Below are 56,881 nucleotides of genomic sequence, written 5' to 3'. Positions count from 1 at the left end.
CCAGACGTCGGTGAGTCGCGTCGGCGCTGGCCCGCAGTGCCGACGCGGTCAGCAGGGCTCCCTTGGGGATGCCGGTGGTGCCCGATGTCGACACCACCACCGCGACATCGTCGTCGATCGGCGAACCGGCGCGTAAAGCCGTTGTCAGCAGCGTTGCCTGGCGTTCGTCGTCGGCGGGCACCGGAAGGATCGCCGAGTCCCGGCCGGCCAGAACGGCCTCCAGGACCGGTAACAGCGGCGCGGTGGTGCCGACACCGATCGGGCGCAGGATTGCTATGCCGACCCCTCTTGTCCGTCGGCGGAGTCCTCGCCGGTCTCGTGGTCGCGCGCATCGTCGAGCGGCCAACCCTTGGCGGCCAGGCGTTCACGCACCCGTTCGATGTCCTCGGCCCGCGGCAGCTCGTCGGTGATCTGCGTGATCAGCACCCCGATGTCGACGTGATCGAACTCGCCGCGGTCGATGAGGTCGCGGGCGACGGCCTTCACCTCCTCGTTGGTCAGACGCCGGGACAGCAGAGCCAGTAGCGGCACTCGATCGGCATCGGGCACTCCTTCGGGATAACCGGACTTGAGCCAAGCCGCGATCTTGGCGAGAAAGGTGTTCACTGCAGCAACTCCTGATGGGGAACCGGGTGAGGATCCCGGGCATGCGACGGAGACTGCCTTAGATGGTAGTGCCGCTGAGACCGGTGCATTCGCTGAGGCTTGTGGGTCACAGTGACGGTATCGCGGCGATCCGCTCGCCGTTGCTACTGGCAAACACCTTGAAGCCCTGAGATGAACAGTCGGTGAACTCATCGCTGAATCAGTAAAACTGCCTGTTGAGAGGGTTAATTCAGGCAGTGCACCGGCTGGTCAAAATTGCCGGTAGTCCCCCAGAATTAGCGCCATGAGCGCAGAGCTGATCATTCTGGTGTTGTTGATAGCAACGGCACTGGCCTTCGACTTCACCAACGGCTTTCACGACACCGGCAACGCCATGGCGACATCGATCGCCACGGGAGCACTCAAGCCCAAGACGGCTGTCATCCTCGCCGGCCTCCTCAACCTGGTCGGTGCGTTCCTGTCGGTCGAGGTCGCGGTCACGGTGACCACCTCGGTGGTCAAGGTGCAGGACAGCAAGACCGGCCACCTCCTGCCGTCGATCTCCTCGTCGACCGGTCTCACCATCATCTTTGCCGGCCTCATCGGTGGCATCCTGTGGAACCTGCTCACCTGGCTCTTCGGTATCCCGTCCAGCTCGTCGCACGCGCTCTTCGGCGGTCTGATCGGGGCTGGCCTGGCGGCGCTGGGCAGTGCGGGGGTCAACTGGAACGGCGTTATCTCCAAGGTGCTCGTCCCGGCTGTCGCTTCACCCGTCATCGCGGGCATCGTCGCCGCGGTCGGAACGTGGCTGGTGTATCGCATCACCCGAAATGTGGCGAAGAAGCGTCGCGAACAGGGCTTCCGCTGGGGGCAGATCGCCACCGCCTCGCTGGTGGCGCTGGCTCACGGCACCAATGATGCGCAGAAGACCATGGGTGTCATCGCGCTGGCCCTCATCACCACCGGCCACCTGACCGGCGACGTGAAGGAAAATGGCTTGCCGTTCTGGATCATCCTGTCGTGCGCACTCGCCATCGGCTTGGGCACCTACATCGGCGGTTGGCGCGTCATCCGCACCCTCGGCAAGGGCCTGGTCGAGATCGAGTCCCCGCAGGGCTTCGCGGCTGAGGCCTCCTCGGCGGTGGTCATCCTGAGTTCTTCGGCTGCCGGCATGGCCCTGTCGACCACCCATGTCGCGACCGGTTCGATCCTGGGCAGCGGTGTGGGTAAGCCCGGCGCCGATGTGCGGTGGGCGGTTGCCGGGCGCATGGCTATGGCCTGGCTGGTCACCCTGCCTGCCGCCGGCGTCGTCGGCGCGCTGTCCTTCTGGTTGTCCGAAGGCGTCGAGACGCTGACCGGTTCGGCTCTGGTGGGTGACGGCCTCATCTTCGTCATCCTGGTGGCGCTCTCCGGCTACATGTGGTGGCGTGCCCAGCAGCAGAAGGTCGACCACAGCAACGTGAACGCCGATTGGGACGACACGACCAACTCGGTCGTGCCCGCCGATGTCCGCCAGGCCTCCAAAAGCGGCGACAAGACCGCAGCAGTCTGACTGGGCTTCGAGACCAACGAATAGGGATTGACTGATGACTTATATAGAAGCCATTTTCAAGGTGCTGGTAGTCGGACTGATTCTCGGTGCCGGACTGCCTGCGCTCTTCGCGAGCGGGTTGGTGGCGTACTCCAGCGGTGCCGGTGGCACCCACGAGGACGGCACGGTCTCGACGCCGAATCAAGCGCTCAAGGCGCTCGGGCTGCTGCTGTTCGCGGTGGTTGCGGCGGTGATCGTGATCGCGATCCTCTACATCACCAAGACGACGATCATCCACCACTTCGGGTTCAACCCCGTTCCCTTCATCCCGTGAGTGAGCTGACAATATGACTGAAACCACCGGTGTCGTCGACAATGTCTTGGCCTGGCTGCACGAGGGCTATCCCGAGGGCGTGCCGCCGAAGGATTACTTTCCGCTGCTGGCGCTGTTGAAGCGCGCGTTGACGGAGGATGAGATCATCAAGGCCGCGCAGGCGATCCTGCGGTCCAATGATGGTGACGACCCGGTGACCGAGGCCGAGATTCGCAGCGCCATCCAGCAGGTCACGGAGAAGGAGCCGAACCCCGAGGAGATCCATCAGGTGGCGGCCCGGCTGGCCTCGGTCGGCTGGCCGCTGGCGGTGCCGAGACGCTGAGCCCATATGACGAAACCCCCTGCCGCGGCAGGGGGTTTCGTCATATCACGGACATCAGTCTCGGACGTCGTGGCGCAGCGGATGCGTGTCAGGGACTTCGACGAAGATCAGCGTGATGCCGTCTGGATCAGTCACGTGCATCTCGTGCAGGCCCCATGGCTCCTCCTGCGCGGCCCGGGCGATCCGCACGCCGCGGCTCTCCAGCTCGGCCTGCGCGGCGTAGACGTCACGCACCTGCAACCACAGCGCACCGGGGAAGACGCCGGATTCGGTCGGGCTGTGGTGGCCGGCCAATTCGATCAGCGACTGACCTGCGTAGAACACCGTGCCACCCGGGTACTCCCGCGCGATCGCCAGGCCGATCCCGTCGCGGTAGAACTCCAGCGATTTCGGGTAGTCGACCGGCCGGATCAGCATCCGGGTGACCAGGATCTCCATAGCGCTCTGTCTACCATCGGGTCCAGGCTTCGGCGGCGTGACACGTCAAACTGGCTGGACGCGCTGCCGTTTCATCATCGCGTCCACCAACGCGGGGGACACGGTGTTGAGTGCCTTGGCCGCGACCGCCATCCGCGGCGCGATCTGCACGGGGCGAGTGCGGGCCGCCGTGACCATCCAGTCGGCGGCTTCGCTTGCCGACAGCCCGGGCAGTCTTTCGTAGGCTCGGGTCGGGGCGATCATGGGCGTCTTCACCAGCGGGTAGTACAGCGTTGTGGAGTGCACCCCTGCCGCGGACCATTCAGTTTCGATCACCCTGCTGACCGCACTGAGCGCCGCCTTCGACGCGTTGTACACCGCGAACAGTGGCGCGGATTCGTTCATCACGCCCCAGGTGGCGACGTTGATGACGTGCCCGTCGCGGCGTTCCCGCATGCCAGGAGCCAGCCCGCGGATGAGCCGCAGCGGCGCGTAGTAGTTGAGCGTCATGGTCCGTTCGACGTCGTGCCAACGCTCCAGTGACTCGGCCAGCGGGCGCCGGATCGACCGACCGGCGTTGTTGATCAGGATGTCCACCCCGCCGAGGTCCCGCTCCACCGTGGCGACCAGTTCGTCGATCGCGTCCAGATCCGACAGGTCCACCGCGTGTGCGCGGGCGTCGCCGCCGCGGGCGGTAATCCGCCCGACCAAGTCGTCCAGTAGTTCTCGGCGACGGGCCACGGCCACCACGATGGCGCCGCGTGCGGCCAGCTTTTCGGCGGCGGCCTCGCCGATACCCGAGGATGCACCGGTCAGCAGGATGCGCTTCCCGCCGACGTCGATGTCGCCCCGGCTGTGCAGCCGCTCGGTCAACGGTGGGCGCATGCCGGTCAGCAACAGCTGTTCGGACAGCCGGCGCAGCGGATTCTTGCTCATCCGACGAGTCTAGGAACAGAGCCGTTCGAGTGAACTTCGTCAGGCCGGCGTTTGGGCGGGATCGCGATGGATCGGTGTCGGCCACGGTTGCGGTATCGGGCGCGGACGCACATGCTGCGGCCACCAGAACCAGCGTCCGAGCAACGCTGCCAGCGACGGTGTCATGAGCGATCGCACCACCAGGGTGTCGAACAGCAACCCCAGGCCGATCGTCGTACCCACCTGTCCGATCACGATGAGAGAGCTCACCGACATCGACATCATCGTGAACGCGAACACCAGACCTGCGGCGGTGACCACGGATCCCGTGCCGGCCATCGCTCGGATGATGCCGGTGCGCACTCCGGCATGGATCTCTTCTTTCATCCGGGAAACCAGCAGCAGGTTGTAGTCCGCACCGACGGCCAGCAGAACGATCACGGACATCGGCAGCACCATCCAGTGCAGCGGAATCCCGACGACGTGCTGCCACAGGAGGACCGAAAGACCGAACGACGCGCCGAGGCTCAGCACCACGGTCCCGACGATCACGGCCGCGGCCGCCACCGCACGGGTCAGCACCACCATGATCAGGAAGATGAGGATCAACGAAGCGACCGCCGCGATGAGCAGATCGTAATCGGCGCCCTGCTGCATGTCCTTGTACATGGCTGCGCTGCCACCGATGTAGACCGTCGAGCCCTCCAGCGGGGTGCCTTTGATGGCGTCTGCTGCCGCGGTGCGCAGCGGATCGATATGCGAGGTGCCTTCCTCGGTCAGCGGATCACCCTGGTGAAAGACCGTGAACCGCACCGCGTGTCCGTCGGGCGACAGGAACAGCTTGATGCCCCGCTTGAAGTCTGCCGTCTGGAAGGCCTCCGGCGGCAGGTAGAAGTTGTCATCGTTGCGGGACGCGTCGAACGCCTGTCCCATCGCCGTCTGATTGTCCTGCTGGGCGATGTTCTGATCCTGCTGCGCCTTCTGCGCCTGATACTGGTTGAGCAGGTACTGCTTCTGGTTCTTCATCACCTGGATCATCGGGGGCATGGAGGCTGCCATCTGCGGGGTCAGTTCGGCCATCCGGTTCAGATCCGGGACGATGTCCTGGAAGTCGTCGGACATGGTGCCGATGCCGTCGAGGCTTTCGAAGATCGACCGCAGCGACCAGCACACCGGGATGTCGAAGCAGTGCGGCTCCCAGTAGAGGTAGTTGCGCATCGGGCGGAAGAAGTCGTCGAAGTCGGCCAGATGATCGCGCACCTGGTTCATATCCATCGAAGTCTTACCCATCTTGTCGGCCATCCTGCGGGTGACCTCGGCCAGCTGCAGCGTGATCTGGTACAGCCTCTCCTGCGAGTCGATGGTCGTCTGCATGTCGTTGGCCTGCTTCAACGTGTTATCCAGCACGGTCTGCTGGTAGTCGTTGTTCATGAGCGTGCCCGTACCGCTCTGGCTCATGGAGTAGGGCACCGAGGCATGCTCGATCGGCTTGCCGTCGGGCCGGGTGATGGTCTGAACCTGGGCGATACCGTGCACTCGCACCATCGCCTTGGCGATCTTGTCGATAACCAGGAAGTCGGCCGGATTGCGCAGATCGTGGTCGGCTTCCACCATCACCAGTTCCGGATTCATCTTGGCTTCGGAGAAGTGCCGGTTGGCTGCGGCGTACCCGACATTCGCCGGTACATCGGCGGGCAGGAAGATGCGGTCGTTGTAGGTGGTGTGGTAGCCGGGCAGTGTCAACAGGCCCACCAGAGCCGCGATGACCGCCGTCACCAGGACCGCGCCGGGCCAACGGACAGTGGCGGTGCCGATGCGGCGCCAGCCTCGAGCCCGGTCCATGCGTTTGGGATCGAGCACTTTGCCGAACCGGGTGACCAGGGAGATGAGCGCGGGCCCGAGGGTCAGTGCCGCGGCGACGACGATCGTCATCCCGACCGACAGCGGGATACCCATGGTCTGGAAATACGGCAGCCTGGTGAAGTGCAGGCACAGGGTCGCCCCGGCGATCGTCATGCCCGATGCCAGCACCACGTGCGCCGTGCCGTGGAACATGTCGTAGTAGGCCGATTCCTTGTCCTCGCCGTTTCTCCGCGCTTCCTGATATCGGCCGATCAGGAAGATGGCGTAGTCGGTGGCCGCGGCGATGGCCAGCGTCACCACCATGTTGGTGGCGAACGTGGTGAGCCCAAACACGTTGTGATAGCCCAGGAACGCGACGATGCCGCGGGCCGAGGACAATCCGATCACCACCATGAACAGCGTGATGAGCACCGTGACGACGGATCGGTAGACCATGAGCAACATCACGGTGATGACCGCAAAGGTGAGCATTTCGATCGTCTCCATGCTCGCGTCGCCGACGGCATTCTGATCCGTCGTGGTCGCGGCAGGCCCCGTCACGTATGCCTTGACGCCGGGCGGCGCCTGGGTTTCTTTGACGATGTCGCGGACGGCATTCACCGACTCGTTGGCAAGCGCTTCGCCCTGGTCACCGGCGATGTAGACCTGGACGTAAGAGGCTTTGCCGTCGATACTCTGGGCGCCGGCCGCAGTCAGCGTGTCGCCCCAGAAGTCCTGGACGTGTTGAATGTGTTTGGGGTCGGCCCGCAGTTTGCGGACCATCTCGTCGTAGAACGCGTGCGCGTCAGGACCCAGTTTGTCCTGACCTTCGAGCACGATCATCACCGAGCTGCTGGTGTCGTACTCCTGGAACACTTTGCCGACGTGTTTCGTCGCGATCAACGCCGGCGCATCGTTGGGACTCATCGATACCGCGCGCATCTTGCCGACGATTTCCAGTTGTGGCACAACGGTATTGAGCAGCGCGACGATGACGAGCCAGCCCAGCACGATGGGGATGGAGAAGGTGCGGATGAACCATGGCAGCCGGGGATGTTCGACGTGCGGGGCCGGTGGTATGGCGTCGGTGGGGGTCTCGTCGGTATGGAGCGTCATGCGGCCTTCACCAAGCAGTACGTCGCGGCATTCACGCCCTGGGCGGTCCTTTCGTCCTTCACCACGTCATCGACGGTGACCCGGCAGCCGATCGATTGACCGTCGCCCTGCACCAGCAGGTTCGGCTGCACGGACGGGATGGTTGTTTCGAGTCGCAGGGACCAGGGCACGCTGGTTTCGGTCCGCTGCGGCAATCCGTTGAGGTCGGTGTAGTTGACGGTTGCGGTGGTTCCTGTGCCGAAGACCTCGTAGACGACGACCTTCGGATTGAACTTGGCTGCGGTGTCCGACCCGACCGGTGTCACCACCGCTCCATCGGAACCGAACACCGACCGTAGCTGGGAGACCGTGAGTATGCCGACGACAATCGCCACCACCATGAGGACCGGCAGCCAGCCGCGTTTGAGTACCGCGATCACCGGGCACGCCGAACTGCAGCCATGGTGGAAGCCCTTCCCCGAAATGCTGTCGCGCACCACTGGCGACAACGAGCCTGGGTAGAGAATCTAAGTGAATAACTGGATGCGGTCAATCCGGTTGCGGTGTCATTAGAATCACCCGATGACCGCAGTACCGCCCCGTCGAGCACTACGCAAAGACGCTGAACGCAACCGGCAACGCGTGCTCGCGGCGGCGCGGGAACTGTTCGCCGAAAAGGGCCTCGAGGCGACGCTCAATGACGTCGCGCATCACGCCAATGTCGGAGTGGGCACGGTGTACCGGCGATTCGCCACGAAGGAAGAACTGCTCGACGCGGTGTTCGAGGACGGTATCGACCGGGTCGTTGCCCTCGCGGAATCCGGTCTCCAGAACGAGGATTCGTGGGCGGGGTTCGTGTGGTTCGTGGGGCAACTCTGCGAACTGACCGCGACTGATCGAGGACTCCGTGAGATGGTCTATAGCACGGCGTACGGCGGATGCGGTGTCGAGAGCTCACGATTGCGCCTCATTCCGGTGATCTCGAGACTCGTCGAGCGGGCCCGCGTTGACGGCTATTTGCGGCCCGATATCGAACACACCGACATGCCGATCCTGGGCCTGTTGGCCGGCACGGTCAGCGAATGGGCAGGCCGGGTCGAGCCCGAACTATGGCGCCGTTACGTCGCCTTGCTGCTCGACGGTATGCGTTATCAAGACGGGCAGAAGCGGCTCACCGTCGACGCGCTCGACGACGATCAGATGGAGATGGCGATGAATGGCTGGCACCCCGCAGGGTGCCCGTTCAGTGAGCGGTGAGACTGCGCAGGGGGTGCCGCGCCGGCGAGGTGACCATCGTTCGAACTTCAGAGGCACAAAGTCCCTAACGGAGAAAAGTAAGGACAGCCTAACCTCGGGTGTATGCAATCAGTACTGGAGTTGGCGGAGGTCGATATCGCCGCGGGTGACACCCCACTGTGTCGCGGTGTCGATCTGAGTATCGGATCCGGCGAGACACACGTGTTGTTCGGGCCGAATGGTTCGGGCAAATCGTCACTGCTGGCCGGAATCATGGGGCTTCCCCAATATCGGGTCAGCAGCGGCACGATTCGGCTCTTCGGAGAACACATCGAGACCCTCGGGGTCGATGAACGCGCTCGCCGTGGTGTCGGGATGGCATTCCAGCGCCCGCCGGCACTGCAAGGAGTGTCGTTGCGGGATCTGGCCACGTCACTGAACGCCGTGCCCGAGCTGGTGCATCAGGCCGAATTGTTGGATCTCGGCGCACTGATCGACCGTGACATCAACGCGGGATTCTCCGGTGGGGAGATCAAGCGCTGGGAAATCCTCAAACTCTGTCTACAGCGTCCCGCGCTGTGCCTGTTCGACGAGCCAGAAAGCGGAGTGGATCTCCAGCACATCGCGGCCGTCGGCGCCGCCATCAACCGGTTGCTGTGCGATGACAGCGACGACGGGGCCGATGGGCACCGTTCGGCACTGATCATCACCCACACCGGGTTCATCCTCGACCATCTCCGCGCCGATGTCGGTCACCTCATGGTGAATGGTCGGCTGGTGTATTCCGGCGATCCCTACGAACTGTTCCACCACATCAAGAATCAGGGCTACACCGCCCCTGACCTCATGGAAGGGCTCACCGCATGACTACTGCCGACGTCACCGACATTCTCACCGAACGCGAAGTAGGACCGCTGCAGCAGATCGGCTACAGTCCTGAACCCCTGCGTTCCGGCACGTGCGTCATTGTCGACAACGAGGTCCGTCATATCTCGGTGCTCGACGACGGCGTCGAGATTCTGCCGATTTCCGAAGCGTTGCGGCGATATTCGTGGGTCCAGGATCTGACGTTCAACCTCATCTCGCCTGACCACAACGAACTCGTCCGCGAGTTCGCACAGTCCACCGCCGAGCGCGTCGGACATTTTGTCTGGGTGCACGAAGATGTGGAACTGACCAAGCCGCTGCAGTCGTTCACCCTGCTGGAGACACCGCAAGGTCGCCAGTTCGTCCACAACATCACGGTCATCGACCGCAACGCCAAGGTGAAAATGCTGTCGGGGTCGGCGGTACCGTCGGGCGTACGTACGGGACATCATGTCTCGATATCAGAAACCTACGTCCGCGAAGGTGCGGTGTGTGAGTCCGTGTCCATCGAACGTTGGGGTGCGGGCATGGATGTGGACAGCTACGCGCGCACCCACATCGGCAAAGACGCGACGGTCATCGATACTTCAATTGCGATGTCCGGCTTGCGTAATCACTACTCTGACAGCGAAAGCATCATCGAGCAGAACGGCGTGTCCAACGAACAGGTCGTCGTCTACGCGCCGGTGGGAACCAAGCGTGTGATGACATCACAGATCCGACTGGTCGGAGACGGCGCGAACGCCGAATCGCTGGCGCGGATGGTGACCGACGGTGGTGACATTGCCAACCGGTCACATCTCATCGGCGAAGCGCACGGCGTGCGAGGTTATCTCGGCTGCGACGGCCTCAAGCTGACCGATGGTGGTCAGCTTGAATCCTCACCCGCGCTTCGGGCTACCATGGCCGACGCGCAGTTGTCCCACGAGGCATCGATCGGGATGATCAGTCAGGATAAAGTGGCGTACCTGATGGCCACCGGGATGACCGAGGACGACGCTCGAGCGCTGATCGTGCAAGGCTTTTTGGATCTGGACCGGCAGCGCATCCCCGAGGTGTTTCGGGACCAGGTGCGAGCGATGGTTCTCGCGGCGAAGTCCGGTGCCATGTAGTTCGGTGCCATGTAGTTCTGGGGTAACTTCTTGCGCCCACCGGCGTCAGAAGTAGCGCGGGAAACCGCTCCAGTCCGGGGCGCGCTTCTCCAGGAAGGCGTCGCGGCCTTCGACGGCCTCGTCGGTCATGTAGGCCAAACGTGTTGCCTCCCCGGCGAATACCTGCTGGCCGACCAACCCGTCGTCGATCAGGTTGAAGCCGAACTTGAGCATCCTGATGGCTTGCGGTGACTTGCCGTTGATCTCGGCGGCCCATTGCAGCCCGACGCGTTCCAGGTCGGCGTGGTCGACGACCTCGTTCACCGCGCCCATCTGGTGCATGGTCTCGGCGTCGTAGCTGCGGCCCAAAAAGAAGATCTCGCGGGCGAACTTCTGCCCGGTCTGCCGCGCCAGATAGGCACTGCCGAACCCGCCGTCGAAGCTGCCCACATCGGCGTCGGTCTGCTTGAACCGGGCGTGCTCGCGGCTGGCCAGGGTCAGATCGCAGGTGACGTGCAGGCTGTGCCCACCGCCCGCGGCCCAGCCGTTGACCAGGCAGATCACCACCTTCGGCATGAACCGGATCAGGCGCTGCACCTCCAGGATGTGCAGCCGTCCGGCGCGGGCAGGATCCACAGTCTCGGCAGTTTCGCCGGACGCGTACTGGTAGCCGGTGCGACCCCGGATGCGCTGGTCACCGCCCGAACAGAACGCCCAGCCACCGTCTTTGGGAGACGGACCGTTGCCGGTCAGCAGGATCACGCCGACATCCGAGGACATTCGGGCGTGGTCGAGCACCCGATAGAGCTCATCGACGGTGTGGGGGCGGAAGGCGTTGCGCACCTCGGGCCGGTCGAATGCGATGCGGACCGTCGGCTGCTTGGCGCCGTCGGCCACGTGGCGGTGGTAGGTGATGTCGGTCAGATCGTCGAAACCGGCGACCGACTGCCACGCCGCGGGGTTGAACGGGCAGGCTGCGTTGGGCTCTGAGCTCACCCGCTCGACTGTAGAGCGGTGTTTCACCGAGCCTGTCCAGGGGTATGGAACTCGCTGTGTGCGTGTCTTGCGCGCCGACAGAAAGGGCGACGATGAAACGTTCGGCAGGCGTGTTGGTCTCGGGTCTGATCGCGGGTGCGATGTTGGCCGGGTGCTCACCGACGGTGACCGGCGGCGACACGAGTTGCAAGGACTACCTGAGCCACGACGAGAAGGCCCAGGACGATGCCGTGGCGAAGATGCTCAAGGACGAGAAGGGCACCGACGCAGCGCAGCTGGAGATCACCGGGACCCGGGTGTCGGTGCAGACGTTCTGTCAGACGGCCGGCAAGCAGGACAGCAAGATCAAGGAGGCGCCGCACCTCTGACGCGGGGCTACAGCGGGTCGAGCCGAAATACTGCGCAGCGACCGGCGAGCGCTTCGAATTCGTCCGGATTCGGTCCGGTGACGAGTCCGGCGTTCTTCATGAAGCCGACGCCGGTGGGCACGAGGATCGGGAACTCGCGCAGTAATGGCCGCGCCTCCTCGGCCGGGATTTCGACCATCCGGACGCGCTGGGCGCGACGGCCCTGGTGCACGGTCGCCTCACCGGCGGCCCGCGCGTTGGCGGCCCAATCGCCGCCGGGCAGGCCGGCGACGACGTAGCGTGCGCCTTCCACGGTCATCGGGGTGACCGGCGTCGTCCGTGGCTTACCGGTTTTGCGTCCTGTGACGGTCAGCACCACCGGGCCTTTGGCGCCGCCGACGCCGAGTTTGTTGAGCCCGATCATCACCTTGTTGACGTACTTGAGCCACCACGGTGGCCAGATGCGGTCGTCAGACATGGTTTCGAGGTTAGACCGAGATGCCGTGCGCTTTCAGCGCCGAACGCAGCCCATCGGGTCGGTCGGCGGTCGGCAACGGGTCGACCAGCGCGAACCCGCAACCCAGGGTCCGCGCGCCGCCGTCGGCCTCTTCGCTGTCACCGACCATCAGGGCGTCGGACGCCGCCACTCCCAGCTTGTCGAGGGCAGTGGCGAAGATCGCCGCATTCGGCTTGACCGCGCCTACTTCGAAGGACAGCACGTATTCGTCGACGTAGGCGTCTGCGCCCACGGCCACGAACGCCGGGCGTACGTCGAACGCGATGTTGGACACGACCGCGGTCCGAATATCCTGTGACTCAAGACCTTTCAGCACTTCGACGGTATCGGGGTAGGCCCTCCAGCTGGCCGGATCGATCACCCGCCTGTAGAGCGACTCGGCGTGGTGGTCGGCCAGCCCCGACTCGCGCAGCACGTGCAGATAGGCCTCGCGGTGCAGATGGGGGGTCAGGTCGCGGTTCAGCCAGGCGTGGTACTGCTCGTCGGACATCGCCACCGAGCGTCCGGTGGGCGCGGTGAGCCGACGCATCAATTCGGCCTGCACGTGGCCGTCGACCTCCTGCTCGTCGACGGCCATACCTGCGAACCAGCTTTCGTCCTCCTCGAGCCGAAACAGCGTTCCGGAGTAGTCGAACATCACCGCATGCACCATGGGAACCATCGTGCCAGCCGAGGCTAGAAGTCGTCGGGAACGCTCGGAGCGGTCGGCCAGCCGAACCCCACCGCGGCCCGTTGCACCGAACCCGCGGTGAGTTCGACGGCCAATCCGGCGGCGGTCAACGCCTGCAGGCTCACCCCGCCCAGGTAGATGGCCCCGAGGTCGCGGGCGGTGATGGCGATATCGGCTGAGGTCGTGGTGTTTTCGCAGTCGGCATCCTCAGGGCCGCCCCGCAGCCGGAACCGCCCGGTGTTCCAGGGACAGAACTCATCGGTCACCTCCAGCACGACGTCGATCGGGGCGGCGTAGCGGCGCAGCGCCAACGCCCGGGCCACCTCGACCAACCGCACATAGAGGCCGTCGCTCACGTCGCAGCGTAGCGCGCGCTGGTCGGCCACCAGGTAGCGCAGCGGTTCGTCGACGGCGGCGCCGCCGAAGGTGACGCCGCGGACCAGGTCCATGTCCAGCAGGTAGCGCCAGAGCCGGGCGTAGGCGCGAGGGTGGGTGGCCCGCACCTCCTGGATGTGCAGCTCGGCGTCGGGTTGTCCGGTCTCTGCCCATTGCGACTTGGGTCGGTAGATGGCGAATCCGCTGGCGGTGCCGTCGGCGTCGTAGTGCACCGCGAAGCGGATCTTGCCCGAGTCCTTTTGGCGCTCATCGTTGTCGTGGATCCAGGAATCCCAGTGGGGACGCGTTCTGGTCATCTGGCCGGTCTTCTGCGTGATCGCCTGGTGGTAGATGTCCGGTGCGCAGCTCAGCAGCGTCGCTGCGTCGACCTGCGTCACCGAGCCGTCGCCGAGGTCGACGTCCGGACGGAACCCGAGCTCGCGTACCTGTCCCTTCAAGGTGGCGCTGGGGCACGCCATGCCGTAACCAAAACGACCGTAGATCAAGGCTTCTGACGCGAACAGGATCGCGAGCGCCTCGCCGCGGGATCGGATGTCGTCGAGTTGATGGCGCATCATCGCCGTCAGCAGACCACGGCGGCGGTGGCTGGGCGACACCGTGACTGCGGTGACGGCCGCCACCGGCGCGGTCACACCTCCGGGCAGCACCACCCCGCGCGCAAACGCCCCGGCCGTCGACGTCCACCGCTTGCCGTCGTGAAACCCGAACATCCGGTCGAGGTCGGCGAACTTGCGGATCAGCTCGATCTCGTCAATCCGGGGGTCTTGCAGGAAAACCCCGTACGACGCTGACATGAACTCTCGGTAGTCGTCATCGTCGGTGGTCGCACGCAAGGTCAGTTCAGTCACATGGTTCTGCATACCGCATCGTGAGTGCCCGGGGCACCTGAATATTTGGCGCGGCAACAACCGTCACCGCGACGGGCTAGATCTTGCAAGCTCCTCGATTCACCCGCAGCACCTCGCCCGGGTCGAACTTCGTCAGCACGATCAGCTCACGGCTCTTGACGGTCGGGTGCCAGATCGGCGGCGACCCGCGGAATCGACACAGCCGGAGAAAAAGCTCTCGAAAGTTTTTCCGACCGCTTAGCATCCAAGTCATGGCCAGCCCGACACAGTCCGCCGACCTTGTCATCTTCGGCAACATCCTGACGGTCGACGCCACCCGACCGACCGCCGAAGCTCTTGCGGTCAGCGACGGGCGGATCGTCGCGGTCGGTACCCGTGCCGACGTGCAACCCTGGGTGGGCGCCGACACCGACGTCCGTGAGGTCGACGGCTGTGTGTTGCCCGGATTCGTTGAGGCGCATGGTCATCCGCTGATGGAGGCGGTGGCGCTGTCGGACCGGATGGTCGACATCCGTCCGGTCACCCTGCGCAACGCCGACGATGTGGTGGCAGCCATCCACGCCGAGGTCGCCAGGAGAGGCGCCGACGGCGCCTACCTCAACGGTTGGGATGCCTTGCTGCAGAAGGGATTACCCGAGCCGAACCTGGCCTGGCTCGATGGTGTGGCCGACACCCCGCTGGTCATCATGCACAACTCCGGACACAAGGCGTATTTCAACACCGCGGCGGCGAGAAGCGCCGGCCTGACGCGGGACACCCCAGATCCCAAGGGGGCGAAGTACGGTCGCGACGCCGCAGGCAATTTGGACGGTACCGCTGAGGAATCCGCCGCGGTGTTCCCGCTGTTGACCGGCGCCATTCACCCGCAGGACTATCCGGCGATGCTGCTGGCAGAATGCGCCCGGCTCAACCGGGCCGGACTGACGACCTGCTCGGAGATGGCGTTCGACCCGATGTTCCGGCCGCTGCTGGCCGACATGCACGATCGGCTGACCGTGCGGCTGCGCACCTACGAGATGTCGACCGCCGAATTGCACACGGATGCAAGCCCGTTCGACGGGGACGACCTGGTGCGTCAGGTCGGGATCAAGATCTGGGTGGATGGTTCACCGTGGATCGGCAACATCGACCTCACCTTCCCGTATCTGGACACCGACGCCACTCGGATCATCGGCGTGGTGCCCGGATCCTGCGGGCATGCCAACTACACCAAAGATCAGCTCGCCGAGATCGTCGGCACCTTCTATCCCCGGGGCTGGCAGATGTCCTGCCATGTGCACGGAGACAAGGGCGTGGACACCATCCTCGACGTGTACCAGGAAGCTCTGGCGCGCTGGCCTCGTAACGACCACCGGCTGCGGCTCGAACACGTCGGCGCCATCACCCCCGCACAGCTGCAGCGCGCCCACGATCTGGGCGTGACCGCCAGCCTCTTTGTCGACCAACTGCACTACTGGGGTGACGTGATCGTCGACGGACTGTTCGGGCCGGAGCACGGCGACACGTGGATGCCGTGCGGTTCGGCCGTTGCCACCGGCATGCGGATCTCGCTGCACAATGATCCGCCGGTGACGCCGGAGGAGCCGCTGCGCAACATCAGCGTCGCGGCCACCCGGACCGCTCCCAGCGGCCGGGTGCTCGGCCCTGAGGAGAGGCTGACCGTCGAGCAGGGGATCCGGGCGCAGACCATCGACGCGGCGTGGCAATTGTTCGCCGACAACGTGATCGGCTCGTTGGAGGTCGGCAAGTACGCCGATCTGGTGGTGGTGTCGGCCAACCCGCTGACCGTACCGGCCGAAGCCGTCGCCGACCTGGAGGTACGGGCCACCTACCTGGCCGGCCGCCAGGTTTACCCGAAAGCCGGTTGACGCTCGGCGTGCCGTGGCACGCTCACCTCATGTCTGATTTGCCGACACCGAAGTTTCTCGACGAGCGGGTGGCGCACTGGGCAGCGACCAAACCCGACGAGGAGGCCATCACCTATCTCAGCCGGACGTGGACGTGGTCGCAGTGGTATGACCGCATCCGCCGGGCTGCCGGCGCGCTGAACGCCAGGGGCGTCGAGCGCGGTGATGTGGTCGCGTTCCTGGACAAGAACCATCCGGCGTGTGCCGAGGTGGTGCTGGCCGCCGCGGCGCTCGGCGCGGCCACCGCCATCATCAACTTCCGGCTCTCTGCCGACGAAATGAACTATGTGCTCAACGATTCCGGAGCCAAGCTGTTGTTCGTGGGGGCCGAGCTGAGACCCGGTGTCGAGGCCATCCGCGACGCACTGCCGGGTGTCGCAGAGATCATCGAGGTCAAACCGGACGGTGACGACGAGTACGAGGCGATGCTCGCCGCAGCGACGCCGCAGGGCCGTGCGCCGGATGTTCAGAGCGACGATGTCTGCATCATCATGTACTCCTCGGGCACCACGGGCCGGCCCAAAGGTGTTGCGCTCACCCAGGCCAACGTCATCGCCCACACCGTCAATGCCTTCGACAGCTGGGTTGCCGAGCCGAATGACAAGAACCTCGTGGCGATGCCGCTGTTCCACGTCGGTGGGACGTCCTACCTGCAGTACGGCCTGCACAACGGCATCCCGAGCTACATGACCCGCGACGTCGACGCTGTCGCTTTGGCCGGCGGGATCCTGGCCGGCGCCAACCGGACATTCCTGGTGCCCGCGGTGCTGGCCAAGGTCCTCGAAGCCGGACCGGACGCGGTAAAACTGTTCGGCGGGCTCAAAACCTATGCCTATGGCGCGTCACCGATGCCGCTGCCGTTGCTGCGTCAGGCGCTGCAGGCCTGGCCCGAGACCGATTTCATCCAGGTGTACGGGTTGACCGAGGTGTGTGGAGCGATCACCCGGCTGATGCCCGAGGACCACCGCTCGGGCGATGAGGAGCGCATGGTCAGCGCGGGCAGCCTCGTTCCCGAAGGTGAGCTGAGGGTCGTCGACCCCGATACCCTTCAGGATGTCCCGGCCGGTTGCCAAGGCGAATTGTGGTTCCGCACACCGCAATTGATGAAGGGCTATCACAACAAGCCGGAGGCCACCGCCGAGGCGGTCACGCCCGATGGCTGGTTCCGTACCGGTGACATCGGCCGCGTGGATGCCGACGGATACGTGTTCGTCGAGGACCGGCTCAAGGACATGATCATCTCCGGTGGGGAGAACATCTACTCGATCGAGGTCGAGCGGGTGCTGGCCGAGCATCCCGCGGTCATCGAGGTCGCGGTGTTCGGCGTGCCCGACGAAAAGTGGGGGGAGGCCGTGAAAGCCGTCGTTGCCGTCGAAGGCGATGCGTCGGAAGCGGATCTCATTGCGTGGGCGCGCGAACGGCTGGCCGCCTACAAGTGTCCCAAGACCGTCGATTTCATGGAGGCACTACCGCGCAACCCCACCGGCAAGATCATGAAGAAGGATCTGCGCAAGCCCCACTGGGCCGGTCACGACCGCACCACCGTGTGAGGCAGCATGTGAGGCGTGCCATCACTCGATGATCTGCTGGAGCGGCTGTATGTGGTCGCCCTACCGATGCGGGTTCGGTTTCGCGGCATCACCGTTCGCGAGCTCGCGCTGATCGACGGGCCTGCCGGCTGGGGCGAGTTCGGCGCGTTCGTCGAATACCAGCCGCCCGAGGCCGCGGCCTGGCTGGCCTCGGGCATCGAGGCCGCCTACCGGCCGGCGCCGCCGGTACTGCGGGATCGGGTGCCGATCAATGCGACCGTTCCGGCGGTGGATGCGGCCCGGGTACCCGAGGTGCTCGACCGGTTTCCCGGTGCGCGGACCGCGAAGGTCAAGGTGGCCGAGGCCGGGCAGTCCTTGGCCGACGACGTCGCGCGCGTCAACACCGTGCGGGAGCGGGTGCCGATCGTGCGGGTCGACGCCAATGCGGGCTGGACAGTGCCTCAGGCGGTCGATGCTGCGGTCGCGCTGACCGCCGACGGCGACCTGGAGTACCTCGAACAGCCTTGTGCCACAGTCGAAGAGCTGGCTTCGCTACGCAGGATGATCGACGTGCCGATCGCCGCCGACGAGTCGATCCGCAAGGCCGAGGATCCGCTGCGCGTGGTGCGGGCCCGGGCCGCCGATGTGGCGGTGCTGAAGGTGGCGCCGCTGGGCGGGGTGTCGCGGATGCTGGACATCGCCGCTCAGATCGACATCCCGATCGTGGTCTCCAGCGCGCTGGATTCCGCCGTCGGCATCGGCCGGGGGCTCTTGGCGGCCGCAGCGCTGCCCGAGTTGCGGCATGCCTGCGGGCTGGGCACCGGTGGGCTGTTCGTCGAGGACGTCGTTGCACCCACGGTTCCGGTCGACGGATTTCTGCCTGTCGGGCCGGTGGTGCCGGATCCGGATCGGCTCGCCGCGCTCGCTACCCCCCCGGACCGTCGGCAATGGTGGATCGACCGGGTGCGGGCTTGTTATCCGTTGCTGTTCGGGTAGGCGTGCCGCAAAAGCTCTCGCCACACCCGTCACGCCGACATCGAGAAGCCTTTGGCAGGTGCCCCACAAAACCCGCTATCACCGGCGGTATCACTTTTTCTGATACTGCCGGTGATAGCGCATCTCGAGAAGAGGTGTGTCTTGAGAGCAGCGACACGCCAAGCGCCCCGACACACCGTTAGTGCCACTGCTAGTACCACTGCGGCGAGGACTCCAGTCTTGCGGCGAGCTTCTGTACCACCCACTGATTCAACGACACTCTCTGTTCGGCGGCCTCGACTGCGAGTCGGGCGTGCAACATCGGTGAGGCCCGCACCATGAATTTGCCGCTGTACCGGCGGTCGGTCAGCGACTCCGGTGGTGTGCCGTCCGAGGCCAGGATCGACGAGACCTCCTCGGCGACCATCCGGGCGACACCGGCGATCGCCTCGTCCGGCGACAGCCCACGCCACCACAAATAGGGAAACTCCAGGCATTGGCCGACATATTCGCGGGAGTCGGGTGACCACTCGGCGCGGTAGGTGTACTCGGGCATACCGCCGATCATCGCGACACCATCCGACAACATCGCCAGGTCCAAGGCGCCCACCGCCCGGCGCTGACTCGGGGCAGTAAGGTCGGCCGGGTGAACCTGGCTTACGACGAACGAGGCAAGGGTGAGCCGGTGCTCTTCATCGCCGGCCGCGGTGGCGCCGGGCGCACCTGGCATCTGCATCAGGTGCCGGAGTTTCAGCGTGCGGGCTATCGCTGCATCACCTTCGACAACCGGGGCATCGGCGCAACCGAGAACGCCGAGGGATTCGACACCGCGCAAATGGTTGCCGACACCGCCGAGCTCATCGAGATGCTCGACGCGGCGCCGGCCCGCGTCATCGGCGTCTCGATGGGGTCGTTCATCGCCCAGGAACTGATGCTGGCCCGGCCCGACCTGGTGCACTCGGCAGTACTGCTGGCCACCCGCGGTCGTCATGACCGCGCACGCGAGTTCTTTCGAGACGCCGAGCGTGAACTGGATCGTTCGGGGATCCAGTTGCCGCGGCTATTTGATGCGAAAGTACGTATGCTGGAAAGCTTTTCGCCCAAGACCCTCAACAACGACGCGGCGGCGAGGGACTGGAGTGAGATGTTCACGATGTGGCCGACCAAGCAAACCCCCGGCCTGCGCACCCAGCTCGACATCGGTCCGGACGGCAACCGGTTGCCGGCGTACGGAGCCATCCGCACGCCGGTGCTCGTCGTCGGGTTCGCCGACGACGTGGTGTTGCCGCCACATCTGGGGCAGGAGGTGGCCGAGGCCATCCCGAACGCCCGCTACCTGGAGATACCCGACACCGGCCACCTGGGATTCATCGAGAAACCGCAGCAAGTCAACGCCGCGATCCTCAATTTCTTCGCTGAATCGCGAGCCCAATAGGCTGTAGGGGTGAACCCATCGACGGCACAAGCCCGCGTCGTCGTCGACGAACTCATTCGCGGCGGCGTCCGTGATGTCGTGCTGTGCCCCGGATCACGCAACGCTCCGTTCGCGTTCGCGCTGTCGGATGCCGACCAGGCCGGGCGGATCCGCCTGCACGTGCGTATCGACGAACGGACCGCCGGCTACCTGGCCATCGGGCTTGCGGTCGCCGAACGTGCCCCTGTCTGCGTCGCCATGACCTCCGGCACGGCGGTCGCCAATCTCGGGCCCGCGGTGGTCGAGGCCAATTACGCACGGGTTCCGCTGATCGTCCTGAGCGCCAACCGACCGTATGAGCTGCTCGGCACCGGCGCCAATCAGACCTTCGAGCAGCTCGGCTATTTCGGCACCCAGGTGCGGGCCACCATCAGTCTCGGGCTGGCCCCCGATCTCACCGGTGGCGCGCATGGCGAGATGGATGCGCTCAATGCCCAGTGGCGGTCGGCGACCTGCCGGGTGCTCGCGGCCGCCACCGGCTCCCGCACCGCCAACGCCGGCCCGGTGCAATTCGACATCCCGCTGCGGGAACCACTGGTACCAGAGGACACAGTCGGTGCGTCTGGCTCGTTCCCTGACGGCAGACCCGGCGGTAAGCCGTGGACCTACACCCCGCCGGTCACGTTCGACCAGCCGCTCGACATCGACCTGACGCCGGATACCGTCGTGATCGCCGGCCACGGCGCCGGCGTGCACCCGAATCTGGCCGAGCTGCCGACGGTCCCCGAGCCGACCGCACCTCCGGCCGCCAACCCGCTGCACCCGCTCGCACTGCGTCTGGTGCATCCGCAGCAGGTCATCATGCTGGGCCGGCCGACCCTGCACCGTCCGGTGTCGGCGCTGCTCGCCGACCCGTCGGTGCCCGTCTACGCGTTGACCACCGGTCCGCGCTGGCCCGATGTCTCCGGCAATTCGCAGGCCACCGGCACCCGGGCGGTCACCTCCGGCACCCCGAACGCGGCCTGGCTGCGGCGATGCGCCGAGATGAACCGGCATGCGGTGGCCGCGGTACGCAGCCAGCTCGCGGCGCATCCGCTGACCACCGGACTGCATGTCGCCGCGGCGGTGGCCGCGGCACTGCGCCCCGGGGACCAGCTCGTGCTCGGCGCGTCGAACCCGGTGCGTGACGCCGCGTTGGTGGCGCTGGACGCCACCGGCGTGAAGGTGCAGTCGAACCGCGGGGTGGCCGGCATCGACGGCACGGTGTCGACGGCCGTCGGCGCCGCCCTGGCCCACGAGTCGGTCGGCCGGACGATCGCGCTCATGGGCGACCTGACCTTCGTGCACGACAGCTCGGGGCTGCTGATCGGCCCGACCGAGCCGACGCCGCGCGAGCTGACCATCGTGGTCTCGAACGACAACGGTGGCGGCATCTTCGAACTGCTCGAGCAGGGGGATCCGCGGTTCTCCGACGTGTCGTCCCGGGTCTTCGGCACCCCGCATGACGTCGACGTCGGTGCGCTGTGCCGGGCCTACCACATCGAATACCGCCAGATCGAGGTCGACGAACTCGGCGATGCGCTGTCCGAAGCCACCGGCGCTATGCGGGTGCTTGAGGTGAAGGCCGACCGGTCTTCACTGCGTGCGCTGCATGCGTCGATCAAGGCCGCGTTGTGAGCAGACCTCGTGCGCGCATAACTGCGGTCGTGCTCCGGCTGCGTGTGGCGGCACAGGCACTGCTTCCGCGGCTCTCGGGCGAAGCGTGCGAGACGAGGTCCCAGCGCGTCATCCGCCGGGTGCGGATCGGGGTGGTGATCGTCGCGTGCCTGGTGACCCTGCAGTCGGTGCTGCTGGTGCTGGGCGCCTGGCGCAACGACCGGCAGATCGAGCGCCACATGGGCGTGGCCGCTGCCGAGGTGCTCAGCGCGGGCCCGCGGCGTTCGACGATCGAGTTCGTCACCCCCGACCGGGTGACGTATCGGCCCGAGCTCGGGGTGCTCTACCCCTCGGAGCTCGACACCGGCATGCGGATCTACGTCGAATACGACAAGAACAACCCCGACCTGGTGCGCGTGCGCAACCGCAACGCGTCGTTGGCGATCATTCCGGCCGGGTCCATCGCTGTGGTGGGCTGGCTGGTGGCCGGCGCGGCACTGACCGGGCTGTTCTTTTTGCAGAAGCGGCTGAACCGTCAGATCGACGACAAGAGCTTGGACAGCCAGTTGTTGTCGTAGATGTCGATCACGTTGTCGTTCTGCAGGTCATAGACCGTCGGGGTGGCGATGGTGTCCTGGATCTCGCTGAGGAATTCGACGTTCTGGTCGGCCATCTCGTCGGTGTCGACGCCGGATTGGCCGGCGGCGATCTTGGCGACCTGCTCTGATCCGACGCCACTTTCGCGGGCCATATCTGCCAACTGCTGATTGCTGGGGGCCTGGCCACCTGGCTGCTGATGGCTCCACAGGTCCTCGACGTAGTCCTGGAACGCGACGCCGCCGGTGCCCGGGCCCGCCGCCAGGAACAGCGCATTGCTCACTCGCGCGGAATAGTCGTTACCGTCGACGTCGAGAAACGTCATCGGGCGGTAGGTGACGCCGAGCTCACCGAGGTTGATGTAACTGGCGATGTCCTTGCCGAAGTCATGCTGCAACTGGGCGCAGTGCGGGCACTGTGGTTCGGTGAAGATCTCGATCTGCAGGGGCGCGTCGGTGAACCCCACGTGAATACCCGAGCCGTCCCTGGTGATCTCGGTCGGCGGTCGGTGGGGGTCGGGCGCGGCGGAGCCGGAGATCACTTGGGTGCAGCCCGCGGTGGTCAGTACCAGGCTCATCGCCAGGGCTCCGAGCAACCGCGTGAACCGCATGGCATCTGAGCGTAGTCGCAGGATGTGCCGGGCGAACAGGTCAGGTTTTGCGTGTCGTATGCCCGTCGGCAACCTTTGCGACAGTTACTGCTGAGACGATCGTGACGTGCGCGTGGCAATCGTTGCAGAGTCCTTTCTCCCGAATGTCAATGGCGTCACCAACTCTGTGCTCCGGGTCATCGAGCATCTGCGCCGTACCGGTCACGAGGTTCTGGTCATCGCGCCGGACACGCCGCGCAGGCATCCACCGGCCGACCGACTCCACGACGGTATCCGGGTACATCGGGTACCGTCGCACGTCTTCCCGAAAGTGACGTCGCTGCCGTTGGGGGTGCCGCGACCCCGGATGGTGAGCGTGCTTCGTGGGTTCGCGCCCGACGTCGTGCATCTGGCATCACCGGCGCTGCTCGGCTGGGGTGGTGTGCATGCCGCGCGCTATCTGGGCGTGCCGACAGTGGCGGTGTTCCAGACCGACGTTGCCGGTTTCGCTGAGAGTTACGGCGTCGGCATGCTCTCGTGTGTGTCCTGGGCGTGGACGCGACGGCTGCACAGCAAGGCCGACCGCACCCTGGCCCCGTCTACATCGGCGATGGAAAACCTTGAGAAGCATGGGATTCCGCGTGTCTACAAGTGGGCTCGGGGCGTGGACATCACCGGTTTCGCGCCGTCGGCACGCGATGAGCAGTTGCGGTCCATCTGGTCCCCCGACGGGCGGCCGGTGGTCGGCTTCGTCGGCCGGCTGGCCCCGGAAAAGCATGTGGAGCGCCTCGCCGCCCTGGCCACGCGCGATGATCTGCAACTGGTCGTCGTCGGCGACGGGGTCGACCGCGCCAAGCTCCAATCAGTGCTTCCCTCAGCGGTTTTCACCGGTGAGCTGCACGGCGAAGCACTGGCCGCCGCCTACGCCAGCATGGACGTGTTCGTTCACCCCGGCGAGCACGAGACGTTCTGCCAGGCTGTCCAGGAGGCGATGGCGTCCGGGCTTCCGGTGATCGCGCCCGACGCCGGCGGCCCGCGAGATCTGGTGGCGCCGTACCGCACCGGCCTGCTGCTTGCGGTCGACGAGTTCGAGGCGGCACTGCCCGCGGCGGTCGATCACCTCATCGCCGAGCGGTCGCGATACTCGGTGGCGGCGCGGCGCAGTGTGCTGGGTCGTACCTGGCCGGCGATCTGCGATGAACTGATCGGACACTACGAGGCCGTGCAGCCGCTGCGTGCCGATGTGACGCTGCGCCGACATGCCGGTTGACGCCCGGACAGGCTCGTCGAGCTGTCAGGCGTGGAGGGCGGTGTCGGCGGCTCCGGTCCGTGGCTGATGAGCGCCCAGTGCCACCCGAATCACGGCAAGGGCGGTGTCGTCGGTGGCGATGTACACCTGCCGCTTGCCGTGGCGTCGGGCGCGCACCAGGCCGGCGAGTTTGAGTTTGCTCAGGTGGTGGCTGACCGTGGCGATGCTTTGACCGGTCTTTTCCGCGAGCGTCCCGACGTCCTGCTCGCCGCTGTCGAGGAGCCAGAGGATGTGCAGCCGGACCGTGGCCGACAACAGGCCGAACAACGAAGCGGTGTCCTGAAGCTCCCGGGGCGACACGGTGTCAATCGGCCCGGGCGCGGCGGCGGAGGCGGGCACGGAACTCCTCTCGATGTCCCTGACCTAGACTGTCTCATCCCTAACGCTTGCCCAAGTGTTTGAGTTTACTGGTAGTCACTGCGCAGCTGCGCCGGGCCTGGCTGTAACCGGTGGGCCGGGTAGCGTCAGCACGGTGAGTCGAGCGAGCCTGGAGAAGAACCCGCACGAGATCGCGTCGATGTTCGACGCGGTGGCGCGACGCTACGACCTCACCAACACCGTGATGTCGATGGGCCAGGACCGGTTCTGGCGGCGTCAGGTCCGCTCGGCGCTGGGTATCGGGCCGGGGGACAAGGTATTGGACCTCGCAGCGGGGACGGCGGTGTCGACGGTCGAGTTGGCCAGCTCGGGTGCGTGGTGTGTGGCCGCGGACTTCTCGGTCGGCATGTTGGCGGCCGGTGCCGCGCGCCCGGTGCCCAAGGTGGGCGCCGACGCGACCCGGCTGCCGTTCGCCGACGGCGTGTTCGACGCGGTGACCATCAGCTTCGGGCTGCGCAACGTCGTCGACCACGTGGAGGGGCTGCGGGAGATGGCCCGGGTGACGCGGCCAGGCGGTCGACTCGTCGTGTGCGAGTTCTCCACCCCGACCAACCGCGCCTTCGCCACGGTCTACAAGGAGTACCTGATGCGGGCACTGCCTGCGATGGCATCGGCCGTCTCAAGCAATCCCGAGGCCTATGTCTACCTCGCCGAGTCGATCCGGGCCTGGCCCGATCAAGTCGAGCTCGCCCGTCGGATCGGCACGGCCGGGTGGTCAAATGTGCGCTGGCGCAACCTCACTGGCGGAATCGTCGCGCTGCATGCCGCGACGAAGCCGCTGTAGGCGGGCGGCGTTGTCCGGGTCTGTGCCGGTCCTGGCCATCGCGGGACATCTCGGCTCCGGTAAGACCACACTGCTCAATCACCTGCTGCGCAACAGTCGCGGGGTGCGAATCGGTGCCCTCGTCAATGACTTCGGCGCGGTCAACATCGACGCCATGCTGATCGCGGGCCAGGTGGATGCGATGGCTTCGCTGTCCAACGGTTGCATCTGCTGCGCTGTGGACGCCGACGAGGCGGCCGACATGCTCGGCAAACTGGCAGCGGTCAAACCCCGGCTGGACCTCATCGTGGTGGAGGCCAGCGGACTGGCCGAACCGTCCGCGCTGGTGCGCACACTGATCAGCGCCGACGACAGCCGGTATCACTATGCGGGCCTGGTGTTGATGGTCGACGCGATGGAGTCCGCGCGTGCCGACCTCGGACACAATGCGCGGGTGGCGGATCTGGTCGTTGTCAACAAGGCGGACCAAGTGAGCGCCGACGATCTCGCCGCGGTCACCGACAAGGTGCGTGAAATCAATCCGCGGGTTCCGTTGTTGCCCACCGAGTTCGGTCGTGTGGACCCGGCGCTGCTGATCGACGCGCCGGCGCGCACGTCCCGGGCCGGGCAGCTCAGCCTCGATGAATTACTCTGGGAGACCGAAGCTCACGATGAGCACGAGCACGCCGCGTACCAGAGTGTGGAGTTCACGACCGAGCGGGCTCTCGATCCTCGTCGGCTGATGGGCTTTCTGCGCGACCGGCCGGCGGGGCTGTACCGGGCAAAGGGCTTCATCGACTTCGGTACCGCCGGCTCTGGACGCAAGTTTCTGCTGCAGTTGGTGGGTAGCTCGTTGCGGTTCTCCCGGCAACGCTGGGACGCCGCCGAGCAGCGGGGCACGACTCTGGTGCTGATCGGCACGGATATGTGCCCCGACGCGGTGCGCTCGGCACTACAGGACTGCATCAGCGTAGAGCCGCCGGACGATCAGGCGATCCTCGGAGTGCTGCGCTACGCCGATTGACAAAACCTGGTACCAACGAATCATGCAACCGAACACGTTGATCAAGACCGCATCCGCTGCGTTCGCCGCAGCCGTGGCGGGCGGCCTGGCAAGCCGGCCCGCGCAGTCGTCGTGGTATGCCGCGCTGCGCAAACCGTCGTTTCAGCCGCCTCGCCAGGCGTTTCCGGTCGTCTGGCCGGTTCTCTACGCCGACATTGCGGCTGTGTCGGCAGCTACGTTGGATGCGCTGAACGCCGAAAACCGGGATGCCCAGGCGCGCGCGTTCACCGCGGCACTGGCAGCCAACCTCGTCATGAACGCCGGGTGGTCATGGATCTTCTTCTCGCAGAAGCGGCTTGGCGCCGCGGCCGTCGCCGCAGCGGCACTCACCGCCAGCAGTGCCGATCTCACGCGGCGCGCCGTCGCCGCCCAGGGCCCGCGCGGTGCGGTGCTCGCCCCCTATCCGCTGTGGTGCGCGTTCGCGACGGCGCTCTCCACACGGATCTGGATGCTCAACCGGTCCTAGAGCGTCCGGGCCGGAGCATTTTGTCTACCGGTATGGCTTGCGTTGAAGGGCCCGGTCCTGGTCGCGGAATCTGTTGTGCAGATTTTGCTTTGAAACACCGAGTGCAGTGCCGATCTGTGCCCACGAGAGCCCCGAGTTGCGTGCGGTGAGTACTGCCTTGTCGTAACGTGCTTGCACGTTTTCGAGTTCTTCGCGTACCCGGGCGAGCTGACGTAGGCTCGCTCGGGCCGAGAGATTGTCAACGACCGGCTCGGGCTGTGGTCCCGGCAGCGGTGCAAGAGCTTCGAGTTCGCGTTCGAGCTCCTCGTTCGAGCGACGAATGAACTCCTGTAGCTCGGGATCGTTGGCCCACCACGGCTCGCTGGCCGGCATATCGGCTGTCCCCATCGGATGTCTCCTCTTCGATCGTCAAAACTTTTGACGGTCTTTCCCGGGAGTATGGCGGGGACCGGGGACATCACGAGAACGGCTTGCGCTGATCCAGCTTTCGCGAAGCCAGGCCCGCACTCCGCCACACCCGGGCGACCCAGTCGGCGTCCTCGTCGGTGACCAGGTTGCCCATCACCCGCACTGCGATGCTCATCAGGAACGGCGACCGCATCGCCACCGGTCCGGTGAGCGGCAGGAACCGCGGCAGCGTCAGCAACAGCCCAAGCCGGCGCGCGACCGAGAATCCCCGCGCATAGTGCTCCTGCAACAGCGTCGGCCACGCCACGGTGTAATCCGGGACGCGTGCGCCCAGCAGTTCTGCGGCCAGGCGGCCCGTTTCCAGGCCGTAGTCGATGCCCTCGCCGTTGAGCGGGTTGACACACGCCGCGGCGTCACCGATCAGCATCCAGTTCGGTCCGGCCACGCCCGACACCGCGCCACCCATCGGCAGGAGCGCCGAGAGCGCGGCTCGCGGCTGACCGGTGAGGCCCCACTCGTCGCGACGCAGCTCGGTGTAGTGGTTCAGCAGGGGCCGCAGCGCGGCGTCGGCGGGACGTTTCGCGGTGGCCAGCGCACCCACCCCGATGTTCACCTCGCCGTTGCCGAGCGGGAAGATCCAGCCGTAGCCCGGCAGCACGGTGCCTTCGGGTGAACGCAGCTCCAGATGCGAGGTGATCCACGGCTCGTCGGCTCGCGGGGAGGTCATGTAGGAGCGGATCGCCACGCCGTAGACGGTTTCCCGGTGCCACGTGCGGCCGAGCTCGCGACCGAGCGTGGAGCGGGCGCCGTCAGCGACGATCAAGTCCGTGCATCCGATGGTGCTGCCGTCGTCGAGGTGCACGACATCCGCACGGCCGCGGGAATCATGGCTCACCCCAACGGCTTTGACGCCCAGCAGCATCTTGGCGCCGTCGTCGGCGGCGACCGAGCGGATCCGGTCGTCGAGTTCGGTGCGCGGTACGGCGCTACTGACGGCCGGGAAGGACGGACCGGGCCATGGCACCTCGACGTCTGCGCCGAAACCTGACATCCGTAAACCGTGGTGACGCAACCGGGTCTGCAGCCAACCGCCCATGCCCAGGCGCTCCAGTTCGGTGATCGCGCGTGGGGTCAGCCCGTCACCGCACGCCTTGTCCCGGGGGAACTGGGCAGCGTCGATCACCAGCACCTCGCGGCCGTTGCGCGCCGCCCACGCCGCAGCGGCCGAGCCGGCCGGACCGGCGCCCACGACGACCACATCTGCATTGGTGTCCACGTGTCCCAGTATGTTGGACGAATGAGGACACCAGCGACTGTGGTGGCGGGCGTGGATTTCGGGGACGAGGCGTTTGCCGCGGACATCCGTGCCGGGGTGGCCCGGATCGAAGATCTGATGTCTGTTGAGCTGGGCAAAGCCGATGAGTTGATGGCCGAGGCCGTGCAGCACCTGTTCCAGGCCGGGGGGAAGCGCTTTCGGCCGCTGTTCACGGTGCTGGCCGCGTCGTTGGGCCCGCGCCCTGACGATCCCGAGGTCTCGATCGCGGGTTCGGTGATCGAGCTGGTGCACCTGGCCACGCTGTATCACGACGACGTGATGGACGAGGCCCAGATGCGTCGCGGTGCGCCCAGCGCCAACGCCAGGTGGGGCAACAACATCGCGATCCTTGCCGGCGACTATCTGTTCGCGACTGCGTCGCGGCTGGTGTCGGAGCTCGGCCCGGAGGCCGTGCGCGTGATCGCCGACACATTCGCGCAGCTGGTCACCGGCCAGATGCGCGAGACCCGCGGCGCCGAGCAGGCCGACCCCATCAAGCACTATCTGAAGGTGGTCTACGAGAAGACGGCGTGCCTGATCGCGGCGTCCGGGCGGTTCGGCGCCACCTTCTCCGGCTCCGACGCCGAGCAGATCGAGCGGCTGGACCGGCTCGGCGGCATCGTCGGCACGGCGTTCCAGATCTCCGACGACATCATCGACATCGACAGTGATCCCGACGAGTCCGGCAAGCTTCCCGGCACCGATCTGCGCGAAGGTGTGCACACCCTGCCGGTGCTGTACGCGCTGCAGGAGAGCGGGTCCGATGCCGACCGGCTACGGCTGCTGCTGGCGGGCCCGGTGGACCGAGACGATGACGTCGCCGAGGCGCTGAGCCTGCTTCGGGGCTCCCCGGGCATGGCCCGCGCAAAGGAGACCGTGGCGTTGTACGCGGCGCGGGCGCGCACCGAGCTCGACAGCCTGCCCGATGTTCCGGGCCGTCAGGCACTGCTGTCGCTCGTCGACTACACCGTGAACCGGCACGGCTGATTCCGGAACCCGGGCGGGCTTGCTGAGCGTTTACCTGGCGATGACTTCCCATTCGGAGGAGGAAGCTGATGACCTGGAATCCTCACGCCAACCGGCTCAAGACATTCCTGTTGCTGGTCGGCATGTCGGCACTCATCGTGTTCGTCGGGTCGCTGTTCGGCCGCAACGTGATGTATCTGGCGGTGCTGTTCGCCGTCGGCATGAACACCTACGTGTACTTCAACAGCGACAAGCTGGCGCTGCGGGCGATGCACGCGCAGCCCGTCACCGAGCTGCAGGCTCCGGAGATCTACCGGATCGTCCGGGAGCTGGCCACCACCGCGCATCAGCCCATGCCGAGGCTCTACATTTCTGACACTGCCAATCCGAATGCATTCGCCACCGGCCGCAATCCGCGCAATGCCGCCGTCTGCTGTACCACCGGCATCCTGCAGCTCCTCAACGAGCGGGAGTTGCGTGCAGTGCTCGGCCATGAACTGTCGCATGTGTACAACCGCGACATCCTCATATCGTGCGTGGCGGGTGCGATGGCTTCGGTGATCACCGCGCTGGCCAATATCGCGATGTTCGCCGGCATGTTCGGCGGTAACCGCGATAATACGAATCCCTTTGCGCTGTTGCTGGTTTCGCTGCTCGGGCCCATCGCTGCCACGGTAGTGCGGTTGGCGGTATCACGGTCGCGCGAGTATCAGGCCGACCAGTCCGGGGCAGAGCTGACGGGTGATCCGCTGGCTTTGGCATCGGCGTTGCGCAAGATTTCCGGCGGTATCGAGGCGGCTCCGCTACCCCCGCAGCCGCAACTGGCCGATCAGGCGCATCTGATGATCGCCAGCCCGTTCCGGGCCGGCGAGCGCATCGGCAAGCTGTTCTCCACCCACCCGCCGATCGAGGACCGGATCCGGCGGCTCGAGGACATGGCAGGCCGCGGCCCGGGCCACTACTAGTTTCTTGGTTCCCTTCGCACCGCGAGCGTGCGTGTCCGCTGCGCGACACGCCGCTCGCAACCGGCATTTTGCGCACGCTCGTCCTGGTGCAAGTCGAAAATGGGAAAGCCTGCTGCCATCAGCTTGGCTGTCACCTGCGGTTGATCCGATGGCTTCGGTGCGGCGGCCGGGTTAGGGTGTCCGGGTGCTGAGCAGAGTGGTGATCGGCCTGATAAGCGCCGCAGGGGCGGCTGTGCTGATTGCGCCTGGGGTGGCGCAAGCCGATGATCCGTCGGCGCTGCCGAATATCAACGCGTTCCCACCGGTGAAGACATCGGAGTACGCGGTGATGGACAACAACTGGTACGCCTTCAGCACGCCGGACGGCATTACCTGCGTGCTGCAGCGCAGCGGCGAGTACGGCTGCAGCGGCGCTATCCCCGCCGCGCCCAACGGTGCCAACATGGTCAGCGGTGGTGCCGGCGCCCCCGGCTTCGCCAGTGCCGCCACACCGGTGTTCTCGATGGTCGAGGGGGCCAAGCCGTTGCCGGCCAACAGCCGGATCAGCTACCAGACCATCAGTTGTGGCACCGACGGGGTCATGACGGCGTGTATCAACGGGCGTAATCAGTCGGGCTTCGTGATCAGCCCCACTGGCAGCTACGTCGTCGGCGACCGACCGTCGGAGATCAAGCCCTCGTTCAAGATCGGCTGAGACCAGCAGCCCGCGAAATCAATCAGAACCCCGAGCCGTGCACCTCGTGGCCGGGCTTCTCGGCGGCCAGCCCGCGGTAGGCGTCCTCGACCGTCGCGCCATGGTTGATCACGCGGTCGACCTCGCGGGCGATCGGCATGTTCAGCCCGTACTTCTCGGCGAATTCCATGACTACGCTGGCGGCCTTGACGCCCTCGGCCACCTGGTTCATCGACGCGATGATCTCGTCGATCTTCTTGCCCTGGCCCAACTGTTCGCCGACGTGGCGGTTGCGGCTGCGCTGTGACGTACATGTAACGATGAGATCGCCCATGCCGGCCAGGCCCGAGAACGTGTCTCGGTGCCCGCCCATGGCCTCGCCGAGCTTGGACATCTCGCGGACGGCCCGGGCCATCACCATGGCCCGGGTGTTCTCGCCGATGCCCAGCGAGTAACCCATGCCGACGGAGATCGCGTACACGTTCTTCAGGGCGCCGGCCATCTCGACGCCGATCACGTCATCGGTCGTGTACGTACGGAAACGCTTGGTGCGGAACAACTCTGCCAGCTTTGCCGCCAGGTGCTGGTCGGGCATCGCCAGCACGGCGGCCGCGGCGTAGCCCTCGGCGACCTCGCGGGCGATGTTCGGCCCGGCGAGGATTCCGGCCGGATGCCCCGGTAGTACCTCGTCGACAATCTGGCTCATGCGCATGTTGGTGCCCTGCTCCAGGCCTTTGACCAAGGACACCACCGGAACCCACGGCCGTAGCTCTTTCGCAAGCTCCTGCAGCACGCCGCGAAAGCCGTGCGACGGCACGCCCATCACGATCACATCGGCGCAGTTGGCCGCTTCGGAGAAATCGGTGGTTCCACGCAGGCCTTCCGGCAGCACCACCTCGTCGCCCAGATACCGGGAATTACGGTGGTTGTCGTTGATGTCGGTGGCCGTCTCCTCCGAGCGCACCCACTGCAACGTCGGGCCACGCCTCGCGCAGATCGAGGCGACCGTGGTGCCCCAGGACCCTCCACCGAGGACGACGACTTTCGGTTCGCGTTGCACCGGTGTCATGGCGATCAGACTATTTGCCGGTCCGGGTTGTTTACCCGGCTTTGCTGAACTGCGTTATGTGCGTGCGGCTCCGCGCCTGGATCGAGCTCCGATCGCGGCTGCGGTGAGGCAGGCCAGCGCCACCGCCACGGCGAACCACGGGAACACCGTGGCCAGATCCCACCGGGTCGCCGCCCAACCGGCGAGCAGCGTCGGGACGGCCATCGCGGTGTAGGCCAGCACGTAGAACGCCGACATGGTCTCGCCGCGCTGATCGGCAGGCACCACGTGCGAGAGGTGGCGCAGCGAGCCGCCGAACCCGAGTCCGAATGCCGCGCCAAGTGACGCGGCGGCCAAGAACACCAGCGGCCAGGAATGAGTCAGCAGCACCGGCACGGTCAGTATCAACGTGATGGCCATTCCGATGTCGCCGGCGATCGCAGCGCGGTGGGCCGGGATGCGGGTGGCGGCCAGCTGCGCCATCGCGGCGGCGAAGGCGGTGACACCGACGACACCGCCGCCGAACAGCAGGTTGTCGATGTGGGTCTGGTAGGCGGCGAGCGACGGGTAGAGCGAGAGCAGCACGCCGAGCACCGACCATGACGCCATCGCGCCGATCGCAGAGAACCAGAAGTCGGATCGGATAGCCTGGGCGACAGCGGGTTTGGAGATCCGGATCGGTCCCGAAGCGCGCACGGTGTGCGTTTCGCGCAACGCCGCCACACCGACGCCGATGATGGCGCACAGCACCGCGACCACGGCATAGGGCGTGCGCAGAGGGTGTGGCGCGTATTGGGCCAGCAGTGCGGATCCGACGATCGCGATGGTCATTCCGATGTTGAAAGCGACGCCGCTGAGTTGCCCGGACCGCACACCGTGCTGCGGACGCAGATCCAGCAGGGCCGCCGCGGCGACCACCACGATCGAACCGACCGCGGCGCCGTGGATGGCGCGCGCCACCAGCAGCAACAACATGTTGTCGGCCACCAGGAACACACCGAGCCCGGCGATCATCGCGACAAGCGCGCCCAGCAGCACGGGTTTGCGCCCGACGACGTCGGAGACGCGGCCCGAGATGAGCACAGCGCCGAGCGCGGCGACGGCGTACACCGCGAACACGATGGTGGTCGCCAACGGCGTGAGATGCCACACCGTCTCGTAGAGCCCATAGAGTGGCGCGGGCAGACCGGACACTCCGAGGGCGACCCCGCACAGGACCAGCAGCAGGGGATAGGCCCAGCGTTGGGCGTCGGTGCTGACCGAGCGGTCTGCTTCCAGCGTCACCGGGGCTCCCGTGGGGTAGGTTTGATGGTGATCGAACCTCGTTGAGCTTACCGACGGTTAGATGATCATCAAACCTATTTTGTGCGTGATGGAGGGCACACCATGGCCGAGCCGCAGTTGGCCGAGACGGTCCGGCACCCTGTCGCGCCCATTCGCCAAGTGTTGTGTGCCCTGCAGGATCCGGTCCGCCTGGAGATGGTGCGCCGGCTGCACAACGCCGGCCGACCAGTGAAGTGCGCCGCGCTCTACGACGGCATCAACAAGTCGACCGCGACGCACCACTTCAACATCCTGCGCGACGCCGGGCTGATCGAGCGTGAGCCCGTCGAGGGGCACACCCATCAACGGCTGCGCACCGAGGATGTCGACGCCGCGATCCCGGGTCTACTGGATTCTGTTGTGGCACAAGCCAATCGCGAAACCAGCGGGCTCAGCTGATCAGAGGTGGGCCGGACCGGCTCAACGCAACACCTCAGCGGTAGTTGACGAACTGCAGTGCCACGTCGAGGTCGGCACCTTTGAGCAGTGCGATGACAGCCTGCAGATCGTCACGCTTTTTCGAGCTCACCCGAATCTCTTCGCCCTGGATCTGCGCCTTGACGCCCTTGGGGCCCTCATCGCGGATGAGCTTGGTGATCTTCTTGGCCTGCTCGCTGGTGATGCCCTGCTTGATATCGCCGGCCACTTTGTAGGTCTTGCCGCTGGCCTGCGGTTCGCCCGCGTCGAAGGCCTTCATCGAGATGTCCCGACGGACCAGCTTCTCCTTGAACACGTCGACGGCGGCCTTGACCCGCTCCTCGGTGCTGGAGGTGAGTTCGATCGCCTCGTCGCCTTTCCAGGCGATGGTGGTGTCGGTGCCGCGGAAGTCGAATCGGGTGGCCAACTCCTTGGCGGCCTGGTTGAGCGCATTGTCGACCTCCTGACGGTCGACCTTGCTGACGACGTCGAAGCTGGAATCCGCCATTGGAACGCTCTCCTCTTACTCTGCGTGTGCTGCCGGTTTGTGATTTAGGTACATCCTCGTTGTACCCTGCTAGTCGCACCAAACCGGAGACGGGGCGGATGCGAAAATTGGCAGGTTGCCCGAGCGGCCAATGGGAGCGGACTGTAAATCCGTCGGCTTACGCCTACAGTGGTTCGAATCCACTACCTGCCACCCTGGTCAGGCCCCCTTTTCGAGGGGGCCTGATTGCGTTTCAGGAGTAGTCCAGCAAATAAATCAATCCGCCATCCCAGGATCCTGCGGCATGGCCCAGCCGGCTGCCGCGGTGCCGCACTGATGCATCGACAGCAAATCTGCAGATAGTGCCCACCAAGCGCACAGCTAGCAGGGGTCACCATTGGCTAGGTTAGCCATACCTATGAAAACTTAGGCAAACCTAAGCATAGGACCCGTTCATTTCCCGGCAGTATGCCTCCACCTCTTAGGAGCTCACGTGCAACTAGCTCTGCGTCCGAACTCGATTGGGCAAGACTTGCAGTCTTGCCAATCAGCGTCGGCGAGCCGCGTCAGCAAATTCCTCATCGCCGGCGTCAGCGTGGCGGGAGCCGCGGCGATCGCCGTGAACCCACTGGCGCCAAACATGACCACCCACAACGTCGCGGCTGAAATACAGGCCCGTGCAGTCCGGCTCACCAGCGGGATCAGCGATGTGCTCGGCGACTACCAGAACGTTTTCAGCCAAGCGGGCACCAACCTGCAGACCTTGAGTGGCGAGGTCGCCGCACTTCCTGCGACGCTGCAGTCCATCGGCACCGACCTTTCGGGCCTCGCGACAAATTCGCAGACAGGGGTCGACCTGCCGACTCTGATCGCCGCCGCAGCGGCGATTCCCGGGTTGCTGCAGGCGATCAGCACCAATTCGTCGGACGCGAACCTGATCAGCACCGGACTTTCCGGTGCCGAGACTGGCTTGCAGAACGCGCTCGACGGCGGGTGGTACGGCGGCGACGACGGTTACATCTTCGGGCTGTTCGGCGGATCCGTGACACACGACGGCGTCACCGAATCGGGCAGCACGCTACAAGAAGTACTCACCGCTCTTCAGCAAGGCAACACCTTCGACGCTTTCGCCTACGGCGAGGCGTGGTCGTTGGAAACGATCGACCATACGCTGAAGCCCCTGCTGAGCCCCATCCTGAATACCGCCAAGGCCGGCGCAACGCCGACCGAGACGATTCCCGGCGACATCCTGCAGTCTTTGACGAATCTGGCGGCGACGTCATCGATGCCGGGAGCCGCCGATGCGCTACAAGCGTTGACGAATCTGACCGCAACATTTCTGAGCTATTCGAACCTGAAGGCCCTCGGCGATGCCGTGTTGTCTCCGGACCTCAGCGTCGCGTTCGGGTTGGTCGATGGCCTCAGCACGGCCCAAGCCGACGCGTCCTCCGGTAACACCGCGCAGGCGGTGACCGACGTCCTCACGGCGCCCGCCGACTTGGCCGGAGACCTTCTCAATGGCTATGTCCTCCAGAACGCCCAGTACAACCCCACGGGCACGCCATTCACCGGCCTGCTCAACAAAGGCAGCCTGCTTCAGGACGTATTGCAAACCTGGCCACAACAATTCGCTACTGCGGTGAGTCCTGCCACGGCGACGCCGAACGTCCAGGCGGCAGCGGCGACCGATGCCACCGCAGAGGCGCCATCGGCGAAGGTAGCAGTGGCGACCGATACCACCGCAGAGACGTCATCGGCGAAGGCGGCAGTGGCGACCGATGCCACCGCAGAGACGTCATCGGCGAAGGAGGCAGTGGCGACCGCCGGGGTCACGGCCGGTGTCGGCACCGCCAAGGACGTCACGCCAACCGGCACCACGGCGAAGACGGAGACGACCACCGCCAACGCCGGCAACGCCACCTTTGCCAGGCGCGGGTGGGGCGCCAAGTACGCCGGCGGCACCAAAGTGTCCGACTCGTCGTCCAGCCAACGCGGGACGCGCCACGACGACACGAGTTCGACCGCCGCGAAAGATGTCGGTAAGGCCCACAGCCACGGTGGGCGCTCGGCGTCTGGTCACGGCAAGTAGCTGTTTCGCTCGCTCCGACGGCCCGCTGCCGCCACCAGCGGGCCGTCATCGTCAAGCCGGGCCGACCATGTTCATTGACCTGGCGTGCCCCATCCACGACGATTGAGCAGCTGCAGGACTACGGGCTATCGGGCACCGTGGTCACCGGCTCCTCGCCGGAATGCCCACCGCCACTTGAGCTTCCGCCGTCATCGGATGATCCGCTGCCATTCGAACCACGCGACCTGCCACCGTCTGACGGCTCCTGCTCGTAGACCGTGGTCTGCGGTGCCTCGTGCGCCGGCGCCGGCGTGTAGGTCGGTTCTTCTCGCGGAGTCACGGGCTCCACAGAAGGTTCGGCAGAAGACGGAGGCGCCGACGATGTCACCGTGTGGGTCGGCGTGGACGGTGCCGTCGTAGTCGAAGGTGCCGTCGTGGTCGAGGGTGCCGGCGTTGTTGACGGAGCAGTGGTCGTCGTCGATGGGGCTGTCGTCGTTGGTGGCGTCGTGGTGGTCGGCGCTGTCGTCGTGGTGGTGCTCGTGGGTGGGGTGGTCGGTGTGGTCGGGAACGTCCACGGCGGTGTCCAAGGTGGCACGAGGGGCGGAACTGGGATGGGAACCGGTATCGGTGCCGGAATCGGCATTGGAATCGGAGCCGGCGGAACCTCGACGGGTGGGGGAGCCGGCGCAGGCTCTGGTGCGGCGGGCGGTGCCGGGTTGACCGGCGCCTGGTTGACCGGTCGATCGTCGATACGCACGTTCGGAACAACAGGGGCAGCGGGCGGCGGGGTCAGTACCGAGACCGGCAGGGCCACCGGGTCCGCCTGGTGCGGGACCGGTGGGAGGTACCGCCCCGGCACGGTGTTCGCCTGTGTGGGAGGCACCGGCTGGGCGGCCACGTCTGCGGTCGGCCGGACGTTGATCGCCACCGTGACGGCCAGGGTCGCGAAGCTGATCACCAGGAACATGACCGCGCTGCCCATGAGCAGCATCCGCGGCGCCGGTGGCGCGATGACCGTCGTGTAGTCGCCCTCGTCCTCCTGTTCGGGGACGAACTCGCCCAGCGGCTCCATCGGCATCTCGTCGGCCAAAAGCGCATCGTCGGCCTCCTGTGAGTACGCCAGATCCGGACCGACGGCTCCCTCGGCGGCCTGCGCGTTCGCAGGTGCCATCTGGGTGGCATCGCCTGCGGCTGCCGGGGCCATTTGGGTCGCGTCGCCTGCCGCCGGGGCCATCTGCGTGGCATCCGCAGCCGTAGGCGCCAGCTGCGTCGCGTCGAGCACGGGCGCCATCTGCGTCGCCGCCCCGGCCGGGGCGAAGCCCGACCCGTCGGCGGTCTGGGCCGCGCCGCGCGCAATGGCGTAACCCGCATCGGGCGCCACCTCGACGGGCGCGGTCGAACGTAGCTCTGCGGCAACGGAATCAAGATCCAAGCGCTGTCCCACCAACATGATCCGAGAAGGCGCCTCGGCGGCGGGCACGCGCTGCAACACCGCTGCGCACGCCACGGCCGCACCCGCGGCGCCGATCGGCACGGATGCCAGGGTGGAAGTCGACTGCTCGTCCTCGCCGACCACCGTCAGCGACACCGTGTCATCGTCGGCGAGCAGCAGCGCGGCATCCGCACCGACGGTACGGGCCAGTGCCGCTGCCGCTTCGGCTTCGTCCACGACCTCGACGTTCTGCACGCCGGCGGCTGCCACCCGCTGACGCAGCGTGTCAGCCGTCGACGGGTCGGGTAGGCACAACCGCGTCGCGGCGACCTGGTTGCCCGATTCGGTTACCTCGCGGTAGGTGCCGACGATGGTCTCGAACAGCTCCGACATCGCATCGTCGGACAGATCCAGTGCGTACTGGTCCAACAGTTGGCTGCCACTGGCGGGCGAACCGACCATCGCCAAGCGGGCCACCCGCCCGGTGACCGCCACCCCGAGGACTACGTCCACCGGTTACCACTCCTCATCTCACGCATGTTTCGGGCGTCGCGGCTCCTCGCCCCGTGCTGCGCTTTTGGACCCTTCAAAGCTACCGCACAGCCTCGGTGGATTCGGTCGGTCGAAAAGCGATCACGGCCGTCACCGCTTGTGCCTCAGAGCAAAAATGAGCACGCTGGTTGAATCGTCTTGCGACGTCACTCATAGAAGGGAATCGTTACGTGAGCGACCAGCGTTACGACGCTTCCGCCACCGTTTCGGTGGCGACCACGGCTGCACCCGCCGTGGCGCGGTCCGCACGTGTCGGATACGTCCCCACCCGGGCGAACAGGATGCGTGACGGTTTCGCCGTCGGGTTGCTGGTGCTGGCTCTGTTGCTCCCATGGAACCTCGAATTCGGCGTCGGCGTGCCCGACAGCGACGTGACGACGTTCGTCGTGCTGGCCGTCGTGACGCTGCTGGCCGTCGTGGCCGCGCTCACACCTCACCTCGGACCGTTGAGGCTCAACGCAGCGAACCCGGATGTCCGGCGAACCGGCCGGATTCGGCTAGGGTTGAGCCTCGCGTACCTGGTTGTGGTCATCGGATTCGTCGCCTTCCATCTGATGCAGACGGTCCACATTGGCGGGACCGGGGCCGTGCCTCCGGGGGTGGGCCCGGGCATGTTGCTCGGCATCGCGGGCGCACTGCTGGCGGCACAGCCGCCCATCACGTCGATCACCATCGAGGACAACAAGTTTCGCCGCTGGTATGCGGTGGCGCGGGTCATCGGTTTCGTCTCGATCGCGCTGGCGACGCTGTCGGTCGCGTTCAATCTGTACTGGCGGCTGCGATACCTCTTCGTCACCGACGTTGCGTTCGGTGATCACGATGTCGCGGTCATCGTCACGACGCTGCTCTACGGTGCGGAAGCGATGATCGCGTTGGTCATCGCATCACGCTGGCTGACCGAACGGACCGCCGCGGCCCGGCTGGCCACGACCGCCATCGGTGTATCGGGTGCGGTTGCGGCCACGGCGGTGTGGATCCTCGGGATCGGCCGGGACATCGACGCGTTTCACGGCATCGCCGAGAACACCTCGACTGCCGCGGTGGGCTATGAAGGCTATCTTGCGTGGGCGGCCGCTGCTGCGATCGTCGCACCCACGACGCTCTACGCCGTTCTGCTCATCAAGCCGCCGACCATCGGTGCCTATCGTGGGGCTGCGCAGAAGTGCTTGACGCTCATCGCGTTCTGGTCGTTCGCAGCGGCTGTGCTGCGCATCACCGATTATGTGATCGCGTTGTCTTTGGATCTTCCCCGTGCGCTGTACGACAGCGTTGCGATGACGGTGTTCAGCCTCGTCACCGGGTTCATCGCGCGGTGGGTGCACAGCCAGCTCGGCAAGGGGGTGGTGTCGGCGACCATCGCCGCGGCGTTCAGTGCCGTGCTATTTGTTTTCACGGTCGCGGATGTCGCGATCGGCGTCGCCCTGGCTCCCCGGTACGCCGAACCGGCACCCGCGGCGATCTATGGCAACAACCTGGCCCAGCAGATCACCAGCACCTTCGACGTCGCGGTGTGCGTGCTGAGCCTGACCGTGCTGGCCGCCATGTTGTTCACCGGCCCGCTGGCCGGCTACCTGGTCCGTCGCGACACGCGAGCCACGAAGCCTGCGGCACCGGCGCGGTCCGCCCCGGCGGCAGACGCGGCGCCACCGACCATCGTGCGGCAGCCCGGCGCCGCGGCCGTGCCGAGAATCGTTCGCTTGAAGGATGATTCGACGACAGTGCTGCCAGCCGCACCGACTACCGAGCTTCAGGTGCCGACGACGACCCTGCGAATTCAGCGGCGTCCCAGTTCCGGATGGCCGCCACCGTCGGATCGCTAGTACTGCGGCCGCGGCGCATCGCATTATGCGAGGTGTATTGTCCTGCAATCATTTTCATAGGACGTTCTTCAGAACGTCGATGGATCAACGCAATGCGATCAGTGGCAGCCACGCCCTGGAGCCGCCACGGGCGGTTATCCAGATAGCGGCGATTCCAGCGGCTCCGCCCAGTATCGTCATATCGTTCTCGCCAAGTTCGGCGATGTCCGCTCGCTGCGAGGCAATGAGCTGCATCAGTTCTGTCCGCAATTCCTCCAGCTCAGTCAAACCAGCTGTTCGAATGAAGGCATCAACAACTGCCAGAATTCCCGCTGCGCCATGGCATAGGCTCAGTGCAGCTCCGACATCGTCGTCATCGAAATACCTGACCTCGCGAAAACACCGCATATATGATGCGATTGCTTCGCACGCGAGATCCCGCAATGTGTTGTCACCCAGTACTCGCGCGGCGTCCCAAAGCGTCCAGGCGATGCCGGGGGTTCCATAGCACCACGCTTGCCGGCGGTAGAAACCGCGAGGAGGCTCGGCACCCTCGCGCCCCACGGGCGCCCATGTCACCAAACCGACATTGTCGACGAATACTTCACGCGCAAGCCATTCACAAGCATTCCAAAGTGCCTGCGAGTAACGCTCCCCGTCGGGAAGATACTCAACAGCATGACGCAGCGCAGCCACGACTCCGGTAACTCCGTGTCCAAGCCCGGTATTGATCCTGCCGACATTAAATGCGCTTCGTGGGTCGATATCATTGCCGGCTCGCAGCCTTTCCAGGCCAGGACTGTCGCACAACAGTGCCAGATGCGCAACGGCAGGCTGGATGAGCTCAGCGTCATCCACATTGGCGATCCCTGCGAGCACCAGCCCCGCGGGGCCCGTAAATAAGTCGTAGTCCCGCCACGCCACACCAGATGTCTGCCAAGCGTTAGTGCCAAAATAGCGTTTGGTGCGGTCTGCCAACGCTGAACGGAGAGGTATCAGCGATGGGTAGATCCCGATTGCAGCGCGCAAGCCGGCGTGAAAACCGCCCAACCCGCCGTATGCGCCAGCAGCATTGAAATCCGAAGGGATCTCGCCGATCCAGCGCGCAGTCGCATTGTGGGCTTCCGAGGCGACTGCGTCACTCTCTTGCAGCGCGACCGACGCCAATATCGCCGGCCCTGGGTCGTGACCGGACGCGTTGCGACCGTGGGCGCCCGCGTGAGCGTACGCACTGACCAAATCGAATGCCAATCCATCCATGTGCGTCATCAAAGTGGTCGTCGATGGCATGCGGATATCCCTTCGTCTGGCGTGCACGAATGGGGTCTTGGCAACGGAAAGATTACCGTGCAGACCCCATTCGCTCGCGAATTTACTGCTGCTACCGGTTTGCCTGTAGCCGCTGGACTAGTTCGGCACCTGATAGGGCGTGGGCCTCACCCGGCAGCAGAACATTCTCCAGTTTGTCACCTCGGCAGTTTGTGCAGCCTTTGCTTTCACAGTTGGTTTTGGTAGTTGCCTCGACGTCGCTGAATCGCGAACCGGCGATTCTCGACGCCAGCTCATCGATGCGAGCATGCAGTGCAGAAATCTCTGGAGTTGTCATTGTCGTTCCTTTTCTTTCCGATTTACGGTGTGGAATTTTTGTGGCGTCTCCGAGTGAAGGTCGGAGGGAATATCATGTTTCCCAGTCTTCTCCTTTCATAGCTTCTGATTTCTAGTCAGCTTGCCGCTGGGAAGAAATACGCGGAAATATCGGATGCGATGTTCTCAGCCAGGACGTGCACACCTATATTTATAGGGAATCGAAGCAGCATTTCAGAAGCAACAGCATCACCGGTCGGATGCTCCGCGCGATCGACGACCGGAAATTGGGTCGGCGCCGGCAGCATCTCCATGAGTTTTCCGTCCGGGCAGGTTCTGATGAATCTGTCGATCATTCGGACGGCTGACAAACTTTCAAGGTCACATGCCCTTTTCGTCCCGTGCACCGTATCCGACAAGACAATCCAGCGGGGCAGACCCTTTTCCTCGCGGAAGCCGATCAGGGCTTTGATCTTTGTTGACACGCTGGCGCCAGGGCTCCACAGAGGATGTCGCGGTACCCGCCACTGCGCCGGTGAGATGACCAACCCGCCCTCCACAGTGATTCTGGGAAGCTGCACGGACTGGGGAAGTTCATCAAGAAGATTGTCGAATCGATAGAAGGCCCACGGCATCAGTCTTGGTGACGCGGCGAATAACGCTTCGCCGAGAGTCGCCCAGGGTTCGGATAGTGCGCGTGTCGCGTGATAAATAGTCCAAATCGGGGCACCGTCAGCTTCGGCAATAAGACTACCGTCCGTGCGTCGTCGAATCGTAATCTCATCTAGCGAGATGTATCGGTCGGGTTTGTCGGCATCCGCAAAATACAGTGCACTATGCGGGTCGCCTGTCCAAGCACTCGTGTAACAGGGTCGGCGCACCGCGTTGGCGGCAGCGTCAGACAGTGGCGGTGCGAGGAATTCGACGAACGTCACGCCAGTCAGCTCTTCGACTTGTCGCAAAAATGACCGGTAAGCGTCCACATGCGGAATAGGTCCATGCAATCCCGTGAGTGAATCGACGAAGCGGGAGTCGACGGTCGCTGGAGGCCAGAACTGATCAAGAGCCGCTGTGAACTCTGCCTCGGGTGTTGGCACCCGTACCAGACAGTCAACGGGCCATCGCCACGACCACTGCTTAGCCCCAAGGTCATCCAACAATGACGAACTGATCGTGAACGCTGTGGAGCAGTCCGCTTGAGCTGCAATCAGATTCAGTAGAGGAGGCAAGTGTTCGGCTGGCTCCAACTGCGCTGCGGTGTGGTCGCTGTCATTGCCACTTGACAGTGGCCCGGGTGTCATCACATGCGACCGCAGAATTTCAGTTAGAGGCCACGGCCTGGATTTGCTGTAGCTGTCCCCTGTGGCCACCGGCCTGCGCTCAGTGAGCAATGATGCTGCTCGCAACGCGCACGATACTGCGCGCTCGAGGTCGGGGTTTCGATGCCGAGCCAGATCGACCTTTGACGGACGGTAGACATCCAGCCACCCCTCGGCCGGAGAGACAGGACCGGCGGCGACATTGCTGTCGATATCACCGAATTCCACTGGAGAACCGCTGATCCCCGCCGAAATGCATCGCTCTAATACCCCGATTGAGATCAAGTGGTGGAGTACCTCTCGCATCGCAAGCATGCTCGGGTTTTCTTCGTCGCCGAAGTACTCGGCTATCTCGCGATAAGTTTTGGGTCCCGAGGCCAGCGCCGCGAATATTGTGGACAGAAGGTGTGTTTGGTGAACAGATACCACAAGCGGGATGCCGCTTTCACCCGAAGCGTAGGCGAATACCAGATCATCTTCACTCCAACGAAGCGGATTGATGGCCACACGACAGTCCGACTGCGGATCCAGATCGTTCAGCGTGCAGGTTCTTGCCCTCAGACGGCGTCTATTCATGCGCCAATCCGCAGCGAACCAACCTTCAACCCTGGGGCAATAGGGCGAATCCACCCGGTCTTGACGTCGGTTTATCAACGAAACATGACTTAGCCACCCCAGTGGGGTCGGATCGGTGCATGCGCGGGTGAGACGGCCCCACAGGTAGTCGACATACCTATCGTGAACCTGCTCAGTTTCCGCGTGTAATGAGTGGACAAGCCCTGTCGATGAGCAGTGCGAATCCACAACCCGGCGGAATGTCGGAGATTTTCGTGCTATTTCAGCTGGAGTACGCGATAGTCGAACTTCTTCGACTCTGATCAAGCTGTCTAAATCTGTATCGATTTCCGCCACTTCACGGCCGAGTTCACAGTGTCGGCGGAAATCTTGGATGAGCATGGGATCAGGGCCAGCGGTAGATATCAAATGGGACAACCGAGTCGACTCGGGATCCGTCAACAGCTCGCCCTTGTGCAGTGTCCGACGCGCAGCGAGTGCAAATCTTCGATCGTCTCTCGACAGCGACTGTGCCGGAACGATCGTGTCACCGATCGTCTGGGCCAGGTGGAGGGATGATTTACAATAGCTGCGTTTCAAAAGCAAACTTTCCCGCGCTTTATCGAAAATTCCTGGATTAGCGCCGGATAACCAATATTTAACAGGCACACCTGCGGTGCGCAGGAGCGCTGAATCGCCGAAAGCATCACGATCTTTTGTCATTACCGGGATCGCATCTCAGCAAGGGACTCGGCGAATAGTGCTTGCTTCTCTGGAGTCATGCCGGCGCGGTTCCAGTGAAATATCACGTAATATGCGGCAGCCTGTCGCGGCCCAAGCTCCGTTGAGGTTGTCGCAAAGTACGCTTCTTTCCAGCGCCGTGCCCCAACTCGCAATGCTTCGCGATGACGCGTGATGAGTTCAGCAGACTCCGGATCAGCAGTATCAAGGAGGTTGGCGCGATCCCACCACTGGGCTGACAGCGCACCCGCCACCTCTGTGAAATCCGATAATGCCTTGACCTCACCTGAGATACAGCGGCCAGCCTCGGTGCGGAGACAATCCCACACTCCAGTCGCTTCCCAGCCATCAATCCCTAAGCCGTCGAACACGCCGTGAAGCAATTCCAGCGAAATCAGCCATACCGGTAGAGATCGAGATATTTCTTGGGGGATTTCCGCGTGATGTCGAAGCCAAAAGAGCGAATCTATCGTGAATAACCCGTGCACGTGGTCCATGGACGCAGATCCGCCAAATAAGTAGGTCTCCGGCTCGTACACACCCGACTGAATATTTACAATCAGACGATCACGCTTCATTCGCTGCATCACATCGTCGATACCAAGCCGCACAGTATTGATCGACGCATCGTCGGATGCTTCAAACCGGAGTCGAATTCCAGGCGGCTTATGCATGTAGAAGAAGTTCCGAGCTGCACCCGACAGGAGTAGGTTCTCCGCAAGACCAGACACGCTTGAATACACGCGGCGCAATGAGACCTGGTCGGCGGCAGGCCGGATTCCGATCTGCACCCACCGGCGAGACTTTCTGCTTAACGAGTACAGCCCGGCGTCGAACACCGCTGACTTGGCACGCACCAACTGATCGTGGTGGAACAGCTTTTGCAGCCTTCTCGCAGCTTCGTCGCTATCGGTGCAGTACGCGATAAACACCGATTTATCGACGGGAATACCGTCGATAAAGATCTCATTTTCGCTTACACAGAAGTTCTGCTTGCCCATCAGAATGCTGCTCCTCCCTCAAGCAGTACCTCGTCCCCGAAAACGAGGCTATCGCCGTGAGAGGAGCCCCCACACGAGTAGTGGACTACCTGTGTTTGAGCTGCCAATTACTGACGGGTGCACCGCACGCGAATAAGTACGTACCACCAAGTCGTAACTGGCTCTTCATAAATGGGATACCGTGCGCATCGATCTGCGGCTGCGGTACTAGGCGTCTGCGGAGAAGAATCGGCGCAACTGTGCGGCGATGACGACCGGGTTGCCGCCTTGGTCTTGGGGCCCACCGTGATTGAGGCCGGGAAGTTCGGTCCGAGTCACATGCGGGAGCACTTTTTGCAGGGCGTCGAGGGTGCCGGTGAACAGTGGCGGCGCGCCGCTGCCGCACAGCAGCAAGACCTCTGCGGTGACGTTCTTGTAGTCGTCGATGGTGCCTTCGCTGGCTATGACGACGTCCAACTCCTGTTTCCACGCCACGATCAGGTCGCGCAGTGCGGCATTGTCACCTTTGGCCAGCCGGGCATCGGCCCACAGCCAGCCCCGGCAGACGATGGGGCTGATCATGATTCGTTGCAGGAGGCGATACGGTGCTGAAACCGCTTGTGTCCGAGGGTCAGAGCGCGTCGCATCCGCGGCGAGGCTGGCCATTGCAGCCCCGATGTCGCCGCTGGTGACCAGCCGTTGCCCACGGCTGATTACTGCTTTGAATTCATCCAGACCCGGTTGGCCGACGAATATGACCGGCTCGAAGACAGCGACCTTGCGGATCGCCGGAATGGTCACGGCGCCGTGCAGCGCGAACAAGCCGCCGTCGGCGACACCGAAGACGTAGTGCGCGTTCGTAGCGGTGACGACCGCGGCGAGGTCTTCGTCTTCGCGCGCGATCTGGTAATTCGGCCCGTAGGGGCCGCTCATACCTCGGCCACGGCGGTCAGGGAGGTAGACGGTGAACTGGTTGGCCAATGTGGCGGCCAACTTCATGTAGTGCTGTGAGGCGAGTGCGCCACCATGCAGAATGATCAGTCCTGGGCCGCGGCCGAGCCGACGAAAGCCGATCGTTGTGCCGTCTTTTGACATCACCGTTCCCGTTGAATAGCTTGGTTTCGAGTTCAACATGGCTTAGGACTCCTTGGGTTTCGGCTCACGGCGTGACATCAGTAGTTGCGCGGCAACCCCGCCAGCATGGTGTCGACCTGCTCTCGGGTGAGTGTGGCCACGCTGCCGTCGGCAAGTCCGAGGATGCGGTCTATGGCCAGCCCGTGAAGTCTGAAACGTGTTGTTAGTAGGTCAATTTCGTGGCTTCTGGCGGAATCGTCGGCGGCATCGGCCACCCGCAGCAGGTTCGAGTTGGTGCGTGCGGCGAAGCCCTGGAGCATGTCGGCGACCCCTTCGGCGTCGAAGGTGTCGAAGGTGCCCTGTGTCACGCCATCGGATATCAGCTGTGTGAGCAGTGGTCGGGCCAGGTCCTCTCCGAGTGCGACGATGCGCGCATAGAGCTGAGCGTTTTCGGGTCTCAGCAGCGACACCGCCGCCGCCAGCTGTTCGGGCGTCCCCGTCGCAACCTTGACGTCAAATCCGGACTGCAGCAGGGTGTTCAACTTGTCCAGCGCATTGCCGTCGCACTGGGCGACAGTGGCTTCGATGGTGGTGAACTGGTCGCGGACGATGCGGTCGGCCAACGCGACGATGAGCGCTTCCTTTGACGGGAACCAATGGTAGAACGCGCCTTTGGAGACTCCCGCATCGGCGATCAGGTCATTGAGGCTGACATTGTCGTAGCCGCGCTGCAGGAACAACGCCAACGCCCGGTCCAGCAGCTCTGCTCGGCGGACATCGGGATGCTTGATCACCCGCGGCATGCCACGACCATACCGACCATCGGTCGGTATGGTCAACCACTGGTCTGTATGGCCGACCGTCGGTCGGAAATCTGACCTCGTCATCGGTCAACCGCCGCCGGAGCAGCGCCAGCAGGGATACGCGGTCCGGCCCGGGAACACTCTCCGGGTAGCCGGCGGTGATCCAAGCCACGACCCTCGCGAAGAAAGTATTCAGGGGTGCCGCCACCATCGATTATTTGTGGGTCGCCGTGCCGAACAGGTAGACGCCGGTGTGGTGGCCGATGAAGTTGTTGGCGATGAACAACACGCCGGTGACGACGACAACCAGAACCAACCCAAAGATCGTCCAGCTGAGGCCGACCAGCAGCCGACGCCGCCCGGCGCTGGACTGATCGTCCGGACCTGCCGCAGCGGCGGTGCTGAGCCGGACTCCGAGGGCGAACAGGGTCGGCACCGCAGCACCTATGGCCAGGCCGAAAAGCAGGATCTTGCCGACGGCCGCGAAATTGATCCACTCGTTCATCTGATGTCGCTTCCGTTCCTACTTGGCCTCGGCGGTGCCGGTGAGGCTGCCTTCCCAGGCGTCGTTGACGTTCGTGTGGTCGATCGGCGGCTTGCGCGACCTGATCCAGATGGGTACCGCCGAGCCGATCAACACCAGAAATCCGATCAGGGGTCCGGCAAACCCGCCGATACCGTGCACCAAGAAGTAGGTGAATGCGCCGACGAGGCCTGCAGCAGGCAGCGTGATGAGCCAGGCGATGGCCATCTTGCGGGCGACGCCCCAGCGCACCTCGGTACGCCGGCCGACGCCGCTACCGAGGATCGAGCCGGTGGCGACGTGGGTGGTCGACAGCGAGTACCCGAAATTACTGGAGAGCAGAATCGTGGCCGCCGACGCGCACTCGGCGGCCATGCCCTGCGGGGCCGCGGTGTCGACCAGTCCCTTGCCCAGGGTGCGGATGACCCGCCAGCCTCCCGAGAGGGTGCCGAGAGCGATGGCAACCGCACACGCGACGACCACCCAGAAGGGCGGCATTGTCGCGGACTCGTCGACGGCGCCGTAGGAGATGAGAGCCAGGAAGATGATGCCCATCGTCTTCTGCGCGTCATTGGTGCCGTGCGCCAGCGAGATCAGCGACGCCGACCCGATCTGGCCGTACCGGAATCCGGCAATGGTGCGCTCCTCGGGCAGACCGCGGATCAGTCGATAGACCAGCCAACTGGCGATGCCAGCCACGATGCCGGCGATCAGCGGCGACAACACCGCAGGCACGATCACCGTCGAGACCAGCCCGTGCCAGATCACGCCGTGTCCCCCGACGGCGGCGATCATGGCGCCGACGATGCCGCCGATGAGTGCATGCGACGAGCTCGACGGCATACCGAGCAGCCACGTGAGCAGGTTCCAGACGATCCCGCCGACCAGGCCGGCGAACACCAGCTCCAGGGTGACTAGATTGGCGTCGACCAGGCCTTTCGCGATGGTGGCTGCGACTGCGGTGGAAAGAAATGCACCGACGAGATTGAGTGCTGCCGACAGCCCGACCGCGGTCCGTGGTTTCAGTGCTCCGCTGGCGATCGACGTTGCCATGGCATTGCCGGTGTCATGAAATCCGTTGGTGAAATCGAATATCAGCGCAGTGACGACGACGATGCACAGCAGGAGGGACTGTAAACCCACGGTGAACGATTCTGAAACAGAGATGGTGCGGAAACCTAATTAGCAGGCAGAGGACTGCGTCACTGTCGGCGCTGGCGCTACGTGCGGGCGGTGATCCGGCAGGCGCTTCCGAGGATCAGGACGCACCCGATCACCTGCAATACAGATGGCACCTGCCCGAGGAACACGGCGGCCAGCAGGAGCGCGCCGATCGGTGTCAACAACAGCAGCGCAGAACTGACTTCGACCCGCAGCAGTAGATTGCTCAGCGCTACGAGCAGCCAGCCCAGTACCTGGCCGCAGATCGCTGTGAGCACGAGCCAGCCCGCCGGCCCCCCAGCCCGGTGCCAGGGGTGACGCCACCGGTCAGGGCACCACCGATCGGTGCAGCGCACGCTGCGGATCCGATGGTGGTGACGTACGACTGGACCGGCGGTTGGTCCGGCCCGCCGCGTCGCAGCAGGAACAGGAACGCCGAGTAACACAGCGCGGCCAACGCCGAATGGATGGATCCGGCCAAGGGTGCCGGTCCCCGTCACGCCGGATTCGAAGATGCCGCCGGTGAGCACTGTGCCCAGCGTGACGACTGGCAACAGCGCAATGAACCGAGTGCTCAGCGGCTCACGGTCGATCAGCCGGGCCAGTAGCGGCACCATCACCACCTGGGTGTTGACCAGCACGGCGGACAGCCCGACGCCGACCTCGTAGATCGCCTGGGTCCAGAACAATGCGTCCGCTGCGAACAGCACTCCCGCGGCCGCCGCCCATCTGTGCTGTCGCGCGGTCGGTTCGCCACGGTGGCGCCGTTCGGCAACCGCGAGCGGTATCAACACAGGCAGGGCGAACACGCATCGGAAGAACGAGGCAGTGCCGGGCGAGGTGGTCGACAATGCCACGAACAGGCCCGACGTAGACACCCCGAGCGCACCCACGGCCGCGGCCGCCACCGGTCGCTCGTTGATCGCATGCAGTCCTCGGCTGACGTTGAGCATCACTGATTGATGGTAGAAACGAGTTGGTGCTCTACGCGTAGCAATTTCCCGGCACGCCAACGAGCCTCGGGCCAGGTGAGCGGAATCCATTGGCGCACAACTTTATTGACTCGGGCCGGAAGTCGGTCGGTTATCTGGCGTATTTCAAAGGTTCGACTCCTTGCGCAGCGGTTTCGGCTGTTGTGTATCCGGTCGGCAACTCACACGCTCGCAGCACCCATGGACGGCGCACAACATCGAAAGGAGTAGCCATGGACATTCTCAAGACGATCAACCTGCGTTGGATGCGACAGTCCCGCGCAGCGAAGGCGGAGCAGTTGCTCAATGCCGCTGGCGGCTACACCTTTCCGGTCGACGGCTGGGTGCGGGTGCGCCGGTTCCTGACTCTGGGCACCGACGGCGGCGCGTACTACACCCGTAGCGGTGACCTCACGCGTGACAACGCAGAGGTGGTGCTGCGGGCCGCCGCAACCGATCCCGTCGGGCTGGTGACCCGCATCGTCGCGGTCTCCCGAAGCGGGGCGGGCGCCCAAGGCCAACCCGGCGCTGTTCGCGCTGGCGGGCACGGTCGGCGAGACGGTCGCCGCGCAGCTGGCCGATCCCGATCGGCTGGCGCGGGCGCGCGTGTACTCGGTGAATATCCTTGTGGCACAGCGTACCTACGCGTCGGGTCACGGGGACCGCGGGCAGAGCACCTGGAAGCCCGTCGGCCGCATCAGCGATGCGCTCGACGCCGCGTTCTACGCGGCCTACGGGGCGGTGCAGCCGGCGAACAAGCGGACGCTGCTCGCACTGGACATCTCGGGCTCGATGGTGATGCCGGTGTCGGGGCTGCCGGTGACGTACCGGGAGGCGTCGTCCGCGCTGGCGATGGTGACCGCGGCCACCGAGCCGCAGCACCGGATCATCGGGTTCACCGCGGGCAGCCGCGGATACCCGGACACTGCGGTCACCGAGCTGGATATCGGCCCGCGTCGTCGCCTCGACGACGTGTGCCGGTACACCGCCGGGTTGCCGATGGGTGCCACGGACTGCGCACTGCCGATGGTCTGGGCACTCAAGCATTGGGTGGAGGTGGACACGCTCCACATCTACACCGACAACGAAACCTGGTACGGGAACATCTATCCGCACCAGGCGCTCGAGCAGTACCGCCGATGGATGGCATTGATGCGCGCCTGGTGGTCGTCGCTATGACGGTCGCCCGCAACTCGATCGCCGATCCGAGCGACCCGCGTCAGCTCGACATCTCCGGGTTCGACTCGGCGGTACCGACGCTGCTCGCGGACTTCTCCCGCGCCGACGTGTAGCGGAATGTAGTCGGGGGTGGCGGCGGGCTCGACACAGTGGGAATTGCAACGCGAGAACGTCCACCGTGCACGAGCGCATGACAACGGCCACGGCCGACACGACGGGAACGTCCACGCGGTCGCACCGGCGCGGTCGCCACCCGATCGCGCCGATGCCGGAGGGTGTCCGAAGGCCGTGCAGTGCAGTCGGTTTCGATCAAGGGCGGCTCCACCGAGAGGAGTTGGCCGTCCAGTCCGCGATCAGTTCGCGATCGTAGTTCTCGGCGCGGATACGCAGGTCCGTGTAGATGAGCATCTGCAGCGTGCGGAAGACGGCGATCAGCACGGGGAAGCCGACGAACATGGCGAGTAGACCGAGAACGCCCGCGAACATGCTGACGAAGAACACCACGAACAACAGCGGGGCCGCGCACGCGGACCACAGCAGGTGGATTCCGATCAGCCTGCCGGCTGCGGGCTTGGCCAACTGCATCGACCGTTTGAGGGAGTCGGCCACGCCGCGACGCTCGACCACCAGCACGATCGGAGCCAGGCTGAAGAGAACGCCGATGGCGAAGGAGACACCGAACAGCAGCAACGACAGCAGCAGGATGCCCGGCCCGAACCCGACCGTCACGATGTAGACCGTGAAGAAGAGCAACTCGGGAATGAGGAAGATCGCGTAGAACGTCAACGTGAGACGGCACAGCACGAACATCTGCCGCCACGCCGCCACGAAGACCTCGCCCAGTCGCACCGGCGCTCCGCGCACCGCACGGTCGGTAGCCGTCACTGTTGTTCCGATGAGCATGGCGTCGGCGGGCAGTGCCAGCGCCCAGGCGATCGCCTGCATGACGACGACCATCGCGATCATCGACGCGACTAAGCCGCCCGCGCTGCCGCCGGAGAACAGGCTGTCGGACATAGACATCGTCGCACTCATGAACAGGTCGGAGACGAGCGTCATCGCCAGTCCGGCGACGAGGCCGCACGCCACCAGGATCACCAACGGGATTCCGACCAGCGTCGGCCAGTTGCGGGCCACGATCCTGAACGCACCGCCGAGCAGTTCGGGCATCGTCTGTGCGCGCAACGGGACGATCGGGGTCGGCTGCACGGACGGTTGGCCGTGGGAGCTGGCCCGAGAGGTCGGCGGCGCCGCGGCTCCCGGCGCCGAGAGCCGCACGCGTGCAAGCAGTTCCGCGACGTCATCGGGCCAGCCGACGCGATGCGAGTGGGTATACCAGGCGCTGACGCCGAACGCCACGGCCAGCAGGAGGAAGTCGATACCCGGAAGGCTCAGCAGCATGAGGACGGTTGCGATACCGGCGCACGCGGCCAGGACGTGGAAGGACTGCAGGTTGAACAGCACGGGTCGCGCGGGACCGCCGACCTGGTTGCCCGGCCAGCTTGGCGCCGGTGCAGGGGAGGACGTCGGCGCTGTGCCGTACGGGGCGGCGCTCGCGAGACCCCAGGCCGATCCCGCAGATGGCGGCACGATCGGGGGCGCGCTCACGGGCGGGGGCGGCTGGATGGACGCGAACGCGTTCGGGGCGGTGGCCGCAGGTCCCCACGTCGACGCGGACGACGGTGGCACGACCGGCTGTGTGCTCGATGCCGGCGCCTGGATGGGTGGGAGTGCCTGCTGGACGGGCGGTGTCGCGGGTCGCGGAATCGAGGCGGGTGGCCCCGGCGGCTGAGGAACGGCCCGTGGACCGGACTGACGGGTTTCCGATCCGGTGTAGGTGGTACCGGCGGCGAAACGGGAGCTCGGCGGGCGCAGACCGTGCGGGTCGGTCGGCGCCGGCGCCTGGCCGAAGTGCTGCGCGGTTTGCGCGCGGTAGTCCGCGTGCGGGTCGGCGGATACGCCGTCATCGGTACTCAATGGAGGGTCCCCCTGGTGTTTCGAGGCGAAGAACCGTGAGCTTGTCGATGACTGTCGTTGCGGCTCACGGGTTGAACGCGGTGCTGCCGTCGATCGGATGCGTGGTGCTGACGAGCTTGGCGTAGCAGTGGTCGCGGTCCAGGCCGTGGCCGGTGCACCAGCCCAGCGCGCCGCCCGCGTCGGGGAACGTGACACCGGCGATGGTGACCCAGAAGTCGGGAGCCGAGAACGTCGACCAGTCACCAGTCCACAGCAGGCGCACCTCGGGGTACTTGAGCCTCAGGTCGAGATGCTCGCGTAGCGTTTCGGCGTTCTGCCAGATGATTCCGTCGGCGACGAGGCCGGGCCGCTTCGAACTGAGCTGCGGCACCCAGCGGTCGGCGAGCTGTCCGACCACGAACGGGCGATCCGAGTTTGCGATGGCGCGCAGCGCGTCGTAGCTCGCCGACTCGTCGTCGCCGGAGGCGGGTCGGCCCGGTCCGGTGGCGGTCGAGGATCCCGACCCCGACCGCACGGCCGCCGCCGTGGTGCCGGCAACAGACCCGTCCTGTTCACAGTCGATCAGCAGTGTCGACGCGTCGAGGTCCACGGCGCCCCGGCTGCTGGCCCCGTCGCCGGGTGCCTCGCGGGTGGAAACCGGTAACCGCCAGAAGGTTCCGACCGGGAAGAGGAAGTCGTGCGTGACGTTCGGATCGTGGGCTGACCCGCCGGCGGCCGGCGCTATCGTGATCGGCTTCGCCGAGAGGTCGAAGACCGCAGACGCCACGTTCTGCCCGTTGGACGTGACGGCGATGCGGGTGCGCGACGCGGACAGCACGTCGCCGCCGGGGCAGTGCGCCACGATCTTGACGGTGATGACCAGCGCGCCGGAATCGGCGCGGATCGCCTGCGGTACGAACTCCGGCGGTCTGCCGCACTTCGTGACGAGCTTCGTGCCGTCGTCGCCGTCGGCCTGCGGGCCCCGTATGTCGGGCACGGGGACTTCGGGTCCGGTCGGCGGCAGAAGTGAGACACCCTGCGAGGTGACGACCAGTAGGCCGCGCTCGGTGGCGTAGAGTACCGGCCTGTCCCGGCCGACGCCGACCGTGCCGGACCACTGTCGCGAGCCGTCGGCGACGGACAGGGCCGTCACCCCGGCGTCGTCCTCGGGTATCAGCAGATTCGCGCCGTCGGTGACCGCGGTGTCGGCCGACGAGGCCGCGGACGAGCGCCACAGGGTTGCGCCCGACCGCATGTCGTACGCGGACAGCCCGTCATCGGCCGCGATCAGAACGTTGCCGACGACCGCCGGCCCGTAGCCGGGCTCGGCGACGTGCCAGAGTTTCTCGCCGGTGTTCGGGTCGAGCCCGTCGCCTTCGTTGGTGAGGAGGGGCGGGCGGCCGCCGCGGGCGACGCTGAGGCTAGGCCGCGATACGGCCGCGTCAACGGTGAACAGGGACCGGCCGTCGCCATCGTAGACGCCGGTGGTCCAGTCCGACATGTTGACGTTTCGCCGGCACTTGAGCGCGACGATCGCGGGCCCCTCGACGACGGATGCGTTGGTCACCTCGTCGCCGATCGCAGACGATCCGTCGTCGGTCTTGAGCACGAAATTGGCGCCGCCGCCCTGATACCCCCACACCAGCCCGTCGCGGAGGTGGATGTCCAGGCCGTCGCCGCCGCCGTAGCCGGAGCACGCGTTCTCCGCGACTGTGGTGGTCCAGTCCCCGGTCGGATCGTCACGGGTGCCGCGCGCGACGGTCAGGCCGTCGGGGTTCTTGTAGCCGGCCGTGTAGAGGTCGTCGCCGTCGGCGGCGAGCATGCCGACGTTGAAGGGCAGTGCGGCGGTGGAGACCACTCCGCCGGATTTCAGGTCGATGAACTGGATCCGGCTCTGATCGTTGCCGGACACGGTGCAGGGCAACGTGTCGCCGAGGGGCGTCCGCGAGCATCCGTCGTTGAGCCCGGCGGGCACCGACCACTCGACGCTGCCGTCGGCCAGATCAAGTGAGATCAGCAGCGCGCCGGTGCCGTTCGACTCCTTCGCGACCGCGTGGAAGAGGACGTGGTCGCCGATCACGATCGCGCCGGGTGAGCCGTAGTAGGCGACCCCGTAGACGGGTGTGGCGATCGCCGGCTCGTCGCCGGCCACCAGAGACGCCGCCCGCACGGTCCACGCGGGTTGCGGCTGCGTCGGATAGGTGCCGGGCAGCATCTTGTCGGGGCGCGCATGCTCTGGGTTGTCACCGGTCCACCACGCCACTGCGGCCACCGATGCCGCCACGACCACGGCGACTAGTGCGGCGGCACCGAGGACGATGGCGGTGCGACGGGACGGTGGTCGCGGTTTAGAGGGTGCGGCGGCATCAGTCTGCGGCTCGGGCTCCGCCGCGGCATGGGCGGGGGCTGCGATCGGCAACCACACCTGTTCGATGGACTCGCTCTCGTGCGCCCGCATCCGCTCGATCCGCGGTGGCCGGGCGGCGCCCTTCTCGACGCCCGGCTCGTGTCCGGCGGCTGCGGTGTCCTCGACCCAGAACCGCCATCCCGGCGGCGCGGCCGGCCACGCGGGGTCGGGCTGCCAATCGGGACCGGGGGTGAAATCGGGGTCCACCGGCCACGCGGGCGGCGGATTGAAGCGGGCCATCACGAGGGATTCGGGTGGTCGGCGACTTTGATGCCGAACTCGACGTCGTCGTCCTTCACGCCGCTCACCGTGACGACGACGTTGTAGACGGCGCCCTTCTCGGTGAGCGTGCAGGTCAGCGTGGCACCGACAGTGGCGTCGAGGTTCTGCGGGCACGCCACGATGTCGGGGGCCTTACCGACCTGCTCCTTGAGCTTGGTGCTGACATGCTGCGCGACCGCCGTCTTGTCCACGGTCCTCGGAGCGGTCTCGGTCGAACAGGCGGTGCATCCCACGGCCAGCCCCAGGGTGGTCACGGCGAGCATCGACGCGCCAAACCTCATGCAACCCCCTCTACGCCTCGCATGGTTCGCTGGAGGCACGTTACAGCTAACAGCTCCGAACGCGCGCGTGAACCTCCCCGTCCGGCGGACAAGGTCACCTGGGACCGACGTGGCCACGCAGCGAACGCTACCGGCGAACCGTTGGCGCAGATGTCGTCCGATTGACTGACACCGACGGCGTGTCAGTCAATCGGCAGGCGTGTTCGGACTGCCGGTCGGCGCGAGTTGAGTATTGTCCTGCTAGCGAAGGGACCTTGGGGTCATCGGGCACACGGTCGGGCCGACCGTGAGACGATGCCCGTCGGCAATCGACGAGTGCTCTGGAGGGATGTCCGTTGACTCAATCGTGGGCGGTGGAGCTCAATGACGAGAACCCGGACCCGCGCGTCGCCTGCGTCGTGTTGGCGGATGTTTCCGGGTCGATGATGGGGCAACCGATCGCGGCGCTTGAGCGCGGGTACGCGGCGTTTACCCAGTACCTGAATACCGAGACGCTGGCGAGTAAGCGGGTGGAGGTGGCGGTGGTGACGTTCGGGTCGGTGGCGACGGTGTTGGTGCCTATGCAGGAGGCGCGCATGCTGCAGCCGGCCCGGTTCACCGCGTCCGGCCGGACGAACATGGCCGCGGGTATACATCTGGCCTTGGACATACTGGAAGACCGCAAGGATGCGTATAAGGCTGCGGGCCTGCAGTATTACCGGCCGTGGATACTGCTGCTGACTGACGGTGAACCGAACCAGGAGGGTTTTGGTGAGGCGGTCGCGCGGCTGAACGGTGTCGAAATGGCCCGTGGGGTGACGGTCTTCGCGGTCGGCGCCGGTCCGCAGGTGAATTATCAGATGCTGGCCCGTCTGTCCGTGCAGCGCAGCCCCGCTCCACTCGACGGTCTCAAGTACGAGGAGCTGTTCGAGTGGCTGTCGGCGTCGCTGAGCAACGTCTCGAATTCGACGGAGTTCG

General features: G+C 65.3%; 56 protein-coding genes, 1 tRNA gene and 1 pseudogene (1 of these 58 cut by a window edge). 27 read left to right on the top strand and 31 right to left on the bottom strand.

The window, feature by feature from the left end:
* Both menE and H276_RS0113590 read right to left on the bottom strand, forming a co-directional pair.
* Positions 1–235: the beginning of an o-succinylbenzoate--CoA ligase gene (menE, locus tag H276_RS0113595; RefSeq protein ID WP_081625475.1), read on the bottom strand. It extends 878 nt beyond the left edge of the window; the window shows 235 of its 1,113 coding nt (coding positions 1–235); it begins with the start codon at positions 233–235; its stop codon lies beyond the left edge, outside the window.
* A 38-nt stretch (positions 236–273) separates the two neighbouring features.
* Positions 274–606 (bottom strand): DUF3349 domain-containing protein, encoded by a 333-nt coding sequence (locus H276_RS0113590; protein ID WP_019971857.1) that lies wholly within the window; start codon positions 604–606, stop codon positions 274–276.
* A 283-nt stretch (positions 607–889) separates the two neighbouring features.
* Here H276_RS0113590 and H276_RS0113585 point away from each other — a divergent pair, with 283 nt between their 5' ends.
* The 3 genes from H276_RS0113585 to H276_RS0113575 are packed head-to-tail and all read left to right on the top strand — an operon-like array spanning position 890 to position 2,772.
* Positions 890–2,137: an inorganic phosphate transporter gene (locus H276_RS0113585; protein WP_019971856.1), complete on the top strand. Its 1,248-nt coding sequence runs from the start codon at positions 890–892 to the stop codon at positions 2,135–2,137.
* 34 nt (positions 2,138–2,171) lie between these two features.
* Positions 2,172–2,450, top strand: coding sequence for a hypothetical protein (locus H276_RS0113580; RefSeq protein ID WP_019971855.1), 279 nt, complete (start codon positions 2,172–2,174; stop codon positions 2,448–2,450).
* 13 nt (positions 2,451–2,463) lie between these two features.
* Positions 2,464–2,772, top strand: coding sequence for a DUF3349 domain-containing protein (locus H276_RS0113575; RefSeq protein ID WP_019971854.1), 309 nt, complete (start codon positions 2,464–2,466; stop codon positions 2,770–2,772).
* A gap of 54 nt (positions 2,773–2,826) precedes the next feature.
* On the opposite strand, the gene H276_RS0113570 is transcribed toward H276_RS0113575, so the two are convergent.
* The 4 genes from H276_RS0113570 to H276_RS0113555 are packed head-to-tail and all read right to left on the bottom strand — an operon-like array spanning position 2,827 to position 7,481.
* Positions 2,827–3,210, bottom strand: coding sequence for a VOC family protein (locus H276_RS0113570; RefSeq protein WP_019971853.1), 384 nt, complete (start codon positions 3,208–3,210; stop codon positions 2,827–2,829).
* 45 nt (positions 3,211–3,255) lie between these two features.
* A complete protein-coding gene (locus H276_RS0113565) occupies positions 3,256–4,125 on the bottom strand; it encodes an SDR family oxidoreductase (RefSeq protein WP_019971852.1) in 870 nt (289 codons plus the stop codon).
* A gap of 39 nt (positions 4,126–4,164) precedes the next feature.
* Positions 4,165–7,062, bottom strand: coding sequence for an RND family transporter (locus H276_RS0113560; protein ID WP_019971851.1), 2,898 nt, complete (start codon positions 7,060–7,062; stop codon positions 4,165–4,167).
* Entirely contained in the window at positions 7,059–7,481 is a 423-nt protein-coding gene (locus H276_RS0113555) for an MmpS family transport accessory protein (RefSeq protein ID WP_019971850.1), read from the bottom strand. Before H276_RS0113555 ends, H276_RS0113560 begins: the two co-directional genes overlap by 4 nt.
* Positions 7,482–7,623: 142 nt before the next feature.
* Between H276_RS0113555 and H276_RS0113550 the strand changes: the two genes are divergently transcribed.
* The 3 genes from H276_RS0113550 (at position 7,624) to H276_RS0113540 (ending at position 10,256) form a co-directional block, all read left to right on the top strand.
* Entirely contained in the window at positions 7,624–8,298 is a 675-nt protein-coding gene (locus tag H276_RS0113550) for a TetR/AcrR family transcriptional regulator (RefSeq protein ID WP_019971849.1), read from the top strand.
* A gap of 102 nt (positions 8,299–8,400) precedes the next feature.
* The gene (locus H276_RS0113545; protein ID WP_019971848.1) at positions 8,401–9,144 is read left to right on the top strand and encodes an ABC transporter ATP-binding protein; all 744 of its coding nucleotides are present in this window, start codon (positions 8,401–8,403) and stop codon (positions 9,142–9,144) included.
* Entirely contained in the window at positions 9,141–10,256 is a 1,116-nt protein-coding gene (locus tag H276_RS0113540; RefSeq protein WP_019971847.1) for a SufD family Fe-S cluster assembly protein, read from the top strand. The genes H276_RS0113545 and H276_RS0113540 overlap by 4 nt, the downstream gene beginning before the upstream one ends.
* Before the next feature lie 45 nt (positions 10,257–10,301).
* Here H276_RS0113540 and H276_RS0113535 read toward each other — a convergent pair whose 3' ends face one another.
* Positions 10,302–11,231, bottom strand: a complete 930-nt coding sequence (locus tag H276_RS0113535; RefSeq protein WP_019971846.1) for a 1,4-dihydroxy-2-naphthoyl-CoA synthase — start codon at positions 11,229–11,231, stop codon at positions 10,302–10,304.
* Between the two features lie 92 nt (positions 11,232–11,323).
* Here H276_RS0113535 and H276_RS0113530 point away from each other — a divergent pair, with 92 nt between their 5' ends.
* Positions 11,324–11,599, top strand: coding sequence for a hypothetical protein (locus H276_RS0113530; RefSeq protein WP_019971845.1), 276 nt, complete (start codon positions 11,324–11,326; stop codon positions 11,597–11,599).
* 7 nt (positions 11,600–11,606) lie between these two features.
* On the opposite strand, the gene H276_RS0113525 is transcribed toward H276_RS0113530, so the two are convergent.
* The 3 genes from H276_RS0113525 to H276_RS0113515 are packed head-to-tail and all read right to left on the bottom strand — an operon-like array spanning position 11,607 to position 14,009.
* Positions 11,607–12,056, bottom strand: coding sequence for a nitroreductase family deazaflavin-dependent oxidoreductase (locus tag H276_RS0113525; RefSeq protein WP_019971844.1), 450 nt, complete (start codon positions 12,054–12,056; stop codon positions 11,607–11,609).
* A gap of 10 nt (positions 12,057–12,066) precedes the next feature.
* A complete protein-coding gene (locus tag H276_RS0113520; protein ID WP_026356966.1) occupies positions 12,067–12,756 on the bottom strand; it encodes an HAD family hydrolase in 690 nt (229 codons plus the stop codon).
* A gap of 14 nt (positions 12,757–12,770) precedes the next feature.
* Positions 12,771–14,009 (bottom strand): GNAT family N-acetyltransferase, encoded by a 1,239-nt coding sequence (locus H276_RS0113515; protein WP_026356965.1) that lies wholly within the window; start codon positions 14,007–14,009, stop codon positions 12,771–12,773.
* 251 nt (positions 14,010–14,260) lie between these two features.
* Between H276_RS0113515 and H276_RS0113505 the strand changes: the two genes are divergently transcribed.
* The 3 genes from H276_RS0113505 to H276_RS0113495 are packed head-to-tail and all read left to right on the top strand — an operon-like array spanning position 14,261 to position 18,441.
* Complete coding sequence (locus tag H276_RS0113505) at positions 14,261–15,877, top strand: amidohydrolase (protein ID WP_019971840.1); 1,617 nt, start codon at positions 14,261–14,263, stop codon at positions 15,875–15,877.
* A gap of 29 nt (positions 15,878–15,906) precedes the next feature.
* Positions 15,907–17,466: a long-chain-fatty-acid--CoA ligase gene (locus H276_RS0113500; protein WP_019971839.1), complete on the top strand. Its 1,560-nt coding sequence runs from the start codon at positions 15,907–15,909 to the stop codon at positions 17,464–17,466.
* Between the two features lie 15 nt (positions 17,467–17,481).
* Complete coding sequence (locus H276_RS0113495) at positions 17,482–18,441, top strand: o-succinylbenzoate synthase (RefSeq protein WP_019971838.1); 960 nt, start codon at positions 17,482–17,484, stop codon at positions 18,439–18,441.
* 190 nt (positions 18,442–18,631) lie between these two features.
* Here H276_RS0113495 and H276_RS0113490 read toward each other — a convergent pair whose 3' ends face one another.
* Complete coding sequence (locus tag H276_RS0113490) at positions 18,632–19,030, bottom strand: toxin-antitoxin system HicB family antitoxin (protein ID WP_019971837.1); 399 nt, start codon at positions 19,028–19,030, stop codon at positions 18,632–18,634.
* A 36-nt stretch (positions 19,031–19,066) separates the two neighbouring features.
* On the opposite strand from H276_RS0113490, the gene H276_RS0113485 reads away from it, so the two are divergent.
* Genes H276_RS0113485 through H276_RS0113475 form a run of 3 tightly spaced genes read left to right on the top strand, consistent with a single transcriptional unit; the run spans position 19,067 to position 22,068 of the window.
* The gene (locus H276_RS0113485) at positions 19,067–19,855 is read left to right on the top strand and encodes an alpha/beta fold hydrolase (RefSeq protein WP_019971836.1); all 789 of its coding nucleotides are present in this window, start codon (positions 19,067–19,069) and stop codon (positions 19,853–19,855) included.
* Positions 19,856–19,864: 9 nt separating this feature from the next.
* Positions 19,865–21,511 (top strand): 2-succinyl-5-enolpyruvyl-6-hydroxy-3-cyclohexene-1-carboxylic-acid synthase, encoded by a 1,647-nt coding sequence (menD, locus tag H276_RS0113480; protein WP_019971835.1) that lies wholly within the window; start codon positions 19,865–19,867, stop codon positions 21,509–21,511.
* Entirely contained in the window at positions 21,508–22,068 is a 561-nt protein-coding gene (locus H276_RS0113475) for a DUF3592 domain-containing protein (protein WP_019971834.1), read from the top strand. Before menD ends, H276_RS0113475 begins: the two co-directional genes overlap by 4 nt.
* Here the strand turns inward: H276_RS0113475 and H276_RS0113470 are convergent.
* On the bottom strand, positions 22,026–22,697 hold the full coding sequence (locus H276_RS0113470) for a thioredoxin domain-containing protein (protein ID WP_019971833.1): 672 nt from the start codon (positions 22,695–22,697) through the stop codon (positions 22,026–22,028). The two genes, H276_RS0113475 and H276_RS0113470, sit on opposite strands and share 43 nt — an antisense overlap.
* Before the next feature lie 106 nt (positions 22,698–22,803).
* On the opposite strand from H276_RS0113470, the gene H276_RS0113465 reads away from it, so the two are divergent.
* Positions 22,804–23,946 carry a glycosyltransferase family 1 protein gene (locus H276_RS0113465; RefSeq protein ID WP_026356963.1) on the top strand — a complete coding sequence of 381 codons (1,143 nt, stop codon included), beginning with the start codon at positions 22,804–22,806 and terminating at the stop codon, positions 23,944–23,946.
* 24 nt (positions 23,947–23,970) lie between these two features.
* Here the strand turns inward: H276_RS0113465 and H276_RS0113460 are convergent, their stop codons facing one another.
* Positions 23,971–24,324 carry a helix-turn-helix transcriptional regulator gene (locus H276_RS0113460; protein ID WP_019971831.1) on the bottom strand — a complete coding sequence of 118 codons (354 nt, stop codon included), beginning with the start codon at positions 24,322–24,324 and terminating at the stop codon, positions 23,971–23,973.
* A 133-nt stretch (positions 24,325–24,457) separates the two neighbouring features.
* On the opposite strand from H276_RS0113460, the gene H276_RS0113455 reads away from it, so the two are divergent.
* The 3 genes from H276_RS0113455 to H276_RS0113445 are packed head-to-tail and all read left to right on the top strand — an operon-like array spanning position 24,458 to position 26,655.
* The gene (locus tag H276_RS0113455; RefSeq protein WP_019971830.1) at positions 24,458–25,147 is read left to right on the top strand and encodes a demethylmenaquinone methyltransferase; all 690 of its coding nucleotides are present in this window, start codon (positions 24,458–24,460) and stop codon (positions 25,145–25,147) included.
* On the top strand, positions 25,125–26,150 hold the full coding sequence (locus tag H276_RS0113450; protein WP_051111442.1) for a GTP-binding protein: 1,026 nt from the start codon (positions 25,125–25,127) through the stop codon (positions 26,148–26,150). Before H276_RS0113455 ends, H276_RS0113450 begins: the two co-directional genes overlap by 23 nt.
* A 22-nt stretch (positions 26,151–26,172) precedes the next feature.
* Complete coding sequence (locus H276_RS0113445; RefSeq protein WP_019971828.1) at positions 26,173–26,655, top strand: TspO/MBR family protein; 483 nt, start codon at positions 26,173–26,175, stop codon at positions 26,653–26,655.
* 24 nt (positions 26,656–26,679) lie between these two features.
* Here H276_RS0113445 and H276_RS22985 read toward each other — a convergent pair whose 3' ends face one another.
* Together H276_RS22985 and menJ are read right to left on the bottom strand one after the other, a co-directional pair.
* Positions 26,680–27,042 carry a hypothetical protein gene (locus tag H276_RS22985; RefSeq protein ID WP_231376672.1) on the bottom strand — a complete coding sequence of 121 codons (363 nt, stop codon included), beginning with the start codon at positions 27,040–27,042 and terminating at the stop codon, positions 26,680–26,682.
* A gap of 70 nt (positions 27,043–27,112) precedes the next feature.
* Positions 27,113–28,339 carry a menaquinone reductase gene (gene menJ / locus H276_RS0113435; protein WP_019971826.1) on the bottom strand — a complete coding sequence of 409 codons (1,227 nt, stop codon included), beginning with the start codon at positions 28,337–28,339 and terminating at the stop codon, positions 27,113–27,115.
* Positions 28,340–28,360: 21 nt separating this feature from the next.
* Between menJ and grcC1 the strand changes: the two genes are divergently transcribed.
* The 3 genes from grcC1 (at position 28,361) to H276_RS0113420 (ending at position 31,003) form a co-directional block, all read left to right on the top strand.
* Entirely contained in the window at positions 28,361–29,365 is a 1,005-nt protein-coding gene (gene grcC1 / locus H276_RS0113430) for a nonaprenyl/(2E,6E)-farnesyl/geranylgeranyl diphosphat synthase (protein WP_026356962.1), read from the top strand.
* Between the two features lie 68 nt (positions 29,366–29,433).
* Positions 29,434–30,309 (top strand): zinc metalloprotease HtpX, encoded by an 876-nt coding sequence (gene htpX / locus H276_RS0113425; protein WP_019971824.1) that lies wholly within the window; start codon positions 29,434–29,436, stop codon positions 30,307–30,309.
* 184 nt (positions 30,310–30,493) lie between these two features.
* Positions 30,494–31,003, top strand: coding sequence for a hypothetical protein (locus tag H276_RS0113420; RefSeq protein WP_019971823.1), 510 nt, complete (start codon positions 30,494–30,496; stop codon positions 31,001–31,003).
* Positions 31,004–31,025: 22 nt separating this feature from the next.
* Here the strand turns inward: H276_RS0113420 and H276_RS0113415 are convergent, their stop codons facing one another.
* Together H276_RS0113415 and H276_RS0113410 are read right to left on the bottom strand one after the other, a co-directional pair.
* The gene (locus tag H276_RS0113415) at positions 31,026–32,051 is read right to left on the bottom strand and encodes an NAD(P)H-dependent glycerol-3-phosphate dehydrogenase (protein WP_019971822.1); all 1,026 of its coding nucleotides are present in this window, start codon (positions 32,049–32,051) and stop codon (positions 31,026–31,028) included.
* A gap of 54 nt (positions 32,052–32,105) precedes the next feature.
* Positions 32,106–33,314: an MFS transporter gene (locus H276_RS0113410; RefSeq protein WP_019971821.1), complete on the bottom strand. Its 1,209-nt coding sequence runs from the start codon at positions 33,312–33,314 to the stop codon at positions 32,106–32,108.
* Between the two features lie 102 nt (positions 33,315–33,416).
* Between H276_RS0113410 and H276_RS0113405 the strand changes: the two genes are divergently transcribed.
* The gene (locus H276_RS0113405; protein WP_051111441.1) at positions 33,417–33,752 is read left to right on the top strand and encodes a helix-turn-helix transcriptional regulator; all 336 of its coding nucleotides are present in this window, start codon (positions 33,417–33,419) and stop codon (positions 33,750–33,752) included.
* Positions 33,753–33,786: 34 nt separating this feature from the next.
* Here H276_RS0113405 and H276_RS0113400 read toward each other — a convergent pair whose 3' ends face one another.
* Positions 33,787–34,278, bottom strand: a complete 492-nt coding sequence (locus H276_RS0113400) for a YajQ family cyclic di-GMP-binding protein (RefSeq protein ID WP_019971819.1) — start codon at positions 34,276–34,278, stop codon at positions 33,787–33,789.
* 109 nt (positions 34,279–34,387) lie between these two features.
* On the opposite strand from H276_RS0113400, the gene H276_RS0113395 reads away from it, so the two are divergent.
* Positions 34,388–34,470, top strand: a tRNA-Tyr gene (locus H276_RS0113395).
* A 280-nt stretch (positions 34,471–34,750) separates the two neighbouring features.
* Positions 34,751–36,346 carry a hypothetical protein gene (locus H276_RS0113390; RefSeq protein WP_231376671.1) on the top strand — a complete coding sequence of 532 codons (1,596 nt, stop codon included), beginning with the start codon at positions 34,751–34,753 and terminating at the stop codon, positions 36,344–36,346.
* A gap of 118 nt (positions 36,347–36,464) precedes the next feature.
* Here H276_RS0113390 and H276_RS0113385 read toward each other — a convergent pair whose 3' ends face one another.
* Positions 36,465–38,270: a hypothetical protein gene (locus H276_RS0113385; protein WP_026356960.1), complete on the bottom strand. Its 1,806-nt coding sequence runs from the start codon at positions 38,268–38,270 to the stop codon at positions 36,465–36,467.
* A 209-nt stretch (positions 38,271–38,479) separates the two neighbouring features.
* Here H276_RS0113385 and H276_RS0113380 point away from each other — a divergent pair, with 209 nt between their 5' ends.
* Positions 38,480–40,129 carry a hypothetical protein gene (locus tag H276_RS0113380; RefSeq protein ID WP_019971816.1) on the top strand — a complete coding sequence of 550 codons (1,650 nt, stop codon included), beginning with the start codon at positions 38,480–38,482 and terminating at the stop codon, positions 40,127–40,129.
* A gap of 84 nt (positions 40,130–40,213) precedes the next feature.
* On the opposite strand, the gene H276_RS0113375 is transcribed toward H276_RS0113380, so the two are convergent.
* The 9 genes and pseudogenes from H276_RS0113375 to H276_RS22980 all read right to left on the bottom strand — a co-directional run bounded on the left by H276_RS0113375 (position 40,214) and on the right by H276_RS22980 (position 49,801).
* On the bottom strand, positions 40,214–41,398 hold the full coding sequence (locus tag H276_RS0113375; protein ID WP_231376670.1) for a lanthionine synthetase LanC family protein: 1,185 nt from the start codon (positions 41,396–41,398) through the stop codon (positions 40,214–40,216).
* Between the two features lie 431 nt (positions 41,399–41,829).
* Positions 41,830–44,289: a lantibiotic dehydratase gene (locus H276_RS24690; RefSeq protein ID WP_155943089.1), complete on the bottom strand. Its 2,460-nt coding sequence runs from the start codon at positions 44,287–44,289 to the stop codon at positions 41,830–41,832.
* Entirely contained in the window at positions 44,289–45,308 is a 1,020-nt protein-coding gene (locus H276_RS0113365; protein WP_019971813.1) for a thiopeptide-type bacteriocin biosynthesis protein, read from the bottom strand. The genes H276_RS24690 and H276_RS0113365 overlap by 1 nt, the downstream gene beginning before the upstream one ends.
* Before the next feature lie 207 nt (positions 45,309–45,515).
* Positions 45,516–46,382 carry an alpha/beta fold hydrolase gene (locus H276_RS0113360; protein ID WP_019971812.1) on the bottom strand — a complete coding sequence of 289 codons (867 nt, stop codon included), beginning with the start codon at positions 46,380–46,382 and terminating at the stop codon, positions 45,516–45,518.
* Between the two features lie 77 nt (positions 46,383–46,459).
* Positions 46,460–47,164, bottom strand: coding sequence for a TetR/AcrR family transcriptional regulator (locus H276_RS0113355; RefSeq protein WP_019971811.1), 705 nt, complete (start codon positions 47,162–47,164; stop codon positions 46,460–46,462).
* Between the two features lie 70 nt (positions 47,165–47,234).
* Positions 47,235–47,360: pseudogene (locus tag H276_RS25320) on the bottom strand (DUF3349 domain-containing protein); the annotation flags it as partial.
* 18 nt (positions 47,361–47,378) lie between these two features.
* Complete coding sequence (locus H276_RS0113350) at positions 47,379–47,669, bottom strand: hypothetical protein (protein ID WP_019971810.1); 291 nt, start codon at positions 47,667–47,669, stop codon at positions 47,379–47,381.
* Positions 47,670–47,687: 18 nt separating this feature from the next.
* Complete coding sequence (locus H276_RS0113345; RefSeq protein WP_019971809.1) at positions 47,688–48,830, bottom strand: inorganic phosphate transporter; 1,143 nt, start codon at positions 48,828–48,830, stop codon at positions 47,688–47,690.
* Between the two features lie 77 nt (positions 48,831–48,907).
* Positions 48,908–49,801, bottom strand: coding sequence for a DMT family transporter (locus tag H276_RS22980; protein ID WP_231376675.1), 894 nt, complete (start codon positions 49,799–49,801; stop codon positions 48,908–48,910).
* Between the two features lie 645 nt (positions 49,802–50,446).
* Here H276_RS22980 and H276_RS25670 point away from each other — a divergent pair.
* Complete coding sequence (locus H276_RS25670; RefSeq protein WP_369758478.1) at positions 50,447–50,998, top strand: hypothetical protein; 552 nt, start codon at positions 50,447–50,449, stop codon at positions 50,996–50,998.
* Positions 50,999–51,307: 309 nt separating this feature from the next.
* Here H276_RS25670 and H276_RS0113325 read toward each other — a convergent pair whose 3' ends face one another.
* Positions 51,308–52,462, bottom strand: a complete 1,155-nt coding sequence (locus H276_RS0113325; RefSeq protein ID WP_026356956.1) for a hypothetical protein — start codon at positions 52,460–52,462, stop codon at positions 51,308–51,310.
* Here H276_RS0113325 and H276_RS22970 point away from each other — a divergent pair.
* Complete coding sequence (locus tag H276_RS22970; RefSeq protein WP_019971808.1) at positions 52,452–52,790, top strand: hypothetical protein; 339 nt, start codon at positions 52,452–52,454, stop codon at positions 52,788–52,790. The genes H276_RS0113325 and H276_RS22970 overlap by 11 nt on opposite strands.
* A 249-nt stretch (positions 52,791–53,039) precedes the next feature.
* Here H276_RS22970 and H276_RS0113315 read toward each other — a convergent pair whose 3' ends face one another.
* Positions 53,040–55,601 (bottom strand): PQQ-binding-like beta-propeller repeat protein, encoded by a 2,562-nt coding sequence (locus H276_RS0113315; protein WP_026356955.1) that lies wholly within the window; start codon positions 55,599–55,601, stop codon positions 53,040–53,042.
* A complete protein-coding gene (locus H276_RS0113310; RefSeq protein ID WP_026356954.1) occupies positions 55,601–55,924 on the bottom strand; it encodes a DUF4333 domain-containing protein in 324 nt (107 codons plus the stop codon). Before H276_RS0113310 ends, H276_RS0113315 begins: the two co-directional genes overlap by 1 nt.
* Positions 55,925–56,259: 335 nt before the next feature.
* Here H276_RS0113310 and H276_RS0113305 point away from each other — a divergent pair.
* Positions 56,260–56,881 (top strand): VWA domain-containing protein (locus H276_RS0113305; RefSeq protein ID WP_231376669.1); only part of this gene is annotated, 622 nt, incomplete at its 3' end.

This window comes from Mycobacterium sp. 141 (assembly GCF_000382405.1).
Classification (GTDB): Bacteria; Actinomycetota; Actinomycetes; order Mycobacteriales; family Mycobacteriaceae; genus Mycobacterium.
This window is presented reverse-complemented; position numbering and strand designations above follow the sequence as displayed.

Bases quoted from the DNA above. Each gene is read 5' to 3' on its own strand.
- H276_RS0113445 (WP_019971828.1), top strand. From the start codon at position 26,173: ATGCAACCGAACACGTTGATCAAGACCGCATCCGCTGCGTTCGCCGCA.
- H276_RS0113400 (WP_019971819.1), bottom strand. From the start codon at position 34,278: ATGGCGGATTCCAGCTTCGACGTCGTCAGCAAGGTCGACCGTCAGGAG.
- H276_RS0113350 (WP_019971810.1), bottom strand. From the start codon at position 47,669: ATGAACGAGTGGATCAATTTCGCGGCCGTCGGCAAGATCCTGCTTTTC.
- H276_RS0113500 (WP_019971839.1), top strand. From the start codon at position 15,907: ATGTCTGATTTGCCGACACCGAAGTTTCTCGACGAGCGGGTGGCGCAC.
- H276_RS0113585 (WP_019971856.1), top strand. From the start codon at position 890: ATGAGCGCAGAGCTGATCATTCTGGTGTTGTTGATAGCAACGGCACTG.
- H276_RS22985 (WP_231376672.1), bottom strand. From the start codon at position 27,042: ATGGGGACAGCCGATATGCCGGCCAGCGAGCCGTGGTGGGCCAACGAT.
- H276_RS0113375 (WP_231376670.1), bottom strand. From the start codon at position 41,398: ATGCCATCGACGACCACTTTGATGACGCACATGGATGGATTGGCATTC.
- H276_RS0113450 (WP_051111442.1), top strand. From the start codon at position 25,125: ATGCCGCGACGAAGCCGCTGTAGGCGGGCGGCGTTGTCCGGGTCTGTG.
- H276_RS0113575 (WP_019971854.1), top strand. From the start codon at position 2,464: ATGACTGAAACCACCGGTGTCGTCGACAATGTCTTGGCCTGGCTGCAC.
- grcC1 (WP_026356962.1), top strand. From the start codon at position 28,361: ATGAGGACACCAGCGACTGTGGTGGCGGGCGTGGATTTCGGGGACGAG.
- H276_RS0113580 (WP_019971855.1), top strand. From the start codon at position 2,172: ATGACTTATATAGAAGCCATTTTCAAGGTGCTGGTAGTCGGACTGATT.
- H276_RS0113360 (WP_019971812.1), bottom strand. From the start codon at position 46,382: ATGTCAAAAGACGGCACAACGATCGGCTTTCGTCGGCTCGGCCGCGGC.
- H276_RS24690 (WP_155943089.1), bottom strand. From the start codon at position 44,289: ATGACAAAAGATCGTGATGCTTTCGGCGATTCAGCGCTCCTGCGCACC.
- H276_RS0113545 (WP_019971848.1), top strand. From the start codon at position 8,401: ATGCAATCAGTACTGGAGTTGGCGGAGGTCGATATCGCCGCGGGTGAC.
- H276_RS0113565 (WP_019971852.1), bottom strand. From the start codon at position 4,125: ATGAGCAAGAATCCGCTGCGCCGGCTGTCCGAACAGCTGTTGCTGACC.
- H276_RS0113315 (WP_026356955.1), bottom strand. From the start codon at position 55,601: ATGGCCCGCTTCAATCCGCCGCCCGCGTGGCCGGTGGACCCCGATTTC.
- H276_RS0113520 (WP_026356966.1), bottom strand. From the start codon at position 12,756: ATGGTTCCCATGGTGCATGCGGTGATGTTCGACTACTCCGGAACGCTG.
- H276_RS0113405 (WP_051111441.1), top strand. From the start codon at position 33,417: ATGGCCGAGCCGCAGTTGGCCGAGACGGTCCGGCACCCTGTCGCGCCC.
- H276_RS22980 (WP_231376675.1), bottom strand. From the start codon at position 49,801: ATGCTCAACGTCAGCCGAGGACTGCATGCGATCAACGAGCGACCGGTG.
- H276_RS0113530 (WP_019971845.1), top strand. From the start codon at position 11,324: ATGAAACGTTCGGCAGGCGTGTTGGTCTCGGGTCTGATCGCGGGTGCG.
- H276_RS0113525 (WP_019971844.1), bottom strand. From the start codon at position 12,056: ATGTCTGACGACCGCATCTGGCCACCGTGGTGGCTCAAGTACGTCAAC.
- H276_RS0113365 (WP_019971813.1), bottom strand. From the start codon at position 45,308: ATGGGCAAGCAGAACTTCTGTGTAAGCGAAAATGAGATCTTTATCGAC.
- H276_RS0113540 (WP_019971847.1), top strand. From the start codon at position 9,141: ATGACTACTGCCGACGTCACCGACATTCTCACCGAACGCGAAGTAGGA.
- H276_RS0113415 (WP_019971822.1), bottom strand. From the start codon at position 32,051: ATGACACCGGTGCAACGCGAACCGAAAGTCGTCGTCCTCGGTGGAGGG.
- htpX (WP_019971824.1), top strand. From the start codon at position 29,434: ATGACCTGGAATCCTCACGCCAACCGGCTCAAGACATTCCTGTTGCTG.
- H276_RS0113505 (WP_019971840.1), top strand. From the start codon at position 14,261: ATGGCCAGCCCGACACAGTCCGCCGACCTTGTCATCTTCGGCAACATC.
- H276_RS0113470 (WP_019971833.1), bottom strand. From the start codon at position 22,697: ATGCGGTTCACGCGGTTGCTCGGAGCCCTGGCGATGAGCCTGGTACTG.
- H276_RS0113355 (WP_019971811.1), bottom strand. From the start codon at position 47,164: ATGCCGCGGGTGATCAAGCATCCCGATGTCCGCCGAGCAGAGCTGCTG.
- H276_RS0113570 (WP_019971853.1), bottom strand. From the start codon at position 3,210: ATGGAGATCCTGGTCACCCGGATGCTGATCCGGCCGGTCGACTACCCG.
- H276_RS0113560 (WP_019971851.1), bottom strand. From the start codon at position 7,062: ATGACGCTCCATACCGACGAGACCCCCACCGACGCCATACCACCGGCC.
- H276_RS0113310 (WP_026356954.1), bottom strand. From the start codon at position 55,924: ATGAGGTTTGGCGCGTCGATGCTCGCCGTGACCACCCTGGGGCTGGCC.
- H276_RS0113550 (WP_019971849.1), top strand. From the start codon at position 7,624: ATGACCGCAGTACCGCCCCGTCGAGCACTACGCAAAGACGCTGAACGC.